Below are 57,671 nucleotides of genomic sequence, written 5' to 3' on the forward strand. Positions count from 1 at the left end.
AGAAACTTGAAATAATTTTACAAATTCTTCTTTTTCAATTCCGAAATAAGAACTGGCAAAAATCATATGTCCTGTAGAAGAAACCGGTAAATATTCTGTAATGCCTTCAATAATGGCAATGATAATAGCTTGAAGTAAATCCATTTTTTAGATTCTTAGATTCTTAGATTCTTAGAAACACAGAATCTTAAAAATATAAATTAATTTTCAGATTTCGACTTCTTTAAAATCGAATAAATTGTAATTCCGAATCCGATTAATACAACTGTTGGCGCTAACCTAATTCTTCTGAAACTATATACGTCTTCATTAAATACATTTGGATTTTCGTTGGCACCACCGCTCATTAAAATAAATCCTAAAGCAATAACCACTAATCCGATAATTAATATTTTATAATTGGTAGCACTGAATAAAAATTCGGGCTTTTTTGTGTTTTCTTTCATATAAATTTTATAAAAATGCTATTTACTATTTACTTTTCAGAGATTAATACAAATCGTCTGTTCTTAAATTTAAGAAACGAGTGGTTGCAAAATACGTACTCAACCAAGTAATAATAATACCGATTAACAATACGCCAAAAGCTACAATACCAATAGAAGCGTAATCTTTTGCAATTCCTAAAGTTGGAAATAAACCATCAATATAAAACGCTAAAATAACCAATCCAATAATCGCTAAAACGGCACCAATTATCCCTAATAAAATACTTGTTTTGATAAATGGTTTTCTGATAAATGTTTTTGTAGCACCAACCATTTGCATCGTTTTTATGGTAAATCGATGTGAGTAAACCGACAAACGGATCGAACCGTTAATTAACAACATCGCTACAAAAGTTAAAACTGTACTTATAATTAAAATCCAAAAACTAATTTCAGACACATTTTCGTTAACTAATTCTACCAATTCTTTATCGTAAATAATGTCAGAAATATTGCCATTTCTTTTAAAATTATTTTCTATTTTTTTAATCTCTTCTTTAGTTACATAATCACTTTTTAAATGAATATCAAAAGAATTTTGTAACGGATTAAATCCTAAAAACTCCATAAAATCCTTACCAACTATGTCTGGATTGTTTTTAGCCGCTTCTTCTTTGGTTACAAAATCGTACGATTTGATAAATTTTGAATTTTTCAATTCGGTATCAAATGCATTTAGAATCGTATCATTCGCTTCGTCTTTAAAATAAACACTCATTGGAATGTTTTCTTTAAAATCGTTCGAAATTTTTTCAGAATTTATTACAAACAAACCTAAAGTGCCTAATAAAAACAGCACTAAAAAAATACTAAAAACTACCGAAAAATAAGAAGAAATTAATCTTCTGCGTTGATATTGCTCAAATGATTGTGCCATAAGTTTACTAATTATGCTGTAAAAATAGTAAAGAAATTTTGTTTACACAGAATATAACAACAAAGTTTTAACATTAGTATATAAAAATGTAAATTTGCACCTTATTTTTCGGTTAAAACCGATAATAAAAAAACAGAAAATAGACTATAGAAAACAGAAATGAAATATTTCCACGAAAAAATCGAAGCCAAATGGCAACACTATTGGGCAAAAAACCAAACTTTTGCTGCATCTAATCAATCGGAAAAACCTAAATACTATGTATTAGATATGTTTCCGTATCCTTCGGGAGCTGGATTGCACGTGGGGCATCCGTTAGGTTATATCGCTTCAGATATTGTTGCACGTTATAAAAGACATCAAGGATTTAATGTATTGCATCCGCAAGGTTACGATTCATTTGGGTTACCAGCTGAACAATATGCGATTCAAACTGGGCAACATCCTGCAGATACGACTCGAATGAATATTGAAGGTGGTGTCGATAAATCGGGAAATAGTATTCAAGGATACAGAAATCAATTGGATAAAATTGGATTTTCATTTGATTGGAGCAGAGAAGTTCGTACCTCAAATGCAGACTATTACAAGCATACCCAATGGATTTTCATTCAATTATTTGAATCTTGGTACAATAAAAACTCTGATAAAGCGGAAAGCATTTGCACCTTAATGCAAGAATTTGAGAAAAACGGAAATACGCAAGTAAATGCCGTTTGCGATGATATCATCACTTCGTTTTCTGCAGCCGAATGGAACGCTTTTTCATCGGAACAACAACAAAAAATCTTATTACAATATAGATTAACCTATTTAGCTGAAACCGAAGTCAATTGGTGCGCGGCTTTAGGAACCGTTTTAGCGAATGACGAAATTGTAAACGGCGTTTCAGAACGTGGTGGACATCCTGTAGTTCGTAAGAAAATGACCCAATGGAGTATGCGAATTTCAGCTTACGCGGAACGCTTATTACAAGGTTTAAACGATATCGATTGGAGTGAATCTATCAAAGAATCACAACGAAATTGGATTGGAAAATCAGTCGGAGCTACAGTTAAGTTTCAAGTTTCAGGTTCCAAGTTTCAAGTTGAAGTGTTTACGACGAGACCTGATACGATTTTCGGAGTTACCTTTATGACATTGGCACCCGAACACGAATTGGTAGCACAAATTACCACTCCAGAACAAAAAGCCGCGGTGGAAGCCTATGTAGAAGCAACCGCAAAACGTAGTGAACGTGAAAGAATGGCCGATGTAAAAACCATTTCAGGGGTATTTACAGGTGCGTATGCCGAACATCCTTTCACAAAAGAACCCATTCCGGTTTGGATTGGCGATTACGTTTTAGCGGGTTACGGAACAGGTGCGGTTATGGCGGTTCCTTGTGGCGATGAGCGTGATTTTGCTTTCGCGAATTTCTTCAAAGGAACACACGGAATGCCCGAAATAAAAAATATTTTCAACCAAGATATTTCAGAAGCAGCTTACGGTGAAAAAGGCGTATTCGAGTTGGTAAATTCGGATTTTTTAAACGGATTAGATTATAAAAACGGAACGAAAAAAGCCATCGAAGCTTTAGAAGAAATAGGTGCAGGAAATGCCAAAGTAAATTACCGCTTACGTGATGCCGTTTTCTCTCGCCAACGTTATTGGGGCGAACCTTTCCCGGTATATTATGTGAATGGTTTACCACAAATGATTGACAAAAAACACTTGCCAATTGTATTACCAGAAGTAGAAAAGTACTTACCTACCGAAGACGGACAACCGCCATTAGGAAATGCAACCGTTTGGGCTTGGGATAGTGTTCAGTGTTCAGTGGTTAGTAATCAGTTAATAGATAATATAAAAGTTTTCCCATTAGAATTGAACACGATGCCGGGTTGGGCAGGTTCTTCTTGGTACTGGATGCGTTATATGGATGCGCAAAATGAAAATGAATTTGCAAGCGAAGAAGCTCTAAAATATTGGGAAAGCGTAGATTTATACATTGGAGGAAGCGAACACGCAACCGGACATTTATTGTATTCTCGTTTTTGGAATAAATTCTTAAAAGACAGAGGTTATGCACCAACCGAAGAACCGTTCAAAAAACTGATCAATCAGGGAATGATTTTGGGAGATAGTGCTTTTGTGAATAGATTAGGATTTAATATAGATTTTGGTTGCGAAGAAATTATTGCAGGAGTAAAAGCAACAGTTAGTTATAAAATCTGTTCATTGTTGACAGAATTTGAAAAAGATCAATTAGCAAAACTTCAAGAAGAAGTTAAATTTATTAAAAATTATTTTTTATCTGAAGGAATTACTAATCATTTCAAAAGCATTAATAATCAAAATGAAGTAAGTATAGAAAAACGTGAAGAAATTAAATCTGTTTTACTATCTGATTTCTATGAAAAGTTAAATAATTTAAATTTAACTGATAAAATTAAAATTAATTTTAAGCCTTTAGAAAGTAATTATAATTTCATTAAAACCCATTCATTAGTTGATTTCGTGAATTTAAAAAATGAATTAGATATCAATAGTTTTATGAATTGGTTGCCAGAATTTAATAATTCAAATTTTATATTTGAAGAGAATGGAACATTTATCGTTACTCGCGAAGTCGAAAAAATGTCGAAATCAAAATACAATGTGGTTTCACCAGATGATATTTGTGAAGAATACGGAGCTGATACACTGCGTTTGTACGAAATGTTTTTAGGGCCATTAGAGCAATCTAAACCTTGGAACACAGCAGGAATTACAGGTGTTTCTGGTTTCTTGAAAAAATTATGGCGTTTGTATTTTGATGACAACGGTTCGGTTATTATAAACGATGAACCTACAGCAGAAATGTACAAATCGTTACATAAAACCATTAAAAAAGTAACCGAAGACATCGAGAATTTCTCCTTCAACACCTCGGTTTCTCAATTTATGATTTGCGTAAACGAATTGCAACAATTAAAATGTAACCATCGAGCTATTTTAGAGCCTTTAGCCATTTTAGTTTCACCTTATGCGCCACATATAGCAGAAGAATTATGGAGTGCTTTAGGTCACGAAGGTTCTATTTCAACAGTAGCTTTTCCAAAATTTGAAGAAAAATATTTGGTTGAATCTGAAAAAGAATATCCAGTTTCGTTTAATGGAAAAATGCGTTTTACGATTAAGTTACCTTTGGATTTAACCGCCACTCAAATTGAAGAAATTGTAATGGCAGACGAACGCACACAAGCACAATTACAAGGCAGAACACCAAATAAAGTGATTATTGTTCCTGGTAAGATTATTAATTTAGTGGGATAAAGTTATTTTAACAAATTATTAATAGATTTTAGCTTTCCTGATTTTAATTTTGTTAAAATAACATTTAAATAATTAATCAAAATGAGAAAATTTATACTTTTAGTGGTTTTGGTTGCTTTTCAATTTGGAACGGCTCAAGAAAAAAATGAAGAAAACAAAAAAAGTAATGCAGAGGCTACTTTTTACATTGGAGTTAATGCGCATATTCAAGACAATTTAAATCTTAATAGAAATTTACAAGCATCAAATGTTGTTCTTTTAGATAACAGCCCGGCAGAATTTATTTTTGGCTTTAATGTTTTTGGGAAAAAATATTCTTCTGATTTTGAATTTGGATTTGGAGAAAATAAAAAAGAGAATTTATCATCAAAGAATAAGAATATGCATTTTACGGGACGTATTCGCTTTCATTATAACCTGATTAATAAGACTAATTTTGCATTTACTTCTGGGTTAAGTTTAGCAGGAACCTCTTCAGAAGTAGATTTATATTCTAAAAATAATACCATTGATTTTAATAATTTAAATCCCAATACAAATGGTGGGTTATTATCTATAAGAAATCAAATGTTTTATGCAGGACCTTCTTTATCAATTTACCTATTTAAAGATAAATTTTATAAATTCAGATTGAATTGCGCTTATGAACTGGCTTTCACCAATGGAAAATGGAAATCTGATTACGGAAATATCGCAAATTCAATTAATGAAAGAAATAATAATCGTTTTGTAGTTGGTTTAGTATTTTAAGACATACGAATAAAATGTAATCGATAATACAAATGGCATTTTTTACATTTGTCTAAAACAAACAAATGTCAAACTGTCATTTTTTATATTTGGCTCATAATTTGATATTAATTTAGTAACTTTAAATTTTTAAAATTAAATACTATGTTTGATTTACCTTATATGATTTTAATTGGAGCAATTGCTCTTTTTAGTTGGTTAGTAAGTTCTCGTTTAAAAAGCAAATTTGAGCATTACTCGAAACTTACCTTAAGAAATGGGATGTCTGGTGCCGAAATTGCAGAAAAAATGCTTGCTGATCACGGAATAAGTGATGTAAAAGTGATTTCCACTCCAGGAAGATTAACAGACCATTACAATCCTGCTGATAAAACAGTAAATTTGTCAGAAGCCGTATATAACCAACGAAATGCAGCAGCTGCAGCAGTAGCCGCTCACGAAGTTGGACACGCGGTACAACACGCACAAGCCTACGAATGGCTAACGATGCGTTCTAAAATGGTGCCAATGGTTAATGTGTCGTCAAGTATGTCGCAATGGTTAATTATGGGTGGAATTATTTTAGGATTCGCTTCAAAATCTGGAATTGGCTTTTATGTAGCAGTTGCAGGTTTGGCCTTAATGGCTGTGGCAACAGCATTTAGTTTTATTACTTTGCCTGTTGAATATGATGCAAGTAATCGTGCTTTGGCTTGGTTGAAAAACAAAAATATGCTAGGTCAAGAAGAATATGCTGGTGCCGAAGATTCTTTAAAATGGGCTGCCAGAACGTATTTAGTTGCCGCTTTAGGTGCTTTAGCTTCTTTATTATATTGGGCATATAGAATATTAGGATCCAGAGATTAATTCTTAAAAACCTAAAATAGTAAATCCAAATTTCGGAACAATTTCGGAATTTGGATTTTTTTATTTAATTATAGTAATCGTATCCAAAATAAGGCACATCAAATTCTTTAAAAACTACGCCATACTGTTCTAACTCTACTAAAATTGGCAGATACACTTCTTTTGCGGTTGGTAATTGTACGCCAGTAGTTGATATTTCTCCGTTTAATATTTTCAAAGTGGCAATGGCTACGGGTAATCCCACAGTTTTTGCCATCGCTGTATACGTTTGATCGTCGCCCAAACAAACCATTGTTGAATCAATTTGTTTTTGCTCACCATTAATTTCATAACCTATTTTATGATACATCACAATCATATCTTTATCTTCTGGTTGTAACGTCCATTTATACGACAGTATTTTTTCCAACATTTGAGCTGGAGTCGCATTTTTTAAACCTGTAACTACAGATTTACTAAACAAATCTAACTCTAAAAGTTTGTCCCAAATTACATCATCTTGATCAATTTTTAATTGATGTCTGAATTTAATTTCCACAGAGTCCGTTGGGTGATAAGGCAAAAATAAATTTACAAAATCGCGATTACTCATAAGTTCAGAATCATCAATAATATAGGTATCATCTGTCATACCTAATTGCACGAAAACATCCCAAGCTTTTGAAAAACCGACTCTTCTTATAGTTCCTCGATAACAAGTATCTACTGCATCTAATCCATAAACCTCTCTATATTTTAAAGAATCTCTATTGGCGTATGCTTCAAATCGTCCAAAACCTTCTACTTCTAAAAATTCGGTTCTTCTAAATAATTTATGATAAGGAATGTACTTATAAGTGCCTTCTTGTATGAATTTTGCCGCGCCGCCTTGACCCGCTAAAACGACATTTCTTGGATTCCAAGTAAATTTATAATTCCACAAATTGGTATCACTTTCAGGAGCTACTAAACCGCCACAAAAAGATTCGAAAAGAATAATTTTTCCGCCTTTACTTTTAATGTCGTCCATAATTTTCATAGCACTCATATGGTCTATTCCTGGATCTAAACCAATTTCATTCATCAAAACAATTTGGTTTTCTTTAGCTTGAAAATCTAAACTTTTCATTTCTTCACTAATGTACGATGCAGTAATCATATTTTTTTTATAGAAAACGCAGTCTTTAGCTACCTCAATATGAAGATGAGCCGGCAACATTGAAATAACAATATCCGCTTGTTGAATTTCTTGTTTACGTTGTTCGTCATTACAAACATCAAAAGAAATGGCACGTGCATTTTTATGGTTTCCCGTTTTCTTATTGGCTAATGCTTCTGATAAATCAGCTATGGTAAGTAGCAAATTTTCAGCTTCTGATTTATCTAATAAATATTTTATAAGTGAAGAGGCAGATCGACCTGCTCCTATGATTAATATCTTTCTCATTTTACTTTAATATCACACGAAGGTAATGAAATGTTATATTTCTAAAAAATAAAAACGAGCATTTATAAAAAAATTTGAATTGAAGTTTATTATATTTGTGAAGAGATAAAACACAATCCATGGAAAAGAAAATTCTACTTGCCGCTTGTACTTTGGGCTTTTTAGCTATTATATTTGGGGCTTTTGGTGCACACGCCCTAAAAAAAACACTTACTGTTGAACAATTAAATTCTTTTGAAACAGGTGTGAAATATCAAATGTATCACGCCTTGTTTTTATTGTTCATTGGCGCAACGCAAATTATTACCTTAAAGGAAAAAACAATCATATTTTATTTGACTTTAACGGGTGTGTTCTTTTTTTCAGGTTCCATTTATGTATTAACAACTAACGGCTTAACTGGAATTAAATCAAAACTAATTGGGCCTATAACACCAATAGGAGGTTTACTTCTTATCCTATCTTGGGGATATTTATTTTATGCAATTTTGACGAAAAAATAACAGAAAACGCGTATTTGTCAAATTATTGTTTAATTTTGCACTTTAAATAAAAGCAACATAACTTATAATTTTATGGATACCTACGCTCAATTTACGAAATCGATTTCGTTAGAAAAATATGGAATCAAAAATGTTACCGAAATCGTATATAACCCTTCCTATGATTTACTTTATAACGAAGAGTTAAATGACAACCTACAAGGTTATGAAAAAGGTCAACTAACAGAACTTGGCGCCGTTAATGTAATGACGGGTGAATTTACAGGTCGTTCTCCTAAAGACAAATATATAGTAAAAGACAGCACAACTGAAAATACCATTTGGTGGAATTCTGAAAAAGCGGTTAACGATAACAAACCTATTTCAACAGAAACTTGGGATGCCTTAAAAGAAACTACTTCAACTCAATTATCTGGAAAAAGACTTTTTGTAATAGATGCGTTTTGTGGTGCAAATGAAAACACACGTTTAAAAGTTCGTTTCATTATGGAAGTGGCTTGGCAAGCGCACTTTGTAACAAATATGTTCATCAGACCAACCAAAGAAGAATTAGCAAACTTTGGCGAACCAGATTTCGTGGTGATGAATGGTTCTAAAACATCGTTTAAAGATTACGCTGCGCACGGATTAAATTCGGAAGTGTACGTTGCCTTTAACTTAACAGAAAAAATTCAATTAATTGGTGGGACTTGGTATGGTGGAGAAATGAAAAAAGGACTTTTCGCATTAATGAATTATTACTTACCCTTACAAGGAATTTCATCGATGCATTGTTCTGCAAATAAAGGAACAAATGGCGATGTAGCTGTTTTCTTCGGGCTTTCTGGAACAGGAAAAACAACATTATCTACTGACCCTAAACGCGAATTAATTGGTGATGACGAACACGGCTGGGATAATGATGGCGTGTTTAATTTTGAAGGCGGTTGCTATGCAAAAACTATTGATTTAAGTGCGGCAAACGAACCTGATATTTTTAAAGCTATAAAAAAAGACGCCTTATTAGAAAATGTTACGGTTGACGCAAATGGAAAAATAGATTTTAAAGATGGTTCCGTAACACAAAATACACGTGTTTCATATCCTATTTATCATATAGACAATATAGTAAAACCTATTTCAAAAGCAGGACATGCTAATAAAGTTATCTTTTTAACCGCAGATGCTTTTGGGGTTATGCCACCAGTTTCAAAATTAACGCCTGAACAAACAAAATATTATTTTTTATCAGGATTTACCGCAAAATTAGCAGGAACTGAGAGAGGGGTTACACAACCAGAACCAACGTTTTCGGCTTGTTTTGGAAAAGCTTTTTTAACTTTACATCCAACAAAATACGGTGAAGAGTTAGTAAAAAAAATGGAAGAACATCAAGCTACTGCTTACATGGTAAACACCGGTTGGAATGGAACTGGAAAACGAATATCTATTAAAGACACAAGAGCTATAATTGATGCCATTTTAGATGGTTCAATTGAAAAAGCAGCAACTACAATTGTACCTGTTTTTAATTTTGAAGTGCCAACTTCATTACACGATGTTGACGACACTATTTTAGATCCAAGAAATACCTATGCAAATACTTCAGAATGGGATACAAAAGCTACAGATTTAGCTTCTCGTTTTATTAAGAATTTTTTACAATACACAGATAATGAAGAAGGCGCTGCTTTAGTCGAAGCAGGTCCAAAATTATAACCTACCAAAAATAACCTACTTTTAAAACGTCTTGTAAATCAAGACGTTTTTATATGTCACAAAAAAAGCGTTCATTTCTGAACGCTTTTTTAATTTATATATAAAATAATTATTTCCCTTTATTTGCTTCTGCTACATATTTTTCCAAAGCACCTGTCATAGATGGTGTTCCTGGAGCTGGCGCTAAAATATCAACTCGTAATCCATGATCTAATGCTTCTTTCTGAGTAGTTGACCCAAACACAGCAATTCTTGTGTTATTTTGCTCAAAATTTGGGAAATTCTTAAACAATGATTTTATTCCTGTTGGACTAAAAAAAGCCAAAACATCATAATACACATCTTTTAAATCAGATAAGTCACTCATTACAGTTTTATAGAAAATACCTTGTTTCCAATCAACTTTTAAACCATCTAATGTTTGTGGCACATCATGATTCAATTGATCTGTATTCGGCAATAAAAACTTTTCGTCTTTATATTTTTTTATAAGTGGTGCTAAGTCAGCAAAATCCTTCTGACCTACGTAAATTTTACGTTTTCTGTACACAACATATTTTTGTAAGTAAAACGCAACTGCTTCCGATTGACAAAAATATTTTAAATCTTCAGGAATTTTATATCTCATTTCTTCAGCTACTCTAAAAAAATGATCTATTGCATTTTTACTTGTAAAAATAATTGCTGTAAAATTATTTAAATCAATTTTTTGCGTTCTTACTTCCTTTGCAGAAACCCCCTCAACATGAATAAAAGGTCTAAAATCAATTTTAACCTTAAATTTATTTTGTAAATCGTGATATGGAGAATTATCCACTTTAGGCTCTGGTTGCGAAACCAAAATCGTTTTTACTTTCAAATTTGACATATCTAACAAATTCCTAATTTTTCGTTACCCAATAATACATGAAATAATATGGTAGTATTTCAAGCGTGCAAAGATATAAAATAAAATAAAATAAATTGCCTAAAATAGTCTTTTGATATGTTTTTACTAAAAAATAATAAGTGAAAACATTATATAGTAAAAAAATAGTTAAAATAATATAAAAAACCGCTTTTATAGGCCAAGAATTATAATACAAAATAATATTAATCGGCAATAATACAAACCCTAAAAAAGCGCGATAATTGACTTTTATTAAGTTAAATTGATCCACTAAACTTTCCGAATTAATAGTTGTGCCTATAATTTTTTCAATTAAAAACTTAGACAAAATAAAAACAAACAAAAAAGTAATAATTTGAATATATGTAATATAATTATCGGTTTGAGTGTAATTAAAATAACTTAACAGCAACAAAATAAAAAACGAAAATGAAAGTAATTGAATAACAAACATAGAAATGGTAAACCAACTCAATAAATTATTTGTGTCTTTATATACTTTATTGTACTTGTCTGAATATCCTAATTTTATAAATTCGTTAAATCGAACCGAAAAAACAGTTTTATTAAGCGCTACAATAGAAATTGCCAACACAAATAATACGGTTGCCCAATCTTTATTAACTAAAATTCGTTCTGATAATTGCAAAATATTCATACTGCAAAAGTAACAAAAAAAATAACTCAAATAAATTATAAAATTATTAAGAAAATAAATGTAAAAATAACTTAATTTTGTAAAGTAATAAAAGTAACAATGTCAGCAGGAATAGTAATTATACCTACATACAACGAAATTGAAAATATAGAGCGGATTATCCATGCTGTTTTTCAATTGCCTTCAAGCTTCCACGTTTTAATTGTGGATGATAATTCGCCCGACGGAACATTTAATAAAGTAGCTGAATTACAAAAACAGTATCCGGAAAAATTATTTTTAGAAGTTAGAACAAAAAAATCTGGTTTAGGAACTGCTTATGTGCATGGGTTTAAATGGGCGCTTTCGCATAATTATCAATATATTTATGAAATGGATGCCGATTTTTCTCATAATCCAAACGATTTAGAAAAATTATATTTGGCTTGTCAAAACGGCGCTGATGTGGCAATTGGCTCAAGATATTCTAAAGGTGTAAACGTGGTTAACTGGCCTTTAAACCGAGTTTTGATGTCTTATTTTGCTTCGGTTTATGTAAAATTTATTACCGGAATGCAAATTCATGATGCCACAGCTGGTTTTATTTGTTATAAAAGAAATGTTTTAGAAACAATAAATATTGATAAAATTAAGTTTGTAGGATATGCATTTCAAATAGAAATGAAATATCGTGCTTTTGTAAATAAATTTAAGATTGAAGAAGTTCCTATTATTTTTACAGACAGAACCTTAGGCGAATCTAAAATGAGCGGCGCCATTATCCGTGAAGCTGTAATTGGGGTGATTATGTTACGAATTAGAAAAATATTTAACAAACTATAAATGAGTACATTTTTAATTAAAAATGCAAGAATTGTAAATGAAGGGAGCGTCTTTGAAGGAGATGTATTAATTGAGAATGAAATTATCCGTCAGATTGCAGAAAACATCAGTGCAAAATCTTCGGAATGTATAATTATTGATGCAGAAGGAAGTTTTTTAATACCTGGTGTTATTGATGATCAAGTTCATTTTAGAGAGCCAGGACTTACACACAAAGGCGACATCGCATCAGAAAGTAAAGCCGCAGTTGCTGGTGGAATTACCTCATATATTGAGCAACCCAACACGGTTCCGAACGCAGTAACTCAAGAGCTTTTAGAGGATAAATATCAAATTGCTTCCAAAACATCTCACGCCAATTATTCATTTATGATGGGCGGCACAAACGATAATTTAGAAGAAATTTTAAAAACCAATCCTAAAAATGTAGCGGGTTTAAAACTGTTTTTGGGATCATCTACTGGTGATATGTTAGTAGATAGTTCTGCCTCGTTAGAAAAAATATTTTCTAATACGAAACTTTTAATAGCTGTTCATAGCGAAGACGAAACCATTGTAAAAAATAATTTAGCGAAATACAAAGAAATCTACGGTGATGACATTCCAGTAGAAAAACACCCAGAAATTAGAAGTGTAGCAGCATGTTACGAGTCTACTGTTAGAGTTATTGAATTAGCAAAAAAAACTGGAGCAAGATTGCATGTTTTTCATATTTCAACGGCTAAAGAATTAGACTTATTTACAAATAAAATTCCGCTTGAAAAGAAACAAATTACAGCTGAAGTTTGTATTCATCATTTGTGGTTTATAGATGCAGATTATGAAACCAAAGGTTCATTAATTAAATGGAATCCAGCTGTTAAAACGAAAGAAGATAAGGACGCACTTTGGAAAGCACTTTTAGATGATAGAATAGATGTAATTGCCACAGACCATGCGCCTCATACTTTAGAAGAAAAATCAAATCCATATACAACTTGCCCATCTGGAGGTCCATTAGTACAACATGCTTTAGTAGCCATGATGGAGTCCTACTTTAATGGTAAAATTTCTATAGAAAAGATCGTTGAAAAAATGTGTCATAATCCAGCGAAAATTTTCAAAATAGAAAATCGTGGTTTTATTAAAGAAGGTTATTTTGCCGATTTAGTTATAGTGAATCCACATATGCCTTGGAATGTAAAAAAAGAAAATATTATTGCAAAATGTGGCTGGTCGCCATTTGAAGGAATTAATTTTAAATCGAGAGTGACACACACTTTTGTAAATGGAAAACTGGCTTATGCCAATGGAAAGGTAAAGGATATTATAGCTGGACAAAGGTTAACTTTTGATAGAGAATAAAGCTAGATGAAAAAAATAATTTATTTAACCGTTTTTTTTGGATTATTTGCTTGTAGCGAAAATCCCGTAAAACCTCCGAAAAAACTTTTGGACGAAAAAACTATGGAAAATATTTTATATGATATAGCAATTTTACAAGCCGCTAATAGTAATGCCCCAGAAATTTTACAAGCCAACAAAATTGAAGCTAAAAACTTTATTTATAAAAAATACAAAATTGATAGTGCTACGTATCATCAAAATAACAGATATTACGCTGCAGAAGTGAACAATTACAAACACATGCACAATCGAATTTTAGCTAGGCTAGAAAAACACCAAAATGCTAAAAAATAAAAAAAACGCCAAATTCAATGAATTTGGCGTTTTTTTTATTTATTCTGAACATATTACATTTTCATTAACCAATTTCTTACCGAAACTTCTTTATCAATAATGTTTTTTAAATCGTCAATTGCTACACGTTCTTGAACCATCGTATCTCTATAACGAATAGTAACCGTTTTGTCTTCCAACGTTTGATGATCTACAGTAACACAAAATGGCGTACCCAAAGCATCTTGACGTCTGTAACGACGACCAACGGCATCTTTTTCATCGTATGCTACATTGAAATCCCATTTTAATTCTTCCATAATTTCTTTGGCAATTTCTGGTAACCCATCTTTTTTAACCAAAGGTAAAACAGCTGCCTTTGTAGGTGCTAAAACAGAAGGCAAACGCAATACAGTACGAGTAGAGCCATCTTCTAATGTTTCTTCTTGTAATGCTTTTGAAAATACCGCCAAAAACATTCTATCTAAACCAACGGATGTTTCCACTACATAAGGCACGTAGTTTTTATTTTCTTCAGTATCAAAATATTGTAATTTTTTACCCGAAAATTGCTCGTGAGCTTTTAAATCGAAATCTGTACGGGAATGAATTCCTTCTAATTCTTTAAATCCGAATGGAAAATTAAATTCAATATCAGCAGCTGCATTTGCGTAGTGTGCTAATTTTTCATGGTCGTGAAAACGATAATTTTCAGCACCTAATCCTAATGATTTGTGCCAATTTAATCGCGTAGTTTTCCAGTATTCGTACCATTTCATTTCTTCACCTGGTTTCACGAAAAACTGCATTTCCATTTGTTCAAATTCGCGCATACGAAAAATAAATTGTCTCGCCACAATTTCATTTCTAAAAGCTTTACCCGTTTGTGCAATTCCAAAAGGAATTTTCATTCGGCCTGTTTTTTGAACATTTAAAAAGTTTACGAAAATTCCCTGTGCCGTTTCTGGACGCAAATACAAATCCATCGCCGTATCCGCAGAAGCGCCTAATTTAGTACCAAACATTAAGTTGAACTGGCGTACTTCTGTCCAATTACGAGATCCAGAATCTGGACAAGCGATTTCTAATTCTTCAATTAAAAGTTTTACATCATCTAAATCACCAGCGTCTAAACTTTTCGCCATTCTGGCTAAAATTTCGTTCTTTTTAGATAGATATTCTACAACTCTTGGGTTTGTAGTAATAAATTCTCGTTCGTTAAAAGCATCACCAAAACGCGCCTTTGCTTTTTCTATTTCTTTTTGTGCTTTAATGTTTAATTTTTCGGCATAATCTTCAATTAAAACATCTGCACGATATCTTTTTTTAGAATCTTTGTTGTCAATTAATGGGTCGTTAAACGCATCAACATGTCCTGATGCTTTCCAAGTAGTTGGGTGCATTAATATTGCTGCGTCTAAACCTACAATATTTTCATGCATTTGCACCATGGATTTCCACCAATATTCTCTAATATTTTTTTTTAGTTCTACACCGTTTTGTGCGTAATCATATACCGCACTTAAACCATCGTAAATTTCGCTAGAAGGGAAAATAAATCCGTATTCTTTTGCATGCGAAACTACATTCTTAAATAAGTCTTCTTGTTTTGCCATGTTGCAAAAGTAAAAATAGGAAAGGAATTAAAAAAGTAATTTTTTAATTATAATTGAAAATGGTTGAACTAATTTTAGTAGTTCCTGAATATAAGTTTACAATATATCTTCCTTTTACCGTTTTGTTCTTTTCTAAATCAACATAACTGCAAACATCTGTTATTTGTTGCTGGTATTCAAACTTTACTAATTTACTATATTTTAAAGTAATATTATTATTTTCAAAGGTTAAATCTTCTACAGAAACGATATCGTTTTTAGGATTTACGACTTGTACAAAAAATTCTTTTTCGCCAGAAGAAATTAATTTATTTCTATCAACTGTAAAGCAAACTCTAATTTGTTCAATTGGTTTTACTTTATTTGGTGTTTTATTATCTGTAAGAAACTTAACCCCTTTTACTTGCAAATTAGTTACTTCAAACTTAGCATCTTTTAAAGCCGTATTTTCAGTAATTTTTGGAGTTTTAACTTCTGGTTTAATTAACGTTCTAAGTTTTTCTATTTGCTTTAATTTTTCTTTCAGTATTTTAATTGAATCCTTTATTTGATCAATTTCCTTATTTAATTCCGATAAATTCTTAAATTTAATATTCTTTTTAGGATCTTTTAAATCAGACACTTTTATAGACAAATCCTGAAAACTTTCATCAAAATTATTATATAAACTCGAAACAGAATCGTACTTCGTAAGTATTTCTGATAATTGACTTTGCGTAATTAATGTTTCTTGTTTTAATGTGTCTTGTAGTTCTTTAGCAGATTTGTTATCTTTATAACTTTTAAATAACACAAGCAGTAAAAAAATTGACAATAAAAGTATAGCGACCTTATAGGTGTTGTTGTTTCTTTTTGAAGACATTCTAAATATTTTTACTAAAGTAAAACTAATGTTTTAATATGATAAAATTTTTCGACCAAATACATAAAAATCTGTTAAACGTGGTGTTTCCTGCGTTTTGTAATGGCTGTTCGAAACTACTTTTAAAAAACGAAAAAATAATTTGCACCACTTGTATGCATCATTTGCCACTTACTCATCATCATAATTTAAAAGAAAATGAAATGCATAGGGCATTTTATGGCATAGTGCCTTTTGAATTTGGTGCTTCGTTATTATATTTTAGAAAAAAAGGGATTGCACAACAACTAATGCACAATTTAAAATATAAAAACCAACAAGAAATCGGCACTTTTTTAGGAGATATTTTTTTAAAAAACGTATTAGATTTGCCTATTTTTAATGATATTGATGTAATAATTCCTGTGCCCTTACATAAAAAACGTCTTCACGAAAGAGGATACAATCAAGTTACTACTTTTTGTGAAGCATTAGAAAAAAACTTAGCTATTCCGATTATTGATTCTGTTTTAGTAAAATCAATTAACTTAAAATCACAAATTCAAAAGTCAAAAGAAAATCGCTTAGAAACCAATAAAAATGTATTTTCAATTGAAAACGCCCATAAAATTGAAGGAAAACACGTGTTGCTTGTAGATGATATTTTTACTACTGGCGCCACTATTGAAGCGTGTGCTAAAGAAATATTAAAAATTAAAAACACCAGAATTAGCATTGTAACAATGGCATATACACAATCATAAAATTTATTTAAATATTATGATGCGAATGAATATAATTGTTACTTTGCAGGATTAAATAGCTACATAATTAATGAAAAAAATCATATTACTTCTTACTATAATTTCTCTTATATGTATCAGTTGTGCCAAAAGAGGTATGGTTTCTGGTGGCCCAAAAGATAGTATAGCACCCGTTATTGTAAAAAGTACACCGAAAAATTATGAAACCAATTTTTCTGGAAAAACTATAAAAATTGATTTTAGCGAATACATAAAAGTAAAAGACATTAACAAACAATTGATTGTGTCGCCACCTATGGCAAAAAATCCAACAATTGTGCCACAAGGAAGTGCGAGTAAATTCATTTCAATTACTTTAAATGAAGATTTAAAACCGAATACTACCTACAGTTTTAATTTTGGACAAAGTATTGCAGATTACAACGAAGGCATCCCGTATTCGCAATTTAAATATGTGTTTTCAACAGGAGCTTTTGTAGATTCTTTAAAAGTTTCAGGAGAAATTGTAGACGCATTTGAAAAAGAAACAGATGAATTTGTAACCGTGATGTTATATGACGCTGAAACGTATAATGATACATTAGTCTATAAAAACAAACCCGTTTACATTACTAATACTTTAGAAAAAAACACAAAGTTTACTATTGAAAACATAAAAGAAGGTAACTATTATTTAGTGGCTTTAAAAGACAAAAACAACAATTACAATTATCAGGCTAAAACGGAAAAAATTGCCTTTAAAAAGGAAAAAATAAAAATTCCTTCAGATAGTAGTTATACTTTAAAACTATTTGCTGAAAAAAACGAAATCAAAACCTATTCGCCAACACTGGAAAGCAACAACAAATTGTTTTTAGGTTACGAAGGCAATGCTAACAATGTGAAACTTTTTTATAAAAAAAATAACATTGAAACGCCTTTACGATTTGCAAAATCAGCGAATAAAAAATCGGATACTTTACAAGTTTTTATGCCTAAAGAAGCTAAAGATTCTATACAAATACTTGTGAAATCTGACAACTATTTGAAAAATTATGTGGTGAAATTAAAAAAGCTAAAAGAAGCCGATTCATTAAAAGTGACGCTTTTTGCTAATAAAAAATTTCAATTTAACGAAAAACTTAGTTTAGAAACCACTACGCCAATTAAAAAAATAAATGCTGAGAAAATATTTCTGAGAAAAAAAGATAGTACTTCAGTCTCCTTCACAACAGAAATTAACGATTTTGAGCAATTGATTTCTTTTGACTTCAAACAAGAAGAAAACGAAAAATATGATTTAGAACTTCTTCCAGGAGCTATAGAAGATGCATACGACACCAAGTCGGACAGTTTGAAATTTGCATTCGATAAAGGCGCAATAAGCGATTTTGGAAATTTAAAATTGCGATTGAAAAACATCAATAGATTTCCGTATGTGGTACAAATTTTAAATACTTCTGGAGATATCGTTAGCGAAAAATACTGTACTAAAGAAACCGAATTGTATTTTGAGGCCATTCAGCCAAGCAACTACCAAGTACGTTTGTTTTATGACGATAATAAAAATAGAATTTGGGATTCAGGAAATTTCAAAACCAAATTACAACCCGAAGAAATGATTTATTTTCCCGGTTTAATTGACGTAAGAGCCAATTGGGATGTGGATCAAGAATTGGAGTTAAAATAATATAAAAAAACGCATTCAAATTTGAATGCGTTTTTTATTTTAATAAAGTTGTGTTCAAATTAAAGTACACTTGCTTTTAAATATTCTCTATTCATACGGGCGATGTTTTCTAAAGAAATTCCTTTTGGACATTCTACTTCACACGCTCCTGTATTGGTACAATTTCCGAAACCTTCTTCGTCCATTTGACGTACCATATTTAAAACTCTCTCTGTAGCTTCTACTTTTCCTTGCGGTAATAAAGCGTATTGAGAAACTTTTGCTCCAACGAATAACATGGCTGAACCGTTTTTACAAGTCGCCACACAAGCTCCACATCCAATACAAGCTGCTGCTTCAAAAGCTTTATCTGCATCTTGTTTGTTAATTGGAGTTGCATTAGCGTCAATAGTACGACCTGAAGTATTTACAGATACGAATCCACCTGCTTGTTGAATTCTGTCAAAAGCACTTCTATCTACCATTAAGTCTTTTACAACTGGAAACGCTTTACTTCTCCATGGTTCAATAAAAATAGTTTCGCCATCTTTAAATTTACGCATATGTAACTGACATGTTGTAGTTCCAGTATCTGGACCGTGTGCACGACCATTAATATATAACGAACACATTCCGCAAATTCCTTCACGACAATCGTGGTCAAATGCTACTGGCTCTTGTTGGCTATTGATTAATTGCTCATTTAATTGGTCTAACATTTCCAAGAAAGAACTGTCAGTAGAAACATTATCTAATTTATATGTTTCCATTTTACCTTTAGTTCCAGCATTTTTTTGACGCCAAATTTTAAGGTTGATATTTATATTTTTTTTAGCACTCATAATATCTTATTTATAGTTTCTAGCTGCAATTTTGATAAACTCATATTTCAATTCTTCTTTATGAAGTACTGATTTACTTGCATCGCTTCCATTATATTCCCAAGCTGCAACATAAGCGAAATTTTCATCATCACGAAGCGTTTCTCCTTCAGCATCTTGATATTCTTCACGGAAATGTCCACCACAAGATTCTTTACGTAATAAAGCATCTTTTGCCATTAATTGTCCCAATTCAATAAAATCAGCTACACGAAGTGCTTTTTCTAATTCTTGGTTCAATTCGTTTGCTGCACCTGGAACTCTTACATCAGCATAGAAATCTTCTCTTAATTGTCCAATTTCTTCAATTGCTTCTGTTAATCCTTTTTCATTTCTAGCCATTCCGACTTTATTCCACATAATTAATCCTAATTTTTTGTGGAAATAGTCAACAGATTTTGTACCGTTATTGTTAATTAATTGCTCAATAGACTGACGAACAGCATTTTCAGCCTCCATAAATTCTGGAGTATCCGTTGCAATTTTACCTGTTCTAATTTCGTCTGCTAAATAGTTAGAAACTGTGTAAGGCAATACGAAATACCCATCCGCTAAACCTTGCATTAAAGCAGAAGCTCCTAAACGGTTGGCTCCGTGGTCTGAGAAATTCGCTTCACCAGCTACGAAACATCCTGGAATAGATGACATTAAGTTATAATCAACCCAAACTCCACCCATTGTGTAATGCACTGCAGGATAAATTTTCATTGGTGTTTCATATGGATTTTCATCTGTAATTTTTTCATACATCGTGAAAAGATTTCCATATTTTGATTCTACCCATTTTTTTCCTAAATCTTGAATTTTCTCATCAGATGGATTGTGATCTCCTTGCGTAAACGCAGCTTGTTTTCCTTTTGTAATGATTTCTGAAGCAAAATCTAAATAAACGCCTTCATTGGTATCATTCGCTTCTATTCCGTGACCTGCATCACAAACATCTTTTGCTGCACGAGACGCTACATCACGTGGTACTAAGTTTCCAAACGCAGGGTATTTTCTCTCTAAGAAATAATCTCTATCTAATTCTGAAATTTGAGTTGGTTTTAAGTTACCCGATCTAATGGCTTCGGCGTCTTCTTTTTTTGCAGGCACCCAAATTCGCCCTGAATTACGAAGTGATTCTGACATCAAAGTCAATTTAGCTTGGTTGGTTCCATGAACTGGAATACAAGTTGGATGAATTTGTACAAAACAAGGATTTGCAAAATGTGCTCCTTTTTTGTGTACTTTCCAAGAAGCTGTAACGTTACTTCCCATTGCATTTGTAGATAAGAAATATACATTTCCATAACCACCCGATGCAATAATAACAGCATGAGCTGAATGACGTTCTAACTCACCAGTAATTAAATTACGAGCAATAATTCCACGAGCTTTGCCATCAACTTTTACAATGTCAAGCATTTCGTGACGGTTATACATTTTTACATTCCCTAAACCAATTTGTCTAGATAATGCAGAATACGCTCCTAATAATAATTGTTGACCTGTTTGTCCAGCGGCATAAAAAGTACGTTGTACTTGTGTTCCACCAAATGAACGGTTATCTAATAATCCCCCATAATCTCTTGCAAAAGGAACACCTTGTGCCACACATTGGTCAATAATATTTGAAGATACTTCTGCTAAACGGTGTACGTTTGCTTCACGCGCACGGTAATCACCACCTTTAATAGTATCATAAAATAATCTATAAGTACTGTCACCATCATTTTGATAGTTTTTCGCAGCGTTTATTCCTCCTTGAGCCGCAATTGAGTGTGCTCTACGAGGTGAATCTTGAAAGCAAAACGCTTTTACATTGTAACCCATTTCTCCAAATGAAGCAGCAGCCGAAGCACCTGCTAAACCTGTTCCTACTACGATTACATCAATTTTTGGTCTATTGTTTGGAGCCACCAATTTAAGATTATTCTTATGGTTGGTCCATTTTTCTGAAATATGACCTTGAGGAATTTTAGAATCTAATGCCATATGTTTTTATTTTGTAAAAAAGTGAATGTAAATTGGAATAATTGCAAATAAAAACGCAACTACAACTGAAAATGCTTTTCCAAATGATTTAATAGCTGGTGTAAATTTACCATTTGCTCCTAAAGATTGGAAAGCACTTTGAAAGCCATGCCATAAATGGAAACCTAATGCCATCATAGATAACACATAAAATATAACGAAAAACAACCCTTCGTTTGGAATTACATTGAATAATTTTCCTTTACTTTTAAAGAAAGCATAGGTTAATTTGTGTAAATCTTTGAAACCAATAAATAAAACTTCACCTGTTTTAGCGTCTTTAACAATATTTGAACCTTCGATAACTAATTTAGTAGTATTTCCAGGTTGATTATTATTTTGTTCTACTAATGTTTTTAAAGAGCCACCTGGAGGCAAAGGAATCGTCTGAATTTTAGAATCTGGTGTTCCAATAAGCATAGATTGAGATTGCCCTTGATTTCCTTGTGTTTTCGTAACTAAAGGCATAGTAGCATCAAAATGCATTTTTGCCCAAAAGTTAATCATATGTGTAGAAATAAATACCAAAACAATTGTTCCTAAAACCGCCATATTTCTTGAAGAAAAACTACTGTTTTTTGAAGGATTACTCATTGCGTAAGCTACTGGACGTGCTTTTTGGTTTTGAATTGCTAAATAAATCCCATCGATAGCGTGAAAAATAATAGAAATGTACGTTAAATAAGAAAGTAATTTTACTGCTGGATTAGTAGTCATAAATAGCGCATACTTGTTAAATTGTAACGCCGCTTCAATAGTGTCGCCAGCTAACAATTGTAAGTTACCTAATAAATGCCCAACTAAAAACAAGCACAAGAACAATCCCGTAAGTGCCATCCAATATTTTTTTGCAATAGATGACTTTAAAAATGCTGATTTTGCCATAATTATAGTTAATGTTAATTTGAATATTTTAATGTTAGCAAAAATAAAGGTTATAAGTAAGACTTACAACCTTTGAAAGTTAATTTATAATCATTTTAAATGAGTTTAACATTTGTTGAATATCAACATATTAAGTGTTGAGTTTACAAACAAATTCTATCTCATTTGATTTTTTTCTGTTATATCTAAATTTTGCGTTTCCTTCTTTCCGTTATTTTCTAATTCAATTGTATATTTCCCCGCAGGTAAATAGTATTTTTTATTTCCAGATTGATTGATTTTTACTTTACTATCTTTCTTTTCTATTGCGGTTTTTATTTTTTCATCAATACTTAAATCAAAATCTACTTTAAGCATTCCTTTTTCTGCTTTATTTTGACGATTAAAAACTACAATTCCATCTTTATTTTTTATCGTTAAAACCGAAGTTGAAAGTTCTTTTACATAATACCAAATTAATACATTTGGTGTGTTTTCGGTGCCCCAAGCAGAACGCTTATTTCCCCAATTTTTAGAATAAGAAATGTTCTTTACAGGAAATAATGCTAGGCCGTTTGTCTGTGTTTTCTCATTAATTTTTTGAATGTTCGAAAGATTTACCTTGTACAATGAACGACCGTGAGAGGCTACAATTAAATCTTTTTCTCTTTTTTGAATTACCAAATCGTGTACGGCAACATTTGGAATTTCGCTTGAAAAATCTTGCCAAGTTATTCCTCTGTCAATAGAAATAAATAAACCCGTATCTGTACCTAAATATAAAATGTTTTCGTTTTCAGAATCTTCAAGAATTACATTTGCAGCATTTTGATTGAAATTCTCCGTTAATAATTTCCAAGTTGTGCCTAAATCTTCCGAAACATAGGCATAAGTAGTGAAATTATCATTTCTATATCCGTTTAACGTAATATAAATTCTATCGGATTTAAACGTTGAAAATCGCACACGAGACACCCATAAATTTTGCGGCAAATTAGTTGATATTTTTATCCAATTTTCGCCGCTATCTTTTGTTACATAAACATTTCCATCATCTGTTCCAATAACTAATTTTCCGAATTTAAATTTACTTTCAGCTATGGATGTTATGGTTCCAAAAGGCACATTCCCTTCCACTTTTCCATTGGTTAAATCGGTAGAAATATTTTCCCAGTTTTTGCCTTGATTCATCGAACGAAACACATATTGTCCGCCAAAATAAACAACATCTTGATTATGAGACGACAACAAAATAGGCGCTTGCCAATTAAATCTGTAAGGTTCTTCTTTTTTATCTGCTTGAGGAGTAATGTATTTTCTTTCTCCTGAAATTCTATCTATTTTGGTATAATTTCCAAATTGATATCCCGTGTAAACCAAATTATTAGTTCTTGTATCAATTTGAACTTGCATTCCATCGCCACCGCTTAAAAATTCGTAAGGATATTTTCCGTCTTGTAACCATTCTACATTATGTTCATAATTATTTGGACCCGCCCAAACACCATTATCTTGCAAACCTCCATACACTTCATAATTTTCTTTTTCATCTACGTTTACAGAATAAAATTGCCCAACGGCTTGGTTATTGCATTTTATCCAATGTTTCCCGTTATCGAATGTAATATTCACACCTCCATCATTTCCATTTATTAGGTGATTTGAATTTTTTGGATTCACCCAACAAACGTGATGATCAGAATGAACATTATCTTTACTGATTGATTCTAAAGATTTTCCTCCATCATTAGAGAATAATAATGGAACCGCTGAAATATATAAACGATTTTCATTAGATTCATCCACAGTAATATCTGCAAAATAATATCCGTAAGAATAAAAGGCATCATCAATAAATTTGTCATTTGTTTTAGTCCACGTTTTTCCAGAATCGGTGGTTTTGTATATTTCTGCACCTATTACTTCCACTTCAAACAAAGCGGCATTGGCATCTTTTGGCTTTTCACTTGAAGCATTTGGTCGCAAATTTTGATTGTCTACAATCGCATAGGTAATATTCTCGTTATATGAAGTTACACCAATTCTACCAATTCCAATATTAGTTGGAAAACCAGAATTGGCATTAATTTTTTTCCAAGTAGTCCCAGCATCTTCACTTTTATAAATACCAGAATGAATTCCATTTCCTTTAAAATTATTTGCTTTACGTTCCCGTTCCCATGCCGAAGCAAACATAATATTTGGATTGTTTGGTGCAAAACTAATATCTACAATTCCTGTTTCGTCATTAATATATAATGTTTTAGCCCAACTTTTTCCTCCATTTGTGGTTTTAAAAACGCCTCGTTCTTCATTTTTTGAATACAAATGACCTAAAACACCTACGACAATTTCGTTGTTATCTTTCGGATTTATCCAAATTTTAGAAATATGATGACTATCTGTCAAACCAATATTAGTCCACGTTTTACCTTTATCTGTAGATTTCAAAACCCCAATTCCCGCATATGAAGAACGTGAAGAATTTACTTCACCTGTTCCTACCAAAATTAATCCCGAATTCCAATCCACTGCAACACAACCTATATTCTGAGTTGGCGCTGCATCCATTACAGGTTCAAAACTGGTTCCGTTATTATTGGTATACCACAAACCTCCAGAAGCATATGCCGCATAAAATTCAGTTGGATTTTGAGGATTTACCGCTAAATCGACTATCCTTCCACTCATTATTGTTGGTCCAATATTTTGAAAAGCAACGGATTGAAAATTAGTCTCCTGACCAAAAGAAAGTAAAGTACTAAAAAAAGAAATTAAGAAAACAAGATTTTTCATTTTTATATAATTTGATTTGTTTCAAAATTAATAGAATTATTTGACAACTATTTGTTTGAAAGTTATTAATTTTGAAAACTTTACTAACATTTTTACAAAATGAAATATTTACCAATAAATCGAGAACTTTTTATTAAAAATCGTAAAAACTTTATGGCACAAATGAAGCCAAACGGAGTTGCTATTTTTAATTCGAATGATATATATCCTGTTTCTGCAGATAGTACGTTGCCATTTGCACAACATCGCGATATTTTTTACTTATCAGGTGTGGATCAGGAAGAAAGCATTTTATTATTATTTCCAAATGCGCCGTATGAGCACTTGAAAGAAGTACTTTTTTTAAAAGAAACCAATGAGCATATTGCCATTTGGGAAGGTGAAAAACTTACTAAAGATCGCGCTTTTGAAGTAGCGGGAATTAAATCAGTATATTGGTTACAAGATTTTCATAAAGTGTTAAAAGAAGTGATGATGTATGCTGATACGATGTACATTAACACCAATGAACATTACAGAGCAGCAGTAGAAACAGAAACACGTGAAGATCGTTTTATAAAATGGTGGAAAAACGAATATCCTGCGCATAAAGTAGAAAAATCAAATCCTATTTTACAGCGTTTACGTTCTGTAAAAGACCAAATTGAATTGGATTTAATTCAAAATGCGTGTAATATTACAGAAAAAGGAGTGCGAAGAGTATTAAATTTCGTAAAACCTGGCGTAACCGAGTATGAAATTGAAGCCGAATTGGCTCACGAATTTTTACGCAATCGTTCTAAAGGTTTTGCTTATACTCCAATTATAGCTTCAGGAAACAATGCAAATGTGTTACATTATATAGAAAACAACCAAGTTTGTAATGCTGGCGATTTAATTTTGTTAGATGTTGGTGCAGAATATGCCAATTATTCTTCCGATTTAACTCGAATGATTCCGGTTTCTGGAAAATTTTCTGACAGACAAAAAGCAGTTTACAACGCCGTTTTATATGTAAAAAACGAAGCTACAAAAATGTTGGTTCCTGGCACAAATTGGAAACAATACCACGTAGAAGTTGGTAAAATTATGACTTCCGAATTATTAGGTTTGGGTTTAATCACGAAAGCAGATGTTCAAACTGAAAACCCAGAATGGCCAGCATATAAAAAATATTTTATGCACGGCACTTCACATAATTTAGGATTAGATACGCACGATTATGGCTTGTTACACGAGCCAATGCAAGCCAATATGGTTTTTACGGTAGAACCAGGAATTTATATTCCAGCAGAAGGTTTTGGAATTCGTTTAGAAGACGATGTGGTCATTCAACCAAAAGGAGAGCCTTTCAACTTAATGAAAAATATTCCTATCGAAGCAGATGAAATTGAATCGATAATGAATAGTTAGATTTGTTTCAAGTTTCAAGTTTCAGGTTTCAGGTTAAACGGTTTGCGAAAGTGAGCCGTTTTTTTTGAACACAAAAAACATTGCGTGCTTTGCGAAAAAACTTTGCGCTCTTTGCGTTTAAATTCTACATTTGTATTTATGAAAACCACCAACTACAAAAACACTAAAATCAGTTATACCGACCAAGGAAAAGGCAATGCGGTTATTTTGTTACACGGATTTTTGGAAAATAGTACGATGTGGAACTATTTAGCACCTGTTTTAGCTAAAAAAAACCGAGTAATTTGTATTGATTTGTTAGGTCACGGGCAAACGGATTGTTTAGGATATATTCATAGTATGGAAGATATGGCGGATGCTGTTCATCATGTTATTTCCGAATTGAAAATCAGAAAAGCAGTTTTCATTGGACATTCTATGGGTGGTTATGTGGCATTGGCTGTTGCCGAATTATATCCAGAATTTATGAAAGGTTTGGTGTTGTTAAATTCAACATCTCGTGCCGATAGCGAGGAACGCATTGCAAATAGAACGCGTGCGATAAAAGCCGTGAAACAAAATTATGTGGCTGCTGTCAGAATGAGTATCTCCAATTTATTTTCAGAAGAAAACAGAACAAAACTTTCGGAACAAATTGAATGGGTTCGAGAAAAAGCGCTTCAAACACCATTACAAGGAATTATTGCTGCTCAGGAAGGTATGAAATTAAGAAAAGACCGAGAAGTAATTTTACATTTTGCCACCTATCCAATTTTACTAATTTTAGGAAAAAAAGATCCTGTTTTAAATTACGAAGAAAATGTAGAGCAAATTGAAGGCACAAATGTAAAACTAATTTCATTCAATGACGGACATATGAGTCACCTCGAAAACCAAGCGGAATTGGAAAAAGTTATGGTTGGGTTTTTGAAGGGTTAACCGTAAAGCTCACAAAAATTTCGCAAGGCACGCAAAACTTCAACAAAACATATATAAAAACCGTTGAAATATTCGTAATTAACTTTGTATTTTGTGGCAAAATTTATTTTATCACTTCTTTAAAAGAAATCGCAGGATTTAAAATTTCTTGAATTAAAATCACCAATTCTTCTTTAAAATTTTCTAAAAAATCAGTTGAAATTATAGTTTCACCAACAACACCTCTGCCTTTACCAAATGTAAATGGTAAAAATCCAGCTTTCATATTCTTAAAAGAAAATATTCCGACTTCCACATTATAATTTCCTTCTAAAGGATTTTCTTGAAACATTAATGCATAACACAATAATTGAATAATTTTATCATTAGCCAAATCGAGTGTTAAACCTTCAAACGTATTTATTTTTAATTTATTGGCTTCAACTTTTCCAGTTTTGTAATCAATGATTCGAATCGTGTTATTTCGCAATTCAATTCTATCTACTTTTCCTGAAATTTTAACCGGATAAGGTAAATTAGGATGTTCAAATATGGTTTCGTGCGGTTTTTCTAAAGACAAAATAAATAGTTCGTCACCATTTTCGATATGCTGTTTTTCTTGAATTAAAAAATTATAAATGTTTCTTTTAGCTACTTCGAAAGCAATTAAATTTTTTCCTTTTTTAATTTCTCCTTCTTTATAAACTTCAATAAATTTTTCTAATGTAATAGCTTCTATATTTTGAATCATCACATCAATATCTGTAACTTGAATTTGAATATTTTTACCTTCAAAAGGAGCATACATTTTCTCTAATACTTCGTGGATTATGGTTCCTAATGTATTAGCCGCCACATTTTCTTCAACTTCTTCATTTTCGCGAACGCCTAATATTCGTTGGTAATAAAACTGTATTGGGTTTCGTAAATAATTAGTTAAAGCAGAAGGCGAAAATCCCTTACCCGTTGCAATTTCTTCTAATCTGTATAAAATTGGTTGTGTTTTTATTACCTCAATTGGTTGATAAATTGTATCGGGTTTAATTGCGTTATAAAACACCTTTTTAAAATTATGATTTGGCAAATGTTCAATTTCTAACTGAGTAATAAATCGACTTTTCTCTCCAGCATCAATACCTTCAGAATGGGTATTATAAAGTAAATAAATATTTTTAGCCCGTTGCAATAAACGATAGAAATGATAGGTAAAGATGGCATCCCGTTCTTTATATGTTGGCAATCCTTTTTCTAATTTTACATCGTATGGAATAAAGGAATTGTTCGATTTTCCGCCAGGTAATTTACCTTCATTTAACGACGTAATGATTACATTTTCGAAATCTAAAACACGACTTTCTAAAATTCCCATGATTTGGAGACCTTTGAGTGGTTCACCTTCAAAAGAAACCTGAGCCTGATCGATAACTTGTTTGTAAATAGAAAATAAAATTTCTAAATTTTCAATTTTATTATACGTTTCAAAGTAATTTGTTATTTTTAAAATGACATTATAAATTGAAAACACAAATGCTTTGGTAACTTTATCTTGTTCGTTTTGATTACTTAAATGTGTTTTAATGTAAATTAGAATGACTTTTAATTTCTCTAAAATTTCATTTACAGATACATTCCAATCGAAAAACAAATGTTGGACTAATTCATTACTCGATAAATCATATTTAGAAAATAATTCGCTTAGTCGATTACTGGTAATAAAGGTTAAATTAGAATTTTTTATAATTTTAACCACTTCATTCGCTTGAATACTCGAAACAATTAACGGATTATTTAAAATTTCTAATACTTCTTTATAGTAAAAGACGCTTTGTTTTTTATTTCTATTTTGGGCATTTAAATGCAGTTGAAATAATTTATAAATTAGAATTTGTGCTGGATTGTTTTTACTTGGATAACCCATAGTAATATTTAAATCTTCTACCTCAACAGGTAACGCATTTAAAATTGGTATTAGAATATTTTCTTCACTTAAAACAAGTGCAGTATTTTCTAATGATTTGTTTTCAAATACGATTTTTTCTATAATTTTTCCTGCAATTTTTGCCTGACCAATAGACTTTGGTGTACCAATAACTTCAATATTTTTATCGCTTGAAAAAGTATCAGTTATCCAATTAAAAGGATGTGTTTCAAAATGTTTCCAAGAGTTTTTTATTCTTCGCAAAAACAATCCTGCATCGTGAAATTCATCTTTTAAAAAAACAGCATCTATATCCCAAAACACTGAGGCTTTATTATGTTCTAATAAACATTTAATTATAGTTTCTTCCGAGGCATTCAACGCATTAAAACCAGCAAATACAAACGTTTTATCTTCTGATTTTTCTGCAAAAGCCAAACAATTTTCGGATGCTTTTCTATATAGTAAGCCTTGATAACCTACTTTTTTATTTATTAAATGTTCTGTAAATTTTTGATAATAAAATGGCATTAATTTCCAAAAATCTAAATGGTTTTCAATTAATTTAGATTGACTATTTACATTTGGAGTCCAATGTTTAATACGTTCAATATCTAATAAATACGAAAATATTTCATTCTGATTGATAAGATATCTGTCAATTTCATTAAAATCTTGAATTAACGTAACCGCCCAACTTGAAAATTTTTCAAAATCTTGCTGTTTTGATTTTTCAGTAGTATCCAAATAAACAATATAAAACTCAAACAAAAGCTCAATATTATCTAATGTTCTTAATTGCGCGATTTCCTCAATTAGCATTTCAATACTAATTATTTTAGGAGCTAAAAAAGTTGTAGAAGATTGTTTTTTTAATTCTTCAATTAAAAAAATCTTTGCTCTTTTGTTTGGTAAAACAATATTGGTGTGGTGTAACGGTGTAGAATTATTGCTTAATAACTCTTTTGCCAGTTTAGATAAAAATGATGCATCCATGGCAATAAAGATAAAAAAAAGGTCTCAATAAATTGAGACCTTTTTAAAATATTATAAGAGAAAAATTATTTTACTAATTTAACTTCAACTCTTCTGTTTTGAGCTTTTCCAGCTTTCGTTGCGTTTGTTGCAACTGGTTTAGCTTCTCCAAAACCTTCAGATGTTAATCTGTCAGCAGCAATACCATTTTCAACTAAGAAAGATTTTACAGCTGCAGCTCTATTTTGAGATAATACTAAGTTAGCATCGTCTTTACCGTCTGAATCAGTATGTCCTTCTAAAGCGAATTTAGCTGTTGGATATTCTTTTAAGATAGCAACAATTGCTTGTAAAACTGAATATGTTTGTTTTTGGAAAGATGATTTTGCTGAATCAAATAAGATTGTTTTTGCATAATCATTTAATTTTTTCATTGTGTCTTCAGATACTTCTGGACATCCGTTATTTGCAACAGTTCCTGCTACAGTAGGACATTTATCATCTTTATCTAAAACTTTATCTCCATCAGTATCAGGCCATGGGCATCCACCGTTTGCTTTTTCACCTTTTACAGTAGGACATTTATCGTTTTGATCAGCTATTCCATCGCCATCAGCATCTGGACAACCTTTTAATACTGGTAAACCAGCTACATCAATACAAGCATCATCTTTATCAGCTACAGTATCACCATCTTGGTCTGGACATCCATTCATTTCTGGAGTACCTGCTTCTTCTGGACAAGCATCAGCTGAATCTTGAATACCATCTAAATCAGTATCAGGACAACCTTTAAATGCAGCTAAACCTTTTACTTCTGGACAAGCATCTTCAGCATCAATAATACCATCATCATCTTTGTCTTTAGCACCAAATTGGAATCTTAAACCTGCTTGGTGAAAGAAATGTGTTGGAATATCAACATTACCCACTCTATTGTCATCAAAACTAGTTTTATAAGTCGAAGCTATTGTAAACGCAACATTTTTCATAAACCATAAGTTTAATCCCCAACCAGCGTTAATTGTTCCTGCCGAAGCGTCACCCATAAAAACATAACCTCCACCTAAATTTAAAGTAGGGTCAAACCATTTAGATTTTATTAAACTTTTAAAGCTATAAGAAACCGCTGCATCTAAACCATAATAGTTTAAATCACCTGGGTTACTTACAACCATACCTCTTGCATCCGCACCAACTGTAGTAGGTTTGAATTCAACAAATTTGGTAATTTTGTTGAAAGATCCTGTCATTTCGAAAGAAAAACCATCTCCAACGTATTTAGACACGCTTAAATAAGATACTGCCGGAACGATATTCCAATTATCTTTCATATCTAATCCTTGAGAATAGGTTTTTTCAAATAATCCTAATCCACCTCTACTAGCACTTACTCTAGTGTCTACCGCATTTGCTCCAAAAGACACAGCCCATGGATTAACTTTATCTTGTGCTTGTGACGTTAGTCCAACAAACAACAAAGCAGCAGAAAATAATTTGTTCAAATGTTTCATACTTTTTATTTAATTTAATTACAATTCATTATATTTAAGAGCAAAAGTAATATGTTTTTTGTAATTCACAAAACTTTTGTTTGTTTTTTCTTAATTATATGTTAAACAATTTAATTTATTAAATTATGTTTAACTTTTTGGCAACACTTTCAAAAGCAAAAATAGCTTTATCTAAATGTTCTTTTGTATGAGCTGCAGATAGCTGTACTCTAATTCTGGCTTTATCTTTTGGAACAACTGGATAAAAGAAACCAATTACATAAATCCCTAATTTTAGTAGTTCGTCAGCCATTTCTTGAGATAATTTTGCGTCATACAACATAACTGGTACAATTGCAGAATCGCCATCAATAAAATCTAAACCTGCTTTTCGCATGCCTTCTTTAAAATAATTAGTATTCCATTCTAATTGATCTCTTAAAGAAGTGTCTTTTTTTAATAATTCAAATACTTTTAAAGAAGCTCCTACAATTGAAGGTGCTAATGAATTTGAAAACAAATACGGACGTGAACGTTGACGTAAAATTTCAATCACTTCTTTTTTAGCCGTTGTATAGCCCCCCATTGCGCCTCCTAAAGCCTTTCCTAATGTTCCTGTAATAATATCCACACGACCCATAACTCCTTTTGCTTCCATTGTGCCTTTACCTGTTGCGCCAATGAAACCAGCAGCGTGACATTCATCTACCATTACTAAGGCATCATATTTATCGGCTAAATCGCAAATTTTATCTAAGGGCGCTACTAAACCGTCCATTGAGAAAACACCGTCAGTTACAATTAATTTAAAACGATGTCCGGCTTCTGTAGCTTTTATCAATTGGGCTTCTAAATCTTGCATATTAGAATTTTCATAACGATAACGCGCGGCTTTACACAAACGCACACCATCAATAATTGAAGCGTGATTTAAACTATCGGAAATAATACAATCTTCTTCTCCTAATAAAGGTTCGAAAACTCCGCCATTTGCATCGAAAGCTGCGGCATATAAAATGGTATCTTCTGTTCCATAAAAATCGGCTATTTCTGCTTCCAATTGTTTATGAATATCTTGCGTTCCACAAATAAATCTTACGGACGACATTCCAAAACCGTGCGAATCTAAGGCGTCTTTTGCAGCTTGAACTACTTCTGGATGTGATGAAAGTCCTAAATAATTATTCGCACAAAAATTTAAAACCGTTTCACCATTTACAACTATTTCTGCACCTTGCGGCGAAGTGATAATACGTTCTTTTTTATAAAGTCCGTTTTCTTGAATTGTATTTAATTCATTTTGTAAGTGAGCTTGAATTTTTCCGTACATTTTTATATTTATTGTTGGTTATTTAAATTTTCTACAAATGTATAATTTTTAATTCTTCTCCTATATATAGTAACACTTTTTTAGTTACTTTTAAATTCATTTTTTCAATAACGCGTACATAATTTTCAATTTGTTTTTTATGTTTCTCGTCTTGCGCTCCTGTTTTGTAATCAATAAGAAAAGCTTCTGAATTATGAATTACCAATCTATCTGGTTTTAAATTGATTTCGTTTGGCGAAATTATATTGTGTTCTGTAAAAACCATATAATTCGGATTAAAAAAAGCTTCTAATTCTGGATGATTTATAATTTGTGTTATTTTATTTTCAAAAATACTTATTTGCGATTGTTGAATCAGACCTTCATCTAAGCTTTTTGTTAAAGCCGTTTGCAAATCATTTTTCGAAGTAATATACGATAAAATTTGATGAATAATATTTCCGAACTCAATAGCATCTTGTTGTAACGTGCCCCACATTAATGCTTCTTTTTTTGCAATTCGAATCGAAGAAAAATCTAATGCTTTTATTACGGACTGAATTTCTGCTTTATTTTTAGTAAATAATTTTGGTTGCGAATGTCTTTTTGGATTGCCGAAAGCATATTCTTTTTGTTCGATTGAAAAATTTGCTTTTTGCAACAAAAAATTTATGAAATAAGAAGCCAACGTTTTGGAAGTAGAAATTTCGCCTTTTGTGGTTATTTTATAACTACTAATAATATGCAATTGCTCTTCGGCGCGCGTTAAGGCAACATATAACACATTTATAGTATCTAAAATTTCTTCTTGCGATTTGGTTTGATAAATTTCTTGAGTTGTGTCGCTATATTTTTCTAAAATCTTATTGTTTTTAACCAAAGCTTGAGGCATATCTACACTTTCGTCTTCCATTGGAATCCAAATATTATTGCTTCTTGGATTCAAACTGTCATCGGCAAACGGATAAATTACCACCGGAAATTCTAATCCTTTCGATTTGTGAATGGTCATAATTCGGATGGCTTTTTCTCCTTCTGGCGAGGGAATGCTTTGCTTGAAACCTGATTTTTCCCAATATTCTAAAAAATCTGCAATGCTGGTTTGATATTTTACGTTTCGTTCTAAAACTAAATCTAAAAAATACTGCACATAAGAAATGGTGGTTTTTTCTTTTAAAAACACATTTACAATATTTTCAACAGCTTCATAAAGTGATTTTTTTCTGCAATTTTCAAAGGATATTTCACAATTAAATGACGCTAAATATTTTTGCAAATCCGCTTCCGATAAATCTTTTGCAGACACAATAAAATCATGAATTTTATCTTTATCAACCTTTGTATTTGCTACAAAATACAACCAATTTATTTTTGATTCTTGATTATTTGAACTATCTAAATATTCTAAAAAATTAATAATAAATTTTACTTCTGAAGCATTTTGAATTAGCAATGTTTCCGATGAAATAATTGGAATGTTATTTTCGGTTAAAAAATTAGCCAATAACACCCCGTTTTTTGTTTTTCGAGTCAATAAAACAATGTCTGAATAGTCAAATCCATTTGCAAGAGATTGCTGAATAATTTCTAAGGTTTTCGATAAATATTGTTTGTCTTTTTCTGTAATCGATTCGTCTTCTGCAATTTCTTCATTTATTTCAATAGTATCATCTAAAAAAGTAACCGATACAAAACCGCCTTTTTTTTCATTTGTTTCCTGACCAGCGGTTTCTTTATATAATTTTTGATAGGCTTCATTAGTGAATTCTTCAGAAAGAAATTGAAAAAATTGATTATTAAAATCAATAACTTCAGAGTAACTTCTGTAATTTTTTGGCAAATTTTCTACAACTTTCAGTTTATTAGAAAACGGATTTGCATCTGTACTTAAATCAATAAATTGTTCTGCTTTTCCACCTCTCCATCGGTAAATAGATTGTTTTGGATCGCCTACAATCATTAATGAACCTTTTGTACCATCTAAATCTTCACTTGCCAAGGCATTATCAATTAGTGGTATAAAATTTTCCCATTGTAATTGCGAAGTATCCTGAAACTCATCTATAAAATAATGACGGTATCTATCGCCTAAACGCTCATAAATAAAAGGAGCGGGTTGGTCTTTAATTTCGTTGTGAATTATAGCGTTAAAATCGGAAATAGATAAGACGTTTTGGTCTTCTTGCAATTGCTTGTATTCTTTATAAATTACATTAATTAACGACAACGGAATCATATTTTTGATAATCAAATCGAATAACGCAGTTTCATTTTTTGCTTTGTAAATATGCGTTAGTTTTTCTTTCCAAGCAGGCGCTAAACGATGAACTACTTCTGAATTATTCGATTTTTTAGGAACCACGATTTCTTTTTCATTTACAAAATCGTATTCGGTTGCTTTTTCGTTAAATAAATTGGCAACGTGATTGTAAAACGTTTTTCGGTCAAAATCTTCTTCCGTTAAATTATTTGCTGCAAAATCATCTAAAATGAATTTCGCATTTTCTTTTATTTTTAATTTATTGGATTCGATTTTTAATTTAATTTTCTCTGCAATTTTAGAAAAATCATCTACTGATTTATCACTTAATTTTCCGAAATTAAAAAAATGTTCTTCGTTTAAAATTAATCTTGAAACTTCATATAAATCTAAAGTTACATCCCAACTTTTATCATCATCTGTTTTGCTTTTTGCAAAATTGATTAATATTTGAGTCAATTCTTCGTCCTCTCCCGCTTTGGCAACCACTACATCAATCGCATTTTTTAAAAGTTCATCTGTATCGAGTGTAACGTCAAAATTGGTAGGTAAATTTAAATCGTGTGTAAATGTTCTAATGATACGATGCGTGAATTTATCAATAGTAGAAATGTCAAACGCCGCGTAGTTGTGAATTAAATTCTTTAAAATTTTTCTGGATTTTTGTTGTATCGAAGGAACATCTAATTTTATTTCAGCAGCAATTTCTCGCATAAAATCAGCTGTTTTTTCAGTAACTTCGTCTTTAGTAAACGCGATTAAGCTTTCAATAATTCGGCTTTTCATTTCTTCTACCGCTTTATTGGTAAACGTAATGGCAAGAATTTTTTTATAGGTATCGTTAGCAGGAGCTACCAGTAAAATTTTTAAATATTCTTTTGTTAAGGTATACGTTTTACCAGAACCCGCAGATGCGTTATAAACTTGAAATGCCATATTATAAATAATCTTTTAAGAAAGTATTAAGACGGAAAAATTTTATTTTCAAAGTTAAAGTTATAAATTTGAAAAAAATAATTAATCCATTAAAAAATAGTAAATCATGGCTTTTGAACTCCCACAATTACCTTATGCATATGATGCATTAGAACCACATGTTGATGCAAGAACTATGGAAATTCACCATACAAAACATCACAATGCTTACACTACAAATTTGAATGCTGCTATAGCTGGAACAGATTTAGAAGGAAAATCTATTGAAGCCATTATGGCCAATTTAGATATGAATAATATGCCGGTTAGAAATAACGGAGGTGGTTTTTACAATCACAATTTATTTTGGACCGTAATGTCTCCAAATGGTGGTGGTTTGCCAACGGGCGAATTAGCAGCTGCAATTGACACTGCTTATGGTTCGTTTGATGCTTTTAAAGCAGAATTTGCTAAAGCTGCAGCCACTCGTTTTGGATCTGGATGGGCTTGGCTTTGTGTGCAAAAAGGTGGAAAAGTTGAGGTGTGTTCTTCACCAAATCAAGATAACCCTTTAATGCCAGGAATTGGTTGTGGCGGAACACCTGTTTTAGGTTTAGACGTTTGGGAACACGCGTATTATTTAAACTACCAAAACAGAAGACCTGATTATATTGAAGCGTTTTTCAATGTAATTAACTGGGACGAAGTAACAAAACGTTTCAACGAAGCAAAATAAATTTTGAAAAAAAATAAAAGCGTTCATGTAATTGGACGCTTTTTTATTATCTGTATATTTGCTTTTAATTTCTTGTAAATGAGAATACTCGTGTGGTTTATTTTTTTTAGTTCTTTTGTGGCAATGGCTCAAAAGACAACTTCAAAGCACCGTGAAGCCACTGAAAATTTAGTAACTAGTATTATTCAATTACAAAGCAAAAACCAAATAAAAACGCCTGATTTTAGCTATACGTTTTACGAAAAATCAATTATTTCTGCCAATCCAGATTCTATTTCTGCTTCAATTGATACGGTCTTTAAGAACAAGCGAAAAACGAAATTTATAATAGATTCTTCAAGTTATAAATTCAAAAAAATTATTACCAAACAGCATATTTATCAAACCGAAAAAGTAGCAAAAATTTCTATCGAAAAAGGCAAGAAAAAAGAAACTATCATAGGTTTAAAAATGGCTGGTTTAAAACAACCCGTTTACGAATTATTAGGTCAAGAATTTATGCCTTTTGATTTAAGTAAAAAACAATTGAAAATTTTACAATTTACTTTTCAAAATCCGTTTTCAACTGATGGCGCACTTAAATATAAATTTGAAATAACAGACACGTTAATTGAACCAAATGGTAATGAAATAGTGTTGCATTTTGAATTAAAAAAAAGCATCAAAAAAAACAAATTAAAAGGGGTGGCTATTGTTGATTTAAAAACAAACGCTATTACTAAAATTACTTTTTTTATAAATAGCATTATCAATGTAAAAACTGAAACCATTTTTAACTCTTTTAATGAAGAAAAATCGTGGTTTCCAGTTTCGCAAAACATATTGATAACTAAAGGAAAAGGAAAACAAAATATTGATTTTTTGGGAGAGACCATTCAGTTTGACAATCTGCCAAACACAACTAAAAAGTATGATTATTCAAACGATTTGTTTGTGAAAATTTATAGAGATTATAGCAATTATAACTTTAAACAAATTCCAAATAGACAACGGTATCAAATTCAGATTGATAAAAGTGCCATTAAAACAAATACTGCTTTTTTTAATACAATTTCAAACGATACGTTAGACATAAGATCACAAAACACCTATCAAACATTAGACAGTTTAGTAACTGCAACAAAAATTGAAAAGAAAATTTATTTTGGTAAAAAAATAATTAACGGACAAATTCCGATTGGTTGGTTTGATTTTCGAGCTCGAGATATTTTTAAATATAACAATTACGAAGGTTTTCGTTTGGGTTTAGGACTTGCAACAAATGACCGCTTTTCGACTTATTATAGATTGTTTGGTTATGGTGCTTATGGCACAAAAGACGGCGTTTTTAAAAGTCAACTTGGTAGTGCTTTTCGGATTTCAAAAAATACTGATAGTTGGATTTCGGGTTCCTTCACAGATGATATTATTGAATTTGCCGATTTATCTCTTATAGCAGACAATAAACGATTTAGACTTATAGATCCTCGTCCCTTTAATCTTTCTACATTTTATAATCATCAATCGTATGAACTGACTTTTGAATCGAAATTCATTTCTAAAATTGAAACTACTTTTAAAATAAATCGTTCCAGAATCAATCCTTTATTTGATTATGAATTTATTGCTCCAAATAAATCTTATAAAGTGTACAATTTAACGTTGGCGACTTTAAGTTTAGAATGGTCCCCAAATAGTAGATTTTTACAAGCGCCACAAGAAATATTAGAAGTAGAAAAAGGTTTTCCAAAAATAATTTTGCAAGTGTCTCAAGCCATTCCAAATGTATTGAGCGAAAATATTGAATTTACAAAAATAGATGCCCGAGTTTATCAAGAAAAGAAACATTTGTCTGGGCAAAAAACCACTTTTTTATTACAAGGAGGAATTAGTTTAGGCAACGCACCACTATCGCATTTATATAGTGTAGCGCCAAATAATTTAGACCGAGATGCCATTTTAAGTCGAATTACATTTGCTAATAAAACGTCTTTTGAGACTATGTATTTCAATGAATTTTTCTCAGACAGGTATTCACTTTTTCAGATGAAGCACTACTTTAATAAATTTCAAATTTCAAAAAGCATTAAACCTATTTTAGTGGTTGGAAGTAAAGTGGCTTTTGGAGGTTTTTCTCATCCTGAAAATCATCAAGGAATCACATTTAAAACTATGGAAAAAGGTTTTTATGAAAGTGGATTTGAACTTCAAAATATTTTTAAAGGCTTTGGTTTATCTACTTATTACAGATACGGACCGTATCAATTATCAACATTTGATCAAAATATTGCCATAAAACTATCTTTTACATTGAACTTGGGGATATAATTCATCATAATTCTTACCTTTGCAGCCTAAAATCATATCATGACGAAGTGGTTAAACACCAGTTTTTGGAATTTTGTAGCGCGTACGCTTTTAAGAAATAGACATTGGGTGCTTTTGTGCATTGCTTTGTTTACTATTTTTATGGCATCGCAATGGAAATATATTCGTTTTACACAAACTGAAGCCAATTTATTACCCAACGACCATAAAGAAAATATAGCTTATAAAGATTTTTTAAAAAAGTTTGGTGAAGAAGGAAATGTCATCATTTTTGCCGTAAAAAGTGCCGATGTTTTTAAACCAACTACTTTTAAAGCGTGGAATGATATGATGCGTTCTATTGCAAAAAACAAAGAAGTCGAAGGTGTTTTATCATTCAATGAAATTCAAGATTTAGTTAAAAACGATTCGTTACAAACCTTTCAGACAAAACCTTTTATAGATCAAAACAAAGTCGCCGATGCTGCTTATTTGAATGCTAAAAAACAAGATTTATTAAACAAAATGCCTTTTTACGAAAGCTTATTGTTCAATAAAAAAAGTGGTATTGTTAGAAGTGTAATTTATTTGAAAAAAGACATAGTAAACAAACCCGAAAGAAAAGAATTTGTTTTAAATAAACTAATTCCAGCTATAGAAACGTTTAAGGAAACTACCAAAACAGATATCAAAGTTTCAGGAATGCCTTATATAAGAACCATGAATGCCAAAGCTATTATTAGCGAAATTGGCTTATTTATTGGTGCTACTTTACTGGTAACCTCTTTAATCTTTTATTTCTTTTTTCGATCCTTTCGCACAACCATGATGGCGCTTTTTGTGGTGATGATTGGCGTGATGTGGTCTTTCGGATTTTTGGGATTATTGCGTTACGAAATTACTGTTTTAACTGCTTTAGTACCTTCATTAATTGTAATTATTGGTATTCCGAATTGTATTTTCTTAACCAATAAATACCATCAAGAAACGCGGGCTCATGGAAACAGAGCGAAAGGTTTACAACGTGTTTTAACCAAAGTAGGAACCGCAACTTTCATTACAAATGTGACAACAGCGGTAGGTTTTGCAACGTTCATTATTACCGATAATAAATTATTACAAGAATTTGGAATTGTAACGTCGATAAACATTATGGCACTTTTTGTGCTGAGTTTATTTGTGATTCCAATTTTCTTCAGTTTTATGCCGATTCCAAAAGCGAGACATTTAGAACATTTAGAACGCGGCTATTTGGTAAATTTTAAAAATTGGATTATCAACCAAGTAAAATATCATAATGTTCGTGTGTACTCGGTTGCAGTTGGTATATTAATTTTAGGAATTATTGGCGTTTATAAAATAAATATTTCTGGAAGCATTTTAGAAGATATGCCAAAAAGCACGCCGTTTTTTGAAGACATTCGTTTCTTCGAAAAAGAATTTAAAGGGGTGTTACCTGTTGAGATTTTAATTGATACCAAGCGTAAAAAAGGAGTGATGAAAATTTCAACCTTAAAGAAAATGGACGAATTGCAATCGGAAATTGAAGCCATTCCTGAACTTTCAAAACCGGTTTCTATTGTCAATTTAGTGAAGTTTTCGAAACAAGCGTATTATAACGGAAATCCCGCTTTTTATGATTTACCCGATTCACAAGAGCAAGCCTTTATTTTACCTTATTTGAAAAATTCGTCGAAAGACAGCAAAAATAATCCACTGAAAAGTTATGTAGATTCCACTGGGCAATATGCTCGAATCTCAACTTTTATGAGAGAAGTCAGCACAGATGAAATGGTAAAAGTGGAAGAAAAATTAAATGACCGAATCAATAAATTATTTCCAAAAGAACGTTTCACAGTTACTATTACTGGAAAAGCCTTATTGTTTCAAAAAGGAACCAGTTATTTATTAGACAATTTAATAGAATCGTTATTATTCGCTTTAGCCTTAACAGGTGCTTTAATCTTTTTCTTATTCCGTTCGGTGAAAATGATTTTTGTTGCTTTGATTCCGAATTTATTACCCTTATTAGCCACGGCTGGATTGATGGGTTATTTAGGCATTCCTATTAAGCCTTCTACTATATTGGTTTTCGGAATTGCGTTCGGACTTTCAGTAGATGATACGATTCGATTCTTAGCGCAATACCGACAAGAATTGGTAAGAAATAATTGGAAAATTAAAAAATCAATCTTCTCCACATTAGAAGAAGAAGGACCGAGTATGTTTTATACTTCTTTCGTATTATTGTTCGGTTTTTCGGTATTCACTTTATCGGATTTCGGAGGAACAGTGGCTTTAGGAGGTTTGGTTTCCATTACGCTATTATTCGGAATGTTAACCAACTTAATTTTATTACCAAGTTTGGTTTTGTCTTTAAACAGAAGTATAGCTAATGAACAAGAATTTACAGCACCAACAATAGATATTTTAGAAAATAATGAAGACCCTGAAGCTTTGGGTGAAGAAATAAAAATAAAATAAAATGAAGAATTTAATTGAAGAATTACAATGGAGAGGTCTGGTACACGATGCGATGCCAGGAACAGAAGAGCAACTTTTAAAAGAGCCAACTGCTGTTTATATCGGTTTTGATCCTACTTCAGATTCGTTACATATTGGAAGTTTGGTGCCTATTATTCTATTGATGCATTTACGAAAATTCGGACATAAACCTTACGCTTTAGTCGGCGGTGCAACAGGTATGATTGGTGATCCATCAGGAAAATCAAACGAAAGAAATTTATTAGATGAAGCCACTTTAAATCACAATGTAGAAGGAATTAAAGGAGTATTATCTCGATTTTTAGATTTCAATGCTACCGATGCACAAGCCCCTGTTTTAGTCAACAATTACGATTGGATGAAAGATTTCTCGTTCATTGATTTTGTTCGTGAAGTAGGAAAACGCATCACGGTTAACTATATGATGAGTAAAGATTCTGTAAAAAAACGTTTGTCTGGTGAAGGCGAAGGAATGAGTTTTACAGAATTTACGTACCAATTAATTCAAGGATACGATTTTTATCATTTGCACAAACACCACAATTGTAAATTACAAATGGGTGGAAGCGACCAATGGGGAAATATCACTACTGGTACAGAATTAATTCGTAGAATGAACGTAGATTCTGAAACGGAAGGAAAAGCGTTCGCAATGACTTGCCCATTAATTACAAAAGCAGATGGTTCGAAATTCGGAAAATCGGAAAAAGGAAACATTTGGTTGGATGCTGATAAAACGTCTCCATACGAATTTTACCAATTTTGGTTCAATACGACTGATGTTGATGCAGAAAAATATATTAAGATATTCACATTCTTAGACAAAGCTACGATTGATGCGTTATTAGCGGAACACGTTGAAGCGCCACATTTACGAGTATTACAGAAGAAATTAGCCGAGGAAGTAACAGTTATGATTCACGGTGCAGCAGAACATGAAAAAGCCGTTTTTGCTTCACAAGCGTTCTTTAAACCAACCGTTGACGATTTAAAACTATTAGATTTAAAAACGTTAGCAGATGTTTTCCAAAGTTTAGACCAAGCGGAAGTTACTTTAGCAGAAATTGAAGCGGGTTACCCAATTGTAGATGCCTTTGTGAAATCTGGATTTTTATCTTCAGGGAATGAAACCAGAAGAGCGTTAAAAGAAAATGCCGTTTCCGTAAATAAAGTAAAAGTTACAGAAGAATATATAATTTCAACAAACGATTTAATTGCGAACACATTCGTTTTACTTCAAAAAGGAAAGAAAAACTATTATATTTTAAAAGTGGTGTAAACTGGTTTTATATAAAATATAAAGCCGTTCTGATTTCTCAGAACGGCTTTTTTGTTAGTCTTTAACGCCTAATTTGGCTAAAATATCTTCCATTAAACACCATTTGGTGATGGATGATTGCAATAAATTTGCCCCTACAAAGGCGGTAAACCACAACCAATTTTGGTTAACATATATAGAAAGTAAAATACTAATCAGTACAAAACTTCCTGCTATGGCACGGATGATTCTATTTTTCATACTTATTTTTTTTAATTAATTTGATTTTTCAATATTTATTGTTGCTACATGAATTTTTGATATGGTTTCTTGTTGCAAATTAAATTTAGATATAGCATTAAAGATCAGATCCACATTTTCAACCGGTACAAAAGCATAAAACAACATACTTTCATTTTCATTCATTTCTGTAGCAAACCAATTTTCTCCTATGGCTTCCCCACTTGAGTTGTGGTATCCAACTACATCTTTGTATGAAAAATTTTTCACATTTGCTTTTACCAAAATTTGTTTTATTTCTTTTTCAAATTCTGAAATTGATGTTATTATTACTAGTTTCATAAGATCATTTTTTATTGGTTTATTTCCTCAGTACTTTTATTTTCCCACTTTTTTCTTTCCGTGATATAGTAAATAATTGGCACTACTAATAATGTTAATACTGTAGATACAATCGCTCCAAAAACAAGTGATATGGCTAATCCTTGAAAAATTGGGTCGAATAATATAATGACCGCTCCAATTACAACAGCTCCAGTAGTTAATAAAATTGGAGTCGTTCTTACAGCGCCCGCTTCAATAATGGCTTGTTTTAATGGAATACCTTCGTTTAGTCGGATTTCAATAAAATCGATAAGTAAGACCGAATTTCGCACCATTACTCCTGCTAAAGCAATCATTCCAATAAATGAAGTGGCTGTAAAATAAGCACCTAACAACCAGTGTCCGAATACAATTCCAACTAACGAAAGTGGAATCGCCATCATCATAACAATTGGTGTTTTAAAGTTTTGGAACCATCCTACAATTAACATATAAATAATTACAATTACTACTCCAAATGCAATTCCTAAATCACGGAAAACCTCTAACGTAATTTGCCATTCTCCATCCCATTTTACGGTGAAATCACTTTCATCTGAAGGTTGTTCCATGTACAATTCGTTAACTTTATAACCCGCTGGAAGTTTCATTTTTTGCAATTCTTCGTTCATTCCTAAAATGGCATATACTGGACTTTCTAATTCTCCAGCCATATCAGCTGTTACATAAACTACTCGTTTTTGATCTTTTCTATAAATGGTTTTTTGTAAGACATCTTCTTTTACTTTTACCAAATCTGAAACTGGAACAACATTTCCACGACTTCCTTTTATTTTTAAATTCTGAATATCTTGAAGTGAGGTTTTGTCTTTATCATCTAAAGAAAGAAGAATTCCAACACTGTTATTTGAATTTTCATCGTATAAATTTGAAATTGGATATTCTTTTAACAAATAGGTTAAATTACCAACAACCTGTTGAGGAGCAACGCCATTTAACATCGCTTTTTCTTTGTCAATTTCTAATTTATATTCAGTTTGATTGTCTTCTACATACCAATCAATATCCACAATATCAGTCGTTTTTTCTAAAATACCTTTTACTTGATTGGCTACTTCAATTTGTTGTTTGTAATCAGGTCCGTAAATTTCTGCAACCAATGTGGATAATACTGGAGGTCCTGGTGGCACTTCGATAATTTTAACATTTGCACCATATTTTTTTGCAATTTTTTGCACTTCTGGACGAACTACTTTCGCGATATCGTGACTTTGTAAATCTCTATCTTCTTTATGTAATAAATTAACTTGGATGTCGGCCATATTGCTTCCACCGCGTAAATCGTAATGACGAACCAGTCCGTTAAACGTAATCGGCGCAGAAGTTCCAATATAGTTTTGATAATTAACTACTTCTGGAATTGTAGTTAAATATTGTGCGATTTCTTGCGTTACCGCGGCTGTTCTTTCTAACGTAGTCCCTTCTGGCATATCAATTACCACTTGGAATTCGTTTTTATTATCGAAAGGCAACATTTTAACTAAAACTGATTTCGTGAAAAACATCAATACCGAACCTGCTAATAAAACCACTGTAATTCCTAACATTACTCTGCGTTTCGTAGAATTTTCTAAAAATGGACGTTCAATTTTATTATATAACTTATAAATCCAAGAGGTTTCTATACCTTGATCTGCTTTGTGTTCTTGTTCTTCTTTTTCGTGTAATAAATGATACCCTAAATAAGGCGTAACCGTTAAAGCAACAAACAACGACAATAACATTGCAATAGATGCACCAATTGGCATCGGACTCATATATGGTCCCATCATTCCAGATACGAAAGCCATTGGTAAAATAGCAGCAATTACTGTAAATGTGGCTAAAATGGTTGGGTTTCCAACTTCATTAATCGCGTAAATCGCAGCTTGTTTGAACGGCAATCGCTTCATTTTAAAATGGCGGTGCATATTTTCGGCAATGATAATACTGTCATCTACTACAATTCCAACTACAAAAACTAAAGCGAAAAGCGTAATTCTGTTTAATGTATAACCTAACATATAATAAGCAAACAACGTTAAAGCAAATGTTAATGGTACAGAAAAGAAAACTACTAAACCTCCGCGCCAACCCATAGCTAGCATTACCAAAAGTGTTACGGCAATAATTGCCACACCTAAGTGCATTAATAATTCACCTACTTTATGTGATGCCGTTTCACCGTAATTTCTGGAAACTTCTACGTGAACATCATCGGTAATTAAAGTCTTTTTTAAAGTCTCAACTTTCTCAATGATTTTATCCGAAATTTTCATCGCATCCGCACCTTTTACTTTTCCAATTGAAATTGTAACAGCTGGATATTCTGATTTGTTTTTCGTATACTTTTCATTCGCTTTTCCGTATCCAAAAGACACATAACTTCTTGGTGTTGAAGGGCCGTCTTGAATTGTAGCCACTTGTCTTAAATATACAGGCATATTTGCGTTTACACCCACTACCAAATTTTCAACATCTTCAGAAGTGGCTAAAAATTCTCCTGTAGTTAATAAATATTCTTTATCATTGGCGACAAAACTTCCAGATTGTGAACTGCCGTTATTGGCTTGAATCATTTGCATAATTCCTAAAGCATCCACGCCGTTTTCGGCCATTTTATCTTTGTCTAAAACAACTTTTAATTCGCGTGTTCTTCCTCCAATTTCTTTAGTAATGGCAACATCTTTTACTTTTTCAATTTCCGAGGTAACTTCTTCCGCAATTTGACGAATTTCAAAATCATTTAATTTTTCGCTCCAAAGCGTTAATCCTAACACAGGTACATCGTCAATAGAACGTGTTTTTACCATAGGTTTAAATACGCCTTTTGGAAACATATTTTCGTTTTTCATTAACTCATCGTATAATTTTACATACGAGCGTTCTGAATCTTCACCAACATAAAACTGAACAATTATCATAGCCTGACCATTCATTGCCATACTATGTAAATGTTCTACGCCTTTAATATTAGACAATACTTTTTCTAATGGCTTGATAACTCGACTTTCCACTTCTGCTGGACTTGCACCTGGATAGCCAATCATAATATCTGCCATTGGAACATTAATTTGTGGTTCTTCTTCACGTGGAATTAAGAACGAACTATACACACCTATAATCATCAAACCCACCATTAATAATATGGTTAATTTTGAATTGATGAAAAAATGAGCAATTTTACCTGATATACCTTCTTGCATTTTTTAGATTTTTAGATTGTTGGATCTTTAGATTTTTAATAAAAAAAATCTAATTTATTGACACTTTAGCTCCGTTATACAATTTGCCTTCTGATGAAACAATATATTGCTCGTTTGCCGATAAACCTGACAATACCTCTACTTGGTTGTCATAAGTTTTACCAGTTCTTACCCATCTTAAAATAGCAGTTTTACCATTGGCAATCGTATAAATCCCTGTTAGTTGTCCTTGTTTTACTAAAGCACTTTCAGGAACCATTACTTTATCTGATTTTACCGTAATTTCTGACTTTGGTGTATTGGCAATTAGAAATTGTACGTTTACAAACATTCCTGATAATATTGATTTATAATTTGAATTTAAAGTCACTTTCACTAAATATTGTCCACCCGTGTTTTTTGCTGAACCGCTGACTTCAGAAACCTTTCCTGATACTTCTTTATTTAAAGATTTTACCATTATTTTTACAGGCATTCCGTTTGTAATTTTGGTAATATCACTTTCAGAAACCATAGCAGTTACTTGCATTCTTGATGCGCCTTCTATACTTACTAAAGGCATACCTGGATTTGCCATATCACCTTCTTTTATAAAAGTATTGGTAACTTCACCAGAAAATGGAGCGGTAATATTAGAATACGAAAACTGCGCCATAACCTCATTTCGCATTTGTTTCGCACCAGCTAAACCTGCTTTTGCCATTTCGTAACGAGACGTCATATCATCTAACTCTTTTTGAGAAGCACTTTGTTGTGCAAATAAATTCACAAAACGATCATAATCTTTTTTAGCATTGTTGTATGCAGCTGTTGCTTGAAGTATTGAAGCATCAACTTGTGCTTTTTTAGCTTCTAAATCGGAACTATTGATACTTACTAATAGTTGTCCAGCGCCAACTTTTTGACCTGTTTTTACATAAACTTTAGTTACATAACCCATCATTCTTGTACTTAAATTAGCACTACTTTCTGCCTCGGTTTTTCCGCTTGCGGTAATAAATTCTGAGTTATTAGCAGCAGAACCGTTTACTACAATTTTAATAACTGGTTCGTTATTGGTTACTTCTTTTGCTTCTTTTCCACAAGAAAATAATACTAAAGTGGAAAGGCCTAAAATGGTTGTTTTTTTCATAATATAAAATTTATTTTTAAAACACAGATTAGATAAATTCGAGAAATCTTCACTGATGTTGTTGTTACTTATTTTCTTTTGAACCACTGATTAGAGCAATCATATTAATTTTAATAATTTATTAAATTTCTTAAATCTGTATTGTTTGAATGTTGTTATGTTATGCTATTTCGTTAAAAACTGTAAATATTGTTTGGTAAAATTATATTCAAAAACCGCTTGTAATTGCTCTAATTCTTTTTGAATCATTTGTGTTTCAGATTGCAATAAATCGGTAGTTTTTTCTAAACCTTGTGCAAATCTGTTTTGGCGAATTCTGTATACTTCTTGCGATTGTTCGAAAGCTAATTTCGACAAATTCACTTTGTTTTCTGCATCTATTAATTGGCGATTGGTTTTGTTTAATTCCAATTGACTTTGCTTAGTATATTGTTCTTTTTCTACATCAGCTTTTTGAGATTCGGCTTTTGCTTTTTCATATTTTCCAATAGATTTGTAACCATCAAAAATATTCCAAGATAACTGGGCACCAACTAAATAGCCTTTTGCTGAAGTTCCTAAAACAGTTGCATCGTACATTTCATAACTTCCAAAAGCGTTTAGTCTTGGTAAAAATGTCATTTTTGAAGATTGTAACATTTTTGCATACGCTTCAGAAGATTTATACATCGCTTGAATGTCTTTTCTGTTTTCGGATAAAGTAGTATTTATAGGTTCAATTGAAATGGTGTTTTCTAATGCTTCAGATGGTTTATACACTTTTCCTTGCGTGTCTTCGTTTAATAAAAACCCTAAATAATCTGAAGCATTTTGCACATTGCTTTTTGCATATTGCAACTGATTGGCAATTTCATTTACACGAACTTGTACGTTTAACAAATCAGTTTTTTGCAACATACCTTGTTTGAAATAATTTTCTACTAATTTCAAATTGGCTTTTCCTGTGGTATTTGCTTTTTCTAAAACTTTAACGGCTTTATATGCCAATTGTAATTGCATATATGCTTTAGAAACTTCTAATTCTAAATATTCCTTAGTGCGTTCGGTTTGTAATTGAAACGCCTCCATTTTGGCTTTAGCGGCTTGTCTTCCATAAAAACCATCTATATTAATAAGAGGTTGTTGAATTTCAAATTTCGTTGCAAAATTTTGTGTTTTTGCAGGATCGTTTAACAACGCTGGATTAAAATCGGAAGCGGTTAAAATTTCTTGGTTTAATTTTGAACCAAATGCCATTAATGGATTTGTAGTAGAAATTCCGGTGTGTGAAACCGAAATATTTGGCAAGAAAACTGCTTTTGCCTGATTGTAATCTGCTTTTGCGGATTGGGCATTTTTTTCAGCAATTTTTACTTGTAAATTAGTTGAAGCTATTTTCTTAGAAATATCGTTTTTAGAAATGGACAGCGTGTCTTGTGCCAATCCAAAAACAGAAAATAATACTGCTGAACTTAAAATAGTGTGTTTAAATTTTTTCATAATCCTAAATTAATTATGAGGCAAATGTAAACGCATTAAAAATAGTGTACAGTAACAAGTGTTACAAAGGTGGGATTTTTGTTTTAGTGAATGAAAGTTAGATTACAACAACTCAATATACGCTCTATTCAATTTAATTTTTCCTTTGTTTTCTAAAGCTTTTAAAATTCGGGAAATTACGACTCTTGACGTATTTAAATCGTAAGCAATTTCTTGATGTGTTTTATTAATTTGGTTGGACGTATTAATTTTAGATTTTTCTAAAAGATAATTTATTAATCGTTCATCCATATTCATAAATGCTAAATGATCAATTGTTGTTAGCATTTCTTTCAATCGATTGTTATAGCTGTTAAATACAAAATTTCTCCAAGTGGCATATTTCCCAAGCCATTCGTTCATTTTAGCTACCGGAATTAAAATTAGTTGTCCGTCCGTTTCTGCAATGGCGCGGATTTCACTTTTAGCATTTCCTAAGCAACACTGCATAGACATAGCGCAAGTATCTCCTTTTTCTATAAAATATAAAAGTAGTTCCCCTTCGTCAAAATCTTCACGTAAAATTTTAATGGCTCCGGTTAACATTAAAGGCATATTTTTAATGTTTTCATTAAAATCTATAATAATATCGCCTTCTTTGAAATCGTGAATTTTAGAAACTTCTGAAATTTCGTTTATCAAACTTTCTTCAAAAATAAAATTATATGTGTTTTGGAGTGTGTTTTTCATTTTTAGGAAAATTTAAGTTTCCATTAGCGAATTTAGTAAATTCAAAAACAAAAAGTGAAAAAATAAAAAAGATTTGTCTGGAAAGTATATAAAATAAAAAAGGTGAAAATTTCTTTTCACCCCTTTTGCCCCAAATCTACCATAAAACTTAACCTACTAATTTTCTGGTGAGGTAAAAGTATATCAAGTTATTTTACTAAAACAAAATAATTGTTGTATTGCAAATATTCTCGATGAAATGCACTTTTTTAATAAGCGCGCGCTCCATTTCCTTCATAAAAGTTGATAAAAGCAGTATTTACAACTCGGTTTCCTCCAGGTGTTGGATAGTTTCCAGTGAAGTACCAATCGCCTAAATTTTTGGGACACGCTTTGTGTAAATCTTCTACTTTTTGAAAAATAATTTTCACTTTTGCTTTCACTTCTTTTGAAGTTAGCATTTCTGCCATTTTATCTGAAATTTGCTCATCTGTAAACGGATTGTATATTTCTTTTACGTGATTTACAACTTCTGTATCTTTTAACCCTTGTTGTGCTTTACATTTTTTATAAACGTCTTCTACAATTTGATACTGATTGGTTTCTTTTAAAAGTTCTAAGGCCGCTTTAAAAGCGATAAAACCTTCTAGAGTACTCATATCAATTCCGTAACAATCAGGATATCTAATTTGAGGAGCCGAAGAAACTACCACAATTTTCTTAGGATGTAATCGGTCTAAAATTTTAATGATGCTTTGTTTTAATGTCGTACCACGAACAATACTGTCATCAATAATTACCAAATTATCTTTTGGTTTTACCACGCCGTATGTAATGTCGTAAACGTGTGCTACCATTTCATCTCTACTACTATCTTCTGTAATGAAAGTACGCAGTTTTACATCTTTAATAGCTATTTTTTCGGTACGAACTTTTTCTGCTAAAATTTCGTTTAACCCTTTTTCGTCTAAAGTGTCTTTTTGTGAAATAATATCTTTAACCTTTTGTTCGTCTAAGAATTTTTGAGCCGCTTCAGCCATTCCATAAAAAGAAGTTTCCGCCGTATTTGGAATAAATGAGAATACCGAATTATGTATGTCGTTTTCAATTTCATTTAAAACGCTTGGAAAAACATATTTTCCTAATAATTTTCTTTCTTGATATATTTCGGCGTCGCTTCCGCGAGAAAAATAAATTCTTTCGAAAGAACAGGCTTTTTTATCTACACATTCTCTAATATTTTCGAACAGTACATTTCCGTTTTTCTTAACAATAATAGCATCACCCGCTTCTAATTCTTTCACGTCATCGAATGCTACATTAAAAACGGTTTGAATAACTGGGCGCTCTGAAGCTACTACCACAATTTCATCATCTTGGTAATAATATGCTGGTCGGATTCCGTTTGGATCTCTAACCACAAAAGAATCTCCGTGGCCTAAAAGTCCAGCCATAGCATATCCTCCATCAAAGTTTTTAGAGGCTCTTTTTAATATTCTTCCAATATTTAATCGCTCTGCAATTACTGGCGAAGCTTCTAATTTTGTAAGTCCTTCGTTTTTGCAATCTAAATACAATTGTGTAATTTCATCATCTAAAAAATGACCGATTTTTTCCATAACGGTTACCGTGTCTGCCATTAATTTTGGATGTTGACCTACATCAACTAAGTCTTGAAATAATTCTTTAACATTAGTCATATTGAAGTTTCCAGCAACTAATAGATTTCTGTGCATCCAATTGTTTTGACGTAAAAAAGGATGAACGCTTTCAATGCTGTTTTTCCCGAAAGTACCATAACGAACGTGTCCTAAAAATAATTCGCCTACATAAGGAATGTTTTCTTTTTGTAACGCTACGTTATTTTGATACGACGGATTTTTAGCTAATTCCTCAGAAATTCTGGTGTTAATTTGTCCGAAAATATCCTGAATAGGTTGTGCTTGATTAGAACGTATTCTGCTAATATATCTTTGACCTGGTTTTACGTCTAGTTTAATACTAGCAAAACCGGCACCGTCTTGTCCGCGATTGTGTTGTTTTTCCATTAAAAGGTACATTTTTTCTACCCCGTAAAAAGCCGTACCATATTTTTCTCTATAGTATTCTAATGGTTTTAATAGTCTAAGTAAGGCAATTCCACATTCGTGTTTAATAGCGTCGCTCATAGTTGTTGTTGTGTTGTATTATTTATTGTATTAAAAATGCCCCGAAATTTCGAGGCATAATTTGGTCTTATAATTTGATGTCAAATTGTGTTAACGACTTAAATTGTTGTAAACGAGCATAAACATCTTCTTTGTTTAAGTTTACCATTCTTTCCGTTCCAAATTTTTCTACACAAAATGATGCTAAATTTGAGCCGTGAATAATGGCGTTTTTCATATTTTCAAAAGAAATATCTTCAGATTGAGCAATATATCCAGAAAATCCTCCTGCAAACGTATCTCCTGCTCCTGTTGGGTCAAAAACTTCTTCTAACGGCAATGCTGGCGCAAAGAAAACATCTTTATTATGAAAAATTAAAGCTCCGTGTTCTCCTTTTTTAATAACTACATATTTAGGACCCATAGTGTGAATTTTTGCTGCCGCTTTTACTAAAGAATATTCTCCAGATAATTGACGTGCTTCTTCATCGTTAATGGTAATTACATCAACACGTTTTATTACCTCTAATAATTCAGGTAACGCACAATCCATCCAAAAATTCATCGTATCTAAAACTACTAATTTTGGTTGAGTTGTCATTTGATTTAAAACGGATGATTGTACAATTGGATGTAAATTTCCTAACATAACCACCGATGCATCTTTATATGCTTGAGGCACCACAGGATTAAAATCCGCTAATACATTTAACTCCGTAGCTAAAGTATCACGAGAATTCATATCGTTATGATATTTTCCACTCCAAAAGAAAGTTTTTCCGCCTTTTACAATTTCAATTCCTTCAATATTTATATTTCTTTCTGATAATAAATCTAAATGTTCTTGTGGAAAATCTTCACCTACAACAGATACTATTGCCGAATCCAGCTTAAAAAATGATGCGGATAAGCCAATATAAGTTGCTGCGCCTCCTAAAATTTTATCTGTTTTTCCAAAAGGGGTTTCAATAGCATCAAAAGCTACAGTTCCTACAATTAATAATTTACTCATTTACTTTGTTTTAAATAAGTGGCAAAGATAGTTATTCCGTTTGAAGTTTAAAAATGTAGGACTAATTTTAGTTATAAAAAAATTTGAAGCAAAAGAAACCTATTGATACTATTGTAAAAGTTATTTTTTATAGTAATTTTGAATAGATATTTACTTACTATTTTTCATTGGAAGCACCAAAAACCTCACTTACTACAAACGAAATTATCAGCAAATTAGAGTATTACTGCTCTTACCAAGATCGTTGTCATAAAGAAGTGGAACAAAAATTACGGAATTTTGCCTTACTTCCGGAACTAAAGGGACAAGTTATTGTACATCTTATCGAAAATAAATATATTGATGAAGAACGTTTTGCTAAAAGTTTTGCAAGAGGAAAACACAACTATAAAGGTTGGGGTAAAAACCGAATTGTTCAAGAATTAAAATTTAGAGAAATATCTAAAAGAAACATTGATTTAGCTTTGTTGGAACTTCCAAACGAAATTTATTTAGCCAATTTTCATACACTTTCAGAAAAAAATTGGAACAGTATTAAGGAACGAAAAGGACAAAAGAAAAATAAAAAATTTGTAGATTTCTTACTCCGAAAAGGATACGAAACTAGTTTGATTTTTGAAAAACTTAAACAATTGGATAATTAGATAATTGGATAATTAGCGAATTTTCAATGTGCTAATAAAAGTAATTGTCTAATTGACACATTGTCTAATTATCTAATTGACACATTGTCTAATTATCTAATTGGCACATTGGCACATTAATAAATTGGCACATTAATTCCCTATCTTTGCAAAAACAAAACCTTATGTTAGAAAATAAAGATCAAAAAACAACAAGCATTGCCAGTTTAGGTGAATTCGGATTAATTGAGCATTTAACCAAACACTTTAAAGTGAATCAAAAAAGCACTATTAAAAGTATTGGTGACGATGCCGCTGTTTTAGATTTTGCTGGCAAAAAAGCAGTAATTTCTACCGATTTATTAGTGGAAGGTGTACATTTTGATTTAAGCTATATGCCTTTAAAACATTTGGGATACAAAGCAATTGTGTCTAATATTTCTGACATTTGCGCAATGAATGCCGTGCCAACTCAGGTTACGGTTTCGGTGGCAGTTTCTAATCGTTTTCCGTTAGAAGCAATGGAAGAACTTTTTGCAGGAATTACGCTTGCCGCCAACGCTTATAATGTAGATGTAATTGGCGGCGACACAACCTCTTCTCAAAAAGGATTAATTATTAGCATTACAGCTATTGGCGAAGCGAATTTAGAAGAAATAACCTACAGAAACGGCGCACAACAAACTGATTTATTAGTTGTTTCTGGCGATTTAGGTGCTGCTTATATGGGTTTACAAGTTTTAGAAAGAGAAAAACAAGTGTTTCAAGTCAACCCAAATAACCAACCTATTTTAGATGATTATACCTATTTAATTGAACGTCAATTGAAGCCAGAAGCCAGAAATGACGTAAAAGAATTACTTGAAAAATTAGAAGTACAACCTACCGCTATGATTGATATTTCAGACGGATTGTCCTCTGAAATTATGCATATTTGTAAGCAAAGTAAATTAGGCTGTAATGTGTACGAAGATAAAATTCCGGTTGACCCACAATTAATAAATGTTTGTGAAGAATTTAATGTAGATATTACCACAATTGCCTTAAATGGCGGAGAAGACTACGAATTGCTTTTCACAATAAAAATGGACGATTTCGAAAAATTAAAACACAATCCTAATTTTACCATTATTGGTCATATGGTTGCGGAAAGTGAAGGGATGCACTTGGTGACTCGTGCCAACACAAAAATTGAGCTTAAAGCCAGAGGCTGGAATGCAATAAACGAGGAATAAAATAACTTGGTTACAAAGAATTTTATCAAAACTTCAATAACCATTAAAATAATTAATGATATTCATAAAAATTACAAATGTTTTTTAATAAATTACAGCGCAACTTCTGAATGTATAATTTACTATTTTTGAAAATTAAACTAAAAAACTATGAAAAAAATTATTTTATTATTAACCTATTTTACATTCTTACAAATAGGTTATTCTCAGGATTATGTTGATATTGTTAAGTTTTCAACTAATAATACTACTTTAGGAAACATACAAGAAGCAAATCAAACAAACGCAAACAAAAACTTCGAAACTAGCGTTAACAATGTTAATTTTGAATTGTACTATCCTAAAAAACTATCTGAAAAGTTGGTATTATTAACTGGTTTAACGGCAGAAAATACACGGTTAAATTTGTCTAAAGGCGCAGATAGAACTAGTTTAACAATGACCCGTTTAAATTTGGGATTTAAGTACCAACACTCAGAAAAATGGTCTGGAACGTATGTATTATTACCAAAAATTGCTTCAGATTTTAATGCGATTGGATCAAACGATTTTCAAATTGGAGCTCTAGCTGTTTTAGATTATCAATATAGTGAATCGTACAAAATTAAATTTGGTATGTACAGTTCAACAGAAAATCACGGTTCTACGCTAACGCCTTTAATTGGAATGTGGCACCGTTCTAAAAATAATAAATTTTACATAAACGCTACGCTTCCTATTCGTATGGATGCTAATTATTCGTTAACTAAAAACCTAAGTATAGGATCCGATTTATTAACGTCTATTAAGTCTTATAACTTATCAGAGTTTAAATCTAATTTTTATGTTCAGGAGGAATCAATTAGATTTGCTTTATACACCGCATTAGGATTAATGGATAACTCATTAATATTAAGAGGTAAAGTAGGATTAGATACTACAGATTATGGAGTGTTTAATGCCAATGAAAAAGTTGGTGTACAGGTATTAACATTTCCACTTAGTGGAGACAAAAGAAATAGATTGAATGCTGAATTTGATTCTTCATTATATGTAGGATTTGACGCTATCTACCGATTTGACTTAACAAAAAATAAATAATACTACACTTCTTATTAAAGATAATACCTGATAGATTTTAATATTTATCAGGTATTTTTTATAGTAGTTTCTCTTCTTCTGTTTCGTAAAAGGTATCAATATTTAATTTTTTTTGTTGCGAGGCCATCACGGCTAATTCGTCACAACGTTCGTTTTGAGGATGATTGTTGTGCCCTTTAATCCACATAAATTTCACATTATGTTGTCTGTAAATTTTTAAAAAGCGCATCCATAAATCGGGATTTTTTTTGTCTTTGAAATATTTCTTCTCCCAGCCGAATACCCATCCTTTTTCTACTGAATCCACAACATATTTAGAGTCTGAAACAACCAAAACGTTGGTTTTTGGTGCTTTCAATTTTTCTAAACCTACTATTACGGCTAACAATTCCATTCTGTTATTAGTAGTATGTCTGAATCCTTCAAAAAATTCTTTTTTGTAAGGCGTGCCCACCATTTCCATCACCACACCATAACCACCTGGCCCTGGATTTCCTTTGGCGGCGCCATCTGTGTATATGTGAACTTGGTAGGACATTTTAGATTGTTAGATTAATTAGATTGTTAGATTTTTAGATTAATTAGATGTTGAAATTAAGAAATTTAAGTGGGTTTGACTTTCTAGGAAGTCTAACCTTCTAAGAATCTCTCAATCACGTTCGGAAAATGTTCCATTTCTAATTCGTGAATTTTTTGTGCGATTTCTTCTGCTGTTTTACAATTTTCAATATTTACGTTAGTTTGAAATATAAATTCACCTTCATCAAAATGTTCATTTACGTAATGTACTGTGATTCCTGTTTCCTTTTCTTTATTTTCTAAAACCGCTTGGTGAACGTGAATGCCATACATACCTTTTCCGCCATAATTTGGCAACAATGCTGGATGAATATTAATTACTTTATTCGGAAATTCATTAATAATATGCATAGGGAATTTCAATAAAAATCCTGCCAACACAATTAAATCGGGTTGCAATTGTTTCAGTTGATTTAAAACAGTATCATCTGAAAGTGCTAATTTATTGAAAACAAAAGTAGGAACATTAAATTTTTTTGCCCTTTCAATTACTTTAGCTTCAGAATTGTTAGAAAACAAACCAACAACTGAAACGGCATTTGACGTGTCAAAATAAGTCATAATATTTTCAGCATTAGAACCAT

45 protein-coding genes (2 of these 45 running past the window's edge) are annotated in these 57,671 nt (G+C 31.7%); 19 read left to right on the plus strand and 26 right to left on the minus strand.

Going from position 1 to position 57,671, the window contains the following annotated elements; translation table 11 throughout:
* The 3 genes in view from ACIQ16_RS00490 to ACIQ16_RS00500 are tightly spaced (at most 56 nt apart) and all read right to left on the minus strand, a layout consistent with a single transcriptional unit that may run on beyond the window.
* Positions 1 to 144 carry the 5' end (the start) of an undecaprenyl-diphosphate phosphatase gene (locus ACIQ16_RS00490; protein ID WP_396148053.1) on the minus strand. 666 nt of this gene lie to the left of the window's left edge, so the window shows 144 of its 810 coding nt (coding positions 1–144); it begins with the start codon at positions 142 to 144; its stop codon lies off the left edge, out of view.
* 56 nt (positions 145 to 200) lie between these two features.
* Positions 201 to 446, minus strand: a complete 246-nt coding sequence (locus ACIQ16_RS00495; protein ID WP_353079584.1) for a DUF3098 domain-containing protein — start codon at positions 444 to 446, stop codon at positions 201 to 203.
* A gap of 43 nt (positions 447 to 489) precedes the next feature.
* Positions 490 to 1,365: a cell division protein FtsX gene (locus ACIQ16_RS00500; RefSeq protein WP_396148054.1), complete on the minus strand. Its 876-nt coding sequence runs from the start codon at positions 1,363 to 1,365 to the stop codon at positions 490 to 492.
* A gap of 159 nt (positions 1,366 to 1,524) precedes the next feature.
* On the opposite strand from ACIQ16_RS00500, the gene ACIQ16_RS00505 reads away from it, so the two are divergent.
* The 3 genes from ACIQ16_RS00505 to ACIQ16_RS00515 all read left to right on the plus strand — a co-directional run bounded on the left by ACIQ16_RS00505 (position 1,525) and on the right by ACIQ16_RS00515 (position 6,258).
* Positions 1,525 to 4,662 (plus strand): leucine--tRNA ligase, encoded by a 3,138-nt coding sequence (locus ACIQ16_RS00505; protein ID WP_396148055.1) that lies wholly within the window; start codon positions 1,525 to 1,527, stop codon positions 4,660 to 4,662.
* Between the two features lie 81 nt (positions 4,663 to 4,743).
* Positions 4,744 to 5,412: a hypothetical protein gene (locus ACIQ16_RS00510; protein WP_396148056.1), complete on the plus strand. Its 669-nt coding sequence runs from the start codon at positions 4,744 to 4,746 to the stop codon at positions 5,410 to 5,412.
* A 144-nt stretch (positions 5,413 to 5,556) separates the two neighbouring features.
* Positions 5,557 to 6,258 (plus strand): zinc metallopeptidase, encoded by a 702-nt coding sequence (locus tag ACIQ16_RS00515; protein WP_353167879.1) that lies wholly within the window; start codon positions 5,557 to 5,559, stop codon positions 6,256 to 6,258.
* A 64-nt stretch (positions 6,259 to 6,322) separates the two neighbouring features.
* Here the strand turns inward: ACIQ16_RS00515 and ACIQ16_RS00520 are convergent, their stop codons facing one another.
* On the minus strand, positions 6,323 to 7,684 hold the full coding sequence (locus tag ACIQ16_RS00520; RefSeq protein ID WP_396148057.1) for a saccharopine dehydrogenase family protein: 1,362 nt from the start codon (positions 7,682 to 7,684) through the stop codon (positions 6,323 to 6,325).
* 119 nt (positions 7,685 to 7,803) lie between these two features.
* Between ACIQ16_RS00520 and ACIQ16_RS00525 the strand changes: the two genes are divergently transcribed.
* On the plus strand, positions 7,804 to 8,187 hold the full coding sequence (locus tag ACIQ16_RS00525; protein WP_396148058.1) for a DUF423 domain-containing protein: 384 nt from the start codon (positions 7,804 to 7,806) through the stop codon (positions 8,185 to 8,187).
* 72 nt (positions 8,188 to 8,259) lie between these two features.
* The gene (pckA, locus tag ACIQ16_RS00530) at positions 8,260 to 9,885 is read left to right on the plus strand and encodes a phosphoenolpyruvate carboxykinase (ATP) (protein ID WP_396148059.1); all 1,626 of its coding nucleotides are present in this window, start codon (positions 8,260 to 8,262) and stop codon (positions 9,883 to 9,885) included.
* A 109-nt stretch (positions 9,886 to 9,994) separates the two neighbouring features.
* On the opposite strand, the gene ACIQ16_RS00535 is transcribed toward pckA, so the two are convergent.
* A complete protein-coding gene (locus tag ACIQ16_RS00535) occupies positions 9,995 to 10,744 on the minus strand; it encodes a uroporphyrinogen-III synthase (protein WP_396148102.1) in 750 nt (249 codons plus the stop codon).
* Positions 10,745 to 10,766: 22 nt separating this feature from the next.
* On the minus strand, positions 10,767 to 11,432 hold the full coding sequence (locus ACIQ16_RS00540; RefSeq protein ID WP_396148060.1) for a DUF4271 domain-containing protein: 666 nt from the start codon (positions 11,430 to 11,432) through the stop codon (positions 10,767 to 10,769).
* A gap of 99 nt (positions 11,433 to 11,531) precedes the next feature.
* Here ACIQ16_RS00540 and ACIQ16_RS00545 point away from each other — a divergent pair, with 99 nt between their 5' ends.
* The 3 genes from ACIQ16_RS00545 to ACIQ16_RS00555 are packed head-to-tail and all read left to right on the plus strand — an operon-like array spanning position 11,532 to position 13,934.
* Positions 11,532 to 12,254, plus strand: a complete 723-nt coding sequence (locus ACIQ16_RS00545) for a polyprenol monophosphomannose synthase (RefSeq protein ID WP_396148061.1) — start codon at positions 11,532 to 11,534, stop codon at positions 12,252 to 12,254.
* Positions 12,255 to 13,598, plus strand: coding sequence for a dihydroorotase (locus ACIQ16_RS00550; RefSeq protein ID WP_396148062.1), 1,344 nt, complete (start codon positions 12,255 to 12,257; stop codon positions 13,596 to 13,598).
* Positions 13,599 to 13,604: 6 nt separating this feature from the next.
* Entirely contained in the window at positions 13,605 to 13,934 is a 330-nt protein-coding gene (locus ACIQ16_RS00555) for a DUF4296 domain-containing protein (RefSeq protein ID WP_396148063.1), read from the plus strand.
* A gap of 53 nt (positions 13,935 to 13,987) precedes the next feature.
* Here ACIQ16_RS00555 and ACIQ16_RS00560 read toward each other — a convergent pair whose 3' ends face one another.
* Positions 13,988 to 15,529, minus strand: a complete 1,542-nt coding sequence (locus ACIQ16_RS00560; RefSeq protein ID WP_396148064.1) for a glycine--tRNA ligase — start codon at positions 15,527 to 15,529, stop codon at positions 13,988 to 13,990.
* Positions 15,530 to 15,572: 43 nt separating this feature from the next.
* Positions 15,573 to 16,391 carry a hypothetical protein gene (locus ACIQ16_RS00565; RefSeq protein ID WP_396148065.1) on the minus strand — a complete coding sequence of 273 codons (819 nt, stop codon included), beginning with the start codon at positions 16,389 to 16,391 and terminating at the stop codon, positions 15,573 to 15,575.
* Positions 16,392 to 16,429: 38 nt separating this feature from the next.
* On the opposite strand from ACIQ16_RS00565, the gene ACIQ16_RS00570 reads away from it, so the two are divergent.
* Positions 16,430 to 17,134 (plus strand): ComF family protein, encoded by a 705-nt coding sequence (locus ACIQ16_RS00570; protein ID WP_396148066.1) that lies wholly within the window; start codon positions 16,430 to 16,432, stop codon positions 17,132 to 17,134.
* 70 nt (positions 17,135 to 17,204) lie between these two features.
* Positions 17,205 to 18,803 carry an Ig-like domain-containing protein gene (locus ACIQ16_RS00575; RefSeq protein WP_396148067.1) on the plus strand — a complete coding sequence of 533 codons (1,599 nt, stop codon included), beginning with the start codon at positions 17,205 to 17,207 and terminating at the stop codon, positions 18,801 to 18,803.
* 59 nt (positions 18,804 to 18,862) lie between these two features.
* On the opposite strand, the gene ACIQ16_RS00580 is transcribed toward ACIQ16_RS00575, so the two are convergent.
* From ACIQ16_RS00580 to ACIQ16_RS00595, 4 genes are all read right to left on the minus strand, one after another.
* Positions 18,863 to 19,624 (minus strand): succinate dehydrogenase/fumarate reductase iron-sulfur subunit, encoded by a 762-nt coding sequence (locus tag ACIQ16_RS00580; protein ID WP_396148068.1) that lies wholly within the window; start codon positions 19,622 to 19,624, stop codon positions 18,863 to 18,865.
* A gap of 6 nt (positions 19,625 to 19,630) precedes the next feature.
* Positions 19,631 to 21,640: a fumarate reductase/succinate dehydrogenase flavoprotein subunit gene (locus tag ACIQ16_RS00585; protein WP_396148069.1), complete on the minus strand. Its 2,010-nt coding sequence runs from the start codon at positions 21,638 to 21,640 to the stop codon at positions 19,631 to 19,633.
* Between the two features lie 6 nt (positions 21,641 to 21,646).
* Positions 21,647 to 22,564, minus strand: a complete 918-nt coding sequence (locus ACIQ16_RS00590) for a succinate dehydrogenase cytochrome b subunit (protein ID WP_396148070.1) — start codon at positions 22,562 to 22,564, stop codon at positions 21,647 to 21,649.
* A gap of 156 nt (positions 22,565 to 22,720) precedes the next feature.
* Positions 22,721 to 25,339: a WD40/YVTN/BNR-like repeat-containing protein gene (locus ACIQ16_RS00595; RefSeq protein ID WP_396148071.1), complete on the minus strand. Its 2,619-nt coding sequence runs from the start codon at positions 25,337 to 25,339 to the stop codon at positions 22,721 to 22,723.
* A gap of 99 nt (positions 25,340 to 25,438) precedes the next feature.
* Between ACIQ16_RS00595 and ACIQ16_RS00600 the strand changes: the two genes are divergently transcribed.
* Both ACIQ16_RS00600 and ACIQ16_RS00605 read left to right on the plus strand, forming a co-directional pair.
* Entirely contained in the window at positions 25,439 to 26,731 is a 1,293-nt protein-coding gene (locus ACIQ16_RS00600; RefSeq protein WP_396148072.1) for an aminopeptidase P family protein, read from the plus strand.
* Positions 26,732 to 26,869: 138 nt separating this feature from the next.
* Positions 26,870 to 27,649, plus strand: coding sequence for an alpha/beta fold hydrolase (locus ACIQ16_RS00605; RefSeq protein ID WP_396148073.1), 780 nt, complete (start codon positions 26,870 to 26,872; stop codon positions 27,647 to 27,649).
* 103 nt (positions 27,650 to 27,752) lie between these two features.
* Here ACIQ16_RS00605 and ACIQ16_RS00610 read toward each other — a convergent pair whose 3' ends face one another.
* From ACIQ16_RS00610 to ACIQ16_RS00625, 4 genes are all read right to left on the minus strand, one after another.
* Entirely contained in the window at positions 27,753 to 30,542 is a 2,790-nt protein-coding gene (locus ACIQ16_RS00610) for a PD-(D/E)XK nuclease family protein (RefSeq protein ID WP_396148074.1), read from the minus strand.
* Positions 30,543 to 30,607: 65 nt separating this feature from the next.
* Entirely contained in the window at positions 30,608 to 32,035 is a 1,428-nt protein-coding gene (locus tag ACIQ16_RS00615) for an OmpA family protein (RefSeq protein ID WP_396148075.1), read from the minus strand.
* Between the two features lie 118 nt (positions 32,036 to 32,153).
* Positions 32,154 to 33,344 (minus strand): glycine C-acetyltransferase, encoded by a 1,191-nt coding sequence (gene kbl, locus ACIQ16_RS00620; RefSeq protein ID WP_396148076.1) that lies wholly within the window; start codon positions 33,342 to 33,344, stop codon positions 32,154 to 32,156.
* 31 nt (positions 33,345 to 33,375) lie between these two features.
* Positions 33,376 to 36,519, minus strand: a complete 3,144-nt coding sequence (locus tag ACIQ16_RS00625; protein ID WP_396148077.1) for a UvrD-helicase domain-containing protein — start codon at positions 36,517 to 36,519, stop codon at positions 33,376 to 33,378.
* Between the two features lie 106 nt (positions 36,520 to 36,625).
* Between ACIQ16_RS00625 and ACIQ16_RS00630 the strand changes: the two genes are divergently transcribed.
* The 4 genes from ACIQ16_RS00630 (at position 36,626) to tyrS (ending at position 43,304) form a co-directional block, all read left to right on the plus strand.
* The gene (locus ACIQ16_RS00630) at positions 36,626 to 37,234 is read left to right on the plus strand and encodes a superoxide dismutase (protein ID WP_396148078.1); all 609 of its coding nucleotides are present in this window, start codon (positions 36,626 to 36,628) and stop codon (positions 37,232 to 37,234) included.
* A 78-nt stretch (positions 37,235 to 37,312) separates the two neighbouring features.
* Positions 37,313 to 39,541: a DUF5686 family protein gene (locus tag ACIQ16_RS00635; protein WP_396148079.1), complete on the plus strand. Its 2,229-nt coding sequence runs from the start codon at positions 37,313 to 37,315 to the stop codon at positions 39,539 to 39,541.
* 39 nt (positions 39,542 to 39,580) lie between these two features.
* Entirely contained in the window at positions 39,581 to 42,004 is a 2,424-nt protein-coding gene (locus ACIQ16_RS00640) for an RND family transporter (protein ID WP_396148080.1), read from the plus strand.
* 1 nt (position 42,005) lies between these two features.
* Positions 42,006 to 43,304 (plus strand): tyrosine--tRNA ligase, encoded by a 1,299-nt coding sequence (gene tyrS / locus ACIQ16_RS00645; RefSeq protein WP_396148081.1) that lies wholly within the window; start codon positions 42,006 to 42,008, stop codon positions 43,302 to 43,304.
* A gap of 54 nt (positions 43,305 to 43,358) precedes the next feature.
* On the opposite strand, the gene ACIQ16_RS00650 is transcribed toward tyrS, so the two are convergent.
* The 8 genes from ACIQ16_RS00650 to ACIQ16_RS00685 all read right to left on the minus strand — a co-directional run bounded on the left by ACIQ16_RS00650 (position 43,359) and on the right by ACIQ16_RS00685 (position 53,570).
* Complete coding sequence (locus ACIQ16_RS00650) at positions 43,359 to 43,544, minus strand: DUF2892 domain-containing protein (protein WP_091311601.1); 186 nt, start codon at positions 43,542 to 43,544, stop codon at positions 43,359 to 43,361.
* Between the two features lie 15 nt (positions 43,545 to 43,559).
* The gene (locus ACIQ16_RS00655) at positions 43,560 to 43,865 is read right to left on the minus strand and encodes a hypothetical protein (protein WP_396148082.1); all 306 of its coding nucleotides are present in this window, start codon (positions 43,863 to 43,865) and stop codon (positions 43,560 to 43,562) included.
* An 11-nt stretch (positions 43,866 to 43,876) separates the two neighbouring features.
* Positions 43,877 to 47,092: an efflux RND transporter permease subunit gene (locus ACIQ16_RS00660; RefSeq protein WP_396148083.1), complete on the minus strand. Its 3,216-nt coding sequence runs from the start codon at positions 47,090 to 47,092 to the stop codon at positions 43,877 to 43,879.
* Between the two features lie 49 nt (positions 47,093 to 47,141).
* Positions 47,142 to 48,224 (minus strand): efflux RND transporter periplasmic adaptor subunit, encoded by a 1,083-nt coding sequence (locus tag ACIQ16_RS00665; RefSeq protein WP_396148084.1) that lies wholly within the window; start codon positions 48,222 to 48,224, stop codon positions 47,142 to 47,144.
* A 165-nt stretch (positions 48,225 to 48,389) separates the two neighbouring features.
* Complete coding sequence (locus tag ACIQ16_RS00670; RefSeq protein WP_396148085.1) at positions 48,390 to 49,703, minus strand: TolC family protein; 1,314 nt, start codon at positions 49,701 to 49,703, stop codon at positions 48,390 to 48,392.
* 102 nt (positions 49,704 to 49,805) lie between these two features.
* On the minus strand, positions 49,806 to 50,432 hold the full coding sequence (locus ACIQ16_RS00675) for a Crp/Fnr family transcriptional regulator (protein WP_396148086.1): 627 nt from the start codon (positions 50,430 to 50,432) through the stop codon (positions 49,806 to 49,808).
* A gap of 248 nt (positions 50,433 to 50,680) precedes the next feature.
* Complete coding sequence (locus ACIQ16_RS00680; RefSeq protein WP_396148087.1) at positions 50,681 to 52,579, minus strand: amidophosphoribosyltransferase; 1,899 nt, start codon at positions 52,577 to 52,579, stop codon at positions 50,681 to 50,683.
* A gap of 67 nt (positions 52,580 to 52,646) precedes the next feature.
* Complete coding sequence (locus ACIQ16_RS00685; protein WP_396148088.1) at positions 52,647 to 53,570, minus strand: PfkB family carbohydrate kinase; 924 nt, start codon at positions 53,568 to 53,570, stop codon at positions 52,647 to 52,649.
* A gap of 167 nt (positions 53,571 to 53,737) precedes the next feature.
* Here ACIQ16_RS00685 and ACIQ16_RS00690 point away from each other — a divergent pair, with 167 nt between their 5' ends.
* From ACIQ16_RS00690 to ACIQ16_RS00700, 3 genes are all read left to right on the plus strand, one after another.
* Positions 53,738 to 54,214 (plus strand): regulatory protein RecX, encoded by a 477-nt coding sequence (locus tag ACIQ16_RS00690; RefSeq protein ID WP_396148089.1) that lies wholly within the window; start codon positions 53,738 to 53,740, stop codon positions 54,212 to 54,214.
* Positions 54,215 to 54,378: 164 nt separating this feature from the next.
* A complete protein-coding gene (thiL, locus tag ACIQ16_RS00695; RefSeq protein WP_396148090.1) occupies positions 54,379 to 55,428 on the plus strand; it encodes a thiamine-phosphate kinase in 1,050 nt (349 codons plus the stop codon).
* Between the two features lie 150 nt (positions 55,429 to 55,578).
* Positions 55,579 to 56,508: a hypothetical protein gene (locus ACIQ16_RS00700; protein WP_396148091.1), complete on the plus strand. Its 930-nt coding sequence runs from the start codon at positions 55,579 to 55,581 to the stop codon at positions 56,506 to 56,508.
* Positions 56,509 to 56,566: 58 nt separating this feature from the next.
* Here the strand turns inward: ACIQ16_RS00700 and rnhA are convergent, their stop codons facing one another.
* Together rnhA and purN are read right to left on the minus strand one after the other, a co-directional pair.
* Positions 56,567 to 57,046: a ribonuclease HI gene (gene rnhA, locus ACIQ16_RS00705; protein WP_396148092.1), complete on the minus strand. Its 480-nt coding sequence runs from the start codon at positions 57,044 to 57,046 to the stop codon at positions 56,567 to 56,569.
* A 92-nt stretch (positions 57,047 to 57,138) separates the two neighbouring features.
* Positions 57,139 to 57,671: the 3' portion of a phosphoribosylglycinamide formyltransferase gene (purN, locus tag ACIQ16_RS00710; RefSeq protein WP_396148093.1), read on the minus strand. Its footprint extends 31 nt past the window's final position; the window shows 533 of its 564 coding nt (coding positions 32–564); its start codon lies beyond the right edge, outside the window; it ends in the stop codon at positions 57,139 to 57,141.

Origin of the sequence: Flavobacterium sp. (assembly GCF_044360715.1) — a bacterium.
Taxonomy (GTDB): Bacteria; Bacteroidota; Bacteroidia; order Flavobacteriales; family Flavobacteriaceae; genus Flavobacterium.

What these genes read in the sequence shown, in the direction of transcription:
- ACIQ16_RS00685 (WP_396148088.1), bottom strand. Translation starts at nt 53,570, where the DNA reads ATGAGTAAATTATTAATTGTAGGAACTGTAGCTTTTGATGCTATTGAA.
- ACIQ16_RS00510 (WP_396148056.1), top strand. Translation starts at nt 4,744, where the DNA reads ATGAGAAAATTTATACTTTTAGTGGTTTTGGTTGCTTTTCAATTTGGA.
- ACIQ16_RS00670 (WP_396148085.1), bottom strand. Translation starts at nt 49,703, where the DNA reads ATGAAAAAATTTAAACACACTATTTTAAGTTCAGCAGTATTATTTTCT.
- ACIQ16_RS00610 (WP_396148074.1), bottom strand. Translation starts at nt 30,542, where the DNA reads ATGGATGCATCATTTTTATCTAAACTGGCAAAAGAGTTATTAAGCAAT.
- ACIQ16_RS00605 (WP_396148073.1), top strand. Translation starts at nt 26,870, where the DNA reads ATGAAAACCACCAACTACAAAAACACTAAAATCAGTTATACCGACCAA.
- ACIQ16_RS00680 (WP_396148087.1), bottom strand. Translation starts at nt 52,579, where the DNA reads ATGAGCGACGCTATTAAACACGAATGTGGAATTGCCTTACTTAGACTA.
- ACIQ16_RS00565 (WP_396148065.1), bottom strand. Translation starts at nt 16,391, where the DNA reads ATGTCTTCAAAAAGAAACAACAACACCTATAAGGTCGCTATACTTTTA.
- ACIQ16_RS00590 (WP_396148070.1), bottom strand. Translation starts at nt 22,564, where the DNA reads ATGGCAAAATCAGCATTTTTAAAGTCATCTATTGCAAAAAAATATTGG.
- ACIQ16_RS00525 (WP_396148058.1), top strand. Translation starts at nt 7,804, where the DNA reads ATGGAAAAGAAAATTCTACTTGCCGCTTGTACTTTGGGCTTTTTAGCT.
- ACIQ16_RS00505 (WP_396148055.1), top strand. Translation starts at nt 1,525, where the DNA reads ATGAAATATTTCCACGAAAAAATCGAAGCCAAATGGCAACACTATTGG.
- ACIQ16_RS00700 (WP_396148091.1), top strand. Translation starts at nt 55,579, where the DNA reads ATGAAAAAAATTATTTTATTATTAACCTATTTTACATTCTTACAAATA.
- ACIQ16_RS00560 (WP_396148064.1), bottom strand. Translation starts at nt 15,529, where the DNA reads ATGGCAAAACAAGAAGACTTATTTAAGAATGTAGTTTCGCATGCAAAA.
- ACIQ16_RS00625 (WP_396148077.1), bottom strand. Translation starts at nt 36,519, where the DNA reads ATGGCATTTCAAGTTTATAACGCATCTGCGGGTTCTGGTAAAACGTAT.
- rnhA (WP_396148092.1), bottom strand. Translation starts at nt 57,046, where the DNA reads ATGTCCTACCAAGTTCACATATACACAGATGGCGCCGCCAAAGGAAAT.
- ACIQ16_RS00630 (WP_396148078.1), top strand. Translation starts at nt 36,626, where the DNA reads ATGGCTTTTGAACTCCCACAATTACCTTATGCATATGATGCATTAGAA.
- ACIQ16_RS00650 (WP_091311601.1), bottom strand. Translation starts at nt 43,544, where the DNA reads ATGAAAAATAGAATCATCCGTGCCATAGCAGGAAGTTTTGTACTGATT.
- ACIQ16_RS00585 (WP_396148069.1), bottom strand. Translation starts at nt 21,640, where the DNA reads ATGGCATTAGATTCTAAAATTCCTCAAGGTCATATTTCAGAAAAATGG.
- ACIQ16_RS00495 (WP_353079584.1), bottom strand. Translation starts at nt 446, where the DNA reads ATGAAAGAAAACACAAAAAAGCCCGAATTTTTATTCAGTGCTACCAAT.
- tyrS (WP_396148081.1), top strand. Translation starts at nt 42,006, where the DNA reads ATGAAGAATTTAATTGAAGAATTACAATGGAGAGGTCTGGTACACGAT.
- ACIQ16_RS00575 (WP_396148067.1), top strand. Translation starts at nt 17,205, where the DNA reads ATGAAAAAAATCATATTACTTCTTACTATAATTTCTCTTATATGTATC.
- ACIQ16_RS00580 (WP_396148068.1), bottom strand. Translation starts at nt 19,624, where the DNA reads ATGAGTGCTAAAAAAAATATAAATATCAACCTTAAAATTTGGCGTCAA.
- ACIQ16_RS00570 (WP_396148066.1), top strand. Translation starts at nt 16,430, where the DNA reads ATGATAAAATTTTTCGACCAAATACATAAAAATCTGTTAAACGTGGTG.
- kbl (WP_396148076.1), bottom strand. Translation starts at nt 33,344, where the DNA reads ATGTACGGAAAAATTCAAGCTCACTTACAAAATGAATTAAATACAATT.
- ACIQ16_RS00615 (WP_396148075.1), bottom strand. Translation starts at nt 32,035, where the DNA reads ATGAAACATTTGAACAAATTATTTTCTGCTGCTTTGTTGTTTGTTGGA.
- ACIQ16_RS00595 (WP_396148071.1), bottom strand. Translation starts at nt 25,339, where the DNA reads ATGAAAAATCTTGTTTTCTTAATTTCTTTTTTTAGTACTTTACTTTCT.
- ACIQ16_RS00640 (WP_396148080.1), top strand. Translation starts at nt 39,581, where the DNA reads ATGACGAAGTGGTTAAACACCAGTTTTTGGAATTTTGTAGCGCGTACG.
- ACIQ16_RS00600 (WP_396148072.1), top strand. Translation starts at nt 25,439, where the DNA reads ATGAAATATTTACCAATAAATCGAGAACTTTTTATTAAAAATCGTAAA.
- ACIQ16_RS00675 (WP_396148086.1), bottom strand. Translation starts at nt 50,432, where the DNA reads ATGAAAAACACACTCCAAAACACATATAATTTTATTTTTGAAGAAAGT.
- ACIQ16_RS00660 (WP_396148083.1), bottom strand. Translation starts at nt 47,092, where the DNA reads ATGCAAGAAGGTATATCAGGTAAAATTGCTCATTTTTTCATCAATTCA.
- ACIQ16_RS00545 (WP_396148061.1), top strand. Translation starts at nt 11,532, where the DNA reads ATGTCAGCAGGAATAGTAATTATACCTACATACAACGAAATTGAAAAT.
- ACIQ16_RS00540 (WP_396148060.1), bottom strand. Translation starts at nt 11,432, where the DNA reads ATGAATATTTTGCAATTATCAGAACGAATTTTAGTTAATAAAGATTGG.
- ACIQ16_RS00520 (WP_396148057.1), bottom strand. Translation starts at nt 7,684, where the DNA reads ATGAGAAAGATATTAATCATAGGAGCAGGTCGATCTGCCTCTTCACTT.
- ACIQ16_RS00515 (WP_353167879.1), top strand. Translation starts at nt 5,557, where the DNA reads ATGTTTGATTTACCTTATATGATTTTAATTGGAGCAATTGCTCTTTTT.
- ACIQ16_RS00665 (WP_396148084.1), bottom strand. Translation starts at nt 48,224, where the DNA reads ATGAAAAAAACAACCATTTTAGGCCTTTCCACTTTAGTATTATTTTCT.
- thiL (WP_396148090.1), top strand. Translation starts at nt 54,379, where the DNA reads ATGTTAGAAAATAAAGATCAAAAAACAACAAGCATTGCCAGTTTAGGT.
- pckA (WP_396148059.1), top strand. Translation starts at nt 8,260, where the DNA reads ATGGATACCTACGCTCAATTTACGAAATCGATTTCGTTAGAAAAATAT.
- ACIQ16_RS00500 (WP_396148054.1), bottom strand. Translation starts at nt 1,365, where the DNA reads ATGGCACAATCATTTGAGCAATATCAACGCAGAAGATTAATTTCTTCT.
- ACIQ16_RS00555 (WP_396148063.1), top strand. Translation starts at nt 13,605, where the DNA reads ATGAAAAAAATAATTTATTTAACCGTTTTTTTTGGATTATTTGCTTGT.
- ACIQ16_RS00550 (WP_396148062.1), top strand. Translation starts at nt 12,255, where the DNA reads ATGAGTACATTTTTAATTAAAAATGCAAGAATTGTAAATGAAGGGAGC.
- ACIQ16_RS00635 (WP_396148079.1), top strand. Translation starts at nt 37,313, where the DNA reads ATGAGAATACTCGTGTGGTTTATTTTTTTTAGTTCTTTTGTGGCAATG.
- ACIQ16_RS00655 (WP_396148082.1), bottom strand. Translation starts at nt 43,865, where the DNA reads ATGAAACTAGTAATAATAACATCAATTTCAGAATTTGAAAAAGAAATA.